This is a genomic window from Pleomorphomonas koreensis DSM 23070, from assembly GCF_000425185.1.
Lineage (GTDB): Bacteria > Pseudomonadota > Alphaproteobacteria > Rhizobiales > Pleomorphomonadaceae > Pleomorphomonas > Pleomorphomonas koreensis.
The window spans coordinates 56,595-111,851 of record NZ_AULH01000009.1 but is presented as its reverse complement, the minus strand read 5'-3'; the positions used below and the strand labels follow the sequence as shown (position 1 = coordinate 111,851).

General features: G+C 68.9%; 55 protein-coding genes, 1 tRNA gene and 1 riboswitch (1 of these 57 cut by a window edge). Of the genes, 33 read left to right on the top strand and 23 right to left on the bottom strand.

Features of this window, described 5'->3' with window-relative positions:
• The first annotated feature begins 259 nt into the window (after positions 1-259).
• Positions 260-335, top strand: a tRNA-Asn gene (locus tag H512_RS0108690).
• Here H512_RS0108690 and H512_RS26310 read toward each other — a convergent pair.
• Complete coding sequence (locus H512_RS26310) at positions 321-548, bottom strand: hypothetical protein (protein WP_156899428.1); 228 nt, start codon at positions 546-548, stop codon at positions 321-323. The two genes, H512_RS0108690 and H512_RS26310, sit on opposite strands and share 15 nt — an antisense overlap.
• On the opposite strand from H512_RS26310, the gene H512_RS0108680 reads away from it, so the two are divergent.
• The gene (locus H512_RS0108680; protein ID WP_026783122.1) at positions 542-904 is read left to right on the top strand and encodes a hypothetical protein; all 363 of its coding nucleotides are present in this window, start codon (positions 542-544) and stop codon (positions 902-904) included. The genes H512_RS26310 and H512_RS0108680 overlap by 7 nt on opposite strands.
• Before the next feature lie 557 nt (positions 905-1,461).
• Here H512_RS0108680 and H512_RS0108675 read toward each other — a convergent pair.
• On the bottom strand, positions 1,462-2,622 hold the full coding sequence (locus H512_RS0108675; protein WP_026783121.1) for an ROK family protein: 1,161 nt from the start codon (positions 2,620-2,622) through the stop codon (positions 1,462-1,464).
• 303 nt (positions 2,623-2,925) lie between these two features.
• On the opposite strand from H512_RS0108675, the gene H512_RS0108670 reads away from it, so the two are divergent.
• The 5 genes from H512_RS0108670 (at position 2,926) to H512_RS0108650 (ending at position 8,515) form a co-directional block, all read left to right on the top strand.
• On the top strand, positions 2,926-4,263 hold the full coding sequence (locus H512_RS0108670) for a GH1 family beta-glucosidase (RefSeq protein ID WP_026783120.1): 1,338 nt from the start codon (positions 2,926-2,928) through the stop codon (positions 4,261-4,263).
• 67 nt (positions 4,264-4,330) lie between these two features.
• A complete protein-coding gene (locus H512_RS0108665) occupies positions 4,331-5,557 on the top strand; it encodes an ABC transporter substrate-binding protein (RefSeq protein WP_026783119.1) in 1,227 nt (408 codons plus the stop codon).
• Positions 5,558-5,625: 68 nt separating this feature from the next.
• Complete coding sequence (locus H512_RS0108660; protein WP_026783118.1) at positions 5,626-6,498, top strand: carbohydrate ABC transporter permease; 873 nt, start codon at positions 5,626-5,628, stop codon at positions 6,496-6,498.
• Positions 6,498-7,412, top strand: coding sequence for a carbohydrate ABC transporter permease (locus H512_RS0108655; protein WP_053239694.1), 915 nt, complete (start codon positions 6,498-6,500; stop codon positions 7,410-7,412). Before H512_RS0108660 ends, H512_RS0108655 begins: the two co-directional genes overlap by 1 nt.
• Before the next feature lie 5 nt (positions 7,413-7,417).
• Positions 7,418-8,515, top strand: coding sequence for an ABC transporter ATP-binding protein (locus H512_RS0108650; protein WP_026783116.1), 1,098 nt, complete (start codon positions 7,418-7,420; stop codon positions 8,513-8,515).
• A 5-nt stretch (positions 8,516-8,520) separates the two neighbouring features.
• On the opposite strand, the gene H512_RS0108645 is transcribed toward H512_RS0108650, so the two are convergent.
• A complete protein-coding gene (locus H512_RS0108645) occupies positions 8,521-9,111 on the bottom strand; it encodes a TetR/AcrR family transcriptional regulator (protein ID WP_026783115.1) in 591 nt (196 codons plus the stop codon).
• A 136-nt stretch (positions 9,112-9,247) separates the two neighbouring features.
• Here H512_RS0108645 and H512_RS0108640 point away from each other — a divergent pair, with 136 nt between their 5' ends.
• The 5 genes from H512_RS0108640 (at position 9,248) to H512_RS0108620 (ending at position 14,605) form a co-directional block, all read left to right on the top strand.
• Entirely contained in the window at positions 9,248-10,219 is a 972-nt protein-coding gene (locus H512_RS0108640; RefSeq protein ID WP_026783114.1) for an SDR family NAD(P)-dependent oxidoreductase, read from the top strand.
• 181 nt (positions 10,220-10,400) lie between these two features.
• Complete coding sequence (locus tag H512_RS0108635; protein WP_026783113.1) at positions 10,401-12,146, top strand: alkaline phosphatase; 1,746 nt, start codon at positions 10,401-10,403, stop codon at positions 12,144-12,146.
• 69 nt (positions 12,147-12,215) lie between these two features.
• Positions 12,216-12,671: a hypothetical protein gene (locus H512_RS0108630; RefSeq protein ID WP_026783112.1), complete on the top strand. Its 456-nt coding sequence runs from the start codon at positions 12,216-12,218 to the stop codon at positions 12,669-12,671.
• Between the two features lie 3 nt (positions 12,672-12,674).
• Positions 12,675-13,361, top strand: a complete 687-nt coding sequence (locus tag H512_RS0108625; protein WP_026783111.1) for an ABC transporter ATP-binding protein — start codon at positions 12,675-12,677, stop codon at positions 13,359-13,361.
• Positions 13,358-14,605: an ABC transporter permease gene (locus H512_RS0108620; protein WP_026783110.1), complete on the top strand. Its 1,248-nt coding sequence runs from the start codon at positions 13,358-13,360 to the stop codon at positions 14,603-14,605. The genes H512_RS0108625 and H512_RS0108620 overlap by 4 nt, the downstream gene beginning before the upstream one ends.
• Here H512_RS0108620 and H512_RS0108615 read toward each other — a convergent pair.
• A complete protein-coding gene (locus H512_RS0108615) occupies positions 14,595-15,539 on the bottom strand; it encodes an MDR/zinc-dependent alcohol dehydrogenase-like family protein (protein WP_026783109.1) in 945 nt (314 codons plus the stop codon). The genes H512_RS0108620 and H512_RS0108615 overlap by 11 nt on opposite strands.
• Before the next feature lie 26 nt (positions 15,540-15,565).
• Complete coding sequence (locus H512_RS25705) at positions 15,566-16,066, bottom strand: DUF4405 domain-containing protein (protein ID WP_169507140.1); 501 nt, start codon at positions 16,064-16,066, stop codon at positions 15,566-15,568.
• A gap of 103 nt (positions 16,067-16,169) precedes the next feature.
• Between H512_RS25705 and H512_RS0108605 the strand changes: the two genes are divergently transcribed.
• Complete coding sequence (locus H512_RS0108605; RefSeq protein ID WP_245585375.1) at positions 16,170-16,622, top strand: MarR family winged helix-turn-helix transcriptional regulator; 453 nt, start codon at positions 16,170-16,172, stop codon at positions 16,620-16,622.
• An 18-nt stretch (positions 16,623-16,640) separates the two neighbouring features.
• Here the strand turns inward: H512_RS0108605 and H512_RS23200 are convergent, their stop codons facing one another.
• The gene (locus H512_RS23200; protein ID WP_053239692.1) at positions 16,641-17,564 is read right to left on the bottom strand and encodes a LysR substrate-binding domain-containing protein; all 924 of its coding nucleotides are present in this window, start codon (positions 17,562-17,564) and stop codon (positions 16,641-16,643) included.
• A 229-nt stretch (positions 17,565-17,793) separates the two neighbouring features.
• Positions 17,794-19,179 (bottom strand): L-serine ammonia-lyase, encoded by a 1,386-nt coding sequence (locus tag H512_RS0108595; RefSeq protein WP_036790846.1) that lies wholly within the window; start codon positions 19,177-19,179, stop codon positions 17,794-17,796.
• Between the two features lie 247 nt (positions 19,180-19,426).
• Here H512_RS0108595 and H512_RS0108590 point away from each other — a divergent pair, with 247 nt between their 5' ends.
• The 4 genes from H512_RS0108590 to H512_RS0108575 all read left to right on the top strand — a co-directional run bounded on the left by H512_RS0108590 (position 19,427) and on the right by H512_RS0108575 (position 22,592).
• Positions 19,427-20,836: a cryptochrome/photolyase family protein gene (locus H512_RS0108590; RefSeq protein ID WP_026783106.1), complete on the top strand. Its 1,410-nt coding sequence runs from the start codon at positions 19,427-19,429 to the stop codon at positions 20,834-20,836.
• A 79-nt stretch (positions 20,837-20,915) separates the two neighbouring features.
• Positions 20,916-22,064 (top strand): ribonuclease D, encoded by a 1,149-nt coding sequence (gene rnd, locus H512_RS0108585; protein WP_026783105.1) that lies wholly within the window; start codon positions 20,916-20,918, stop codon positions 22,062-22,064.
• 79 nt (positions 22,065-22,143) lie between these two features.
• Positions 22,144-22,392, top strand: coding sequence for a DUF1902 domain-containing protein (locus H512_RS0108580; protein WP_026783104.1), 249 nt, complete (start codon positions 22,144-22,146; stop codon positions 22,390-22,392).
• Between the two features lie 2 nt (positions 22,393-22,394).
• On the top strand, positions 22,395-22,592 hold the full coding sequence (locus H512_RS0108575) for a type II toxin-antitoxin system HicA family toxin (RefSeq protein ID WP_026783103.1): 198 nt from the start codon (positions 22,395-22,397) through the stop codon (positions 22,590-22,592).
• 27 nt (positions 22,593-22,619) lie between these two features.
• Here the strand turns inward: H512_RS0108575 and H512_RS0108570 are convergent, their stop codons facing one another.
• The 5 genes from H512_RS0108570 to H512_RS0108550 form a co-directional block, all read right to left on the bottom strand.
• Positions 22,620-24,110 (bottom strand): Ppx/GppA phosphatase family protein, encoded by a 1,491-nt coding sequence (locus H512_RS0108570; RefSeq protein WP_026783102.1) that lies wholly within the window; start codon positions 24,108-24,110, stop codon positions 22,620-22,622.
• A gap of 13 nt (positions 24,111-24,123) precedes the next feature.
• Complete coding sequence (locus H512_RS0108565; RefSeq protein WP_026783101.1) at positions 24,124-26,331, bottom strand: RNA degradosome polyphosphate kinase; 2,208 nt, start codon at positions 26,329-26,331, stop codon at positions 24,124-24,126.
• A gap of 164 nt (positions 26,332-26,495) precedes the next feature.
• Complete coding sequence (locus tag H512_RS0108560) at positions 26,496-27,179, bottom strand: HdaA/DnaA family protein (protein ID WP_026783100.1); 684 nt, start codon at positions 27,177-27,179, stop codon at positions 26,496-26,498.
• Positions 27,176-28,297 (bottom strand): AI-2E family transporter, encoded by a 1,122-nt coding sequence (locus tag H512_RS23195; RefSeq protein WP_053239691.1) that lies wholly within the window; start codon positions 28,295-28,297, stop codon positions 27,176-27,178. The genes H512_RS0108560 and H512_RS23195 overlap by 4 nt, the downstream gene beginning before the upstream one ends.
• Positions 28,298-28,306: 9 nt before the next feature.
• Positions 28,307-28,870 carry a CDP-alcohol phosphatidyltransferase family protein gene (locus H512_RS0108550; protein ID WP_342663953.1) on the bottom strand — a complete coding sequence of 188 codons (564 nt, stop codon included), beginning with the start codon at positions 28,868-28,870 and terminating at the stop codon, positions 28,307-28,309.
• A 152-nt stretch (positions 28,871-29,022) separates the two neighbouring features.
• On the opposite strand from H512_RS0108550, the gene purM reads away from it, so the two are divergent.
• Together purM and purN are read left to right on the top strand one after the other, a co-directional pair.
• Positions 29,023-30,087, top strand: coding sequence for a phosphoribosylformylglycinamidine cyclo-ligase (gene purM, locus H512_RS0108545; RefSeq protein ID WP_036790771.1), 1,065 nt, complete (start codon positions 29,023-29,025; stop codon positions 30,085-30,087).
• A 14-nt stretch (positions 30,088-30,101) separates the two neighbouring features.
• Positions 30,102-30,752 (top strand): phosphoribosylglycinamide formyltransferase, encoded by a 651-nt coding sequence (purN, locus tag H512_RS0108540; protein ID WP_026783097.1) that lies wholly within the window; start codon positions 30,102-30,104, stop codon positions 30,750-30,752.
• Between the two features lie 4 nt (positions 30,753-30,756).
• Here the strand turns inward: purN and H512_RS0108535 are convergent, their stop codons facing one another.
• The gene (locus H512_RS0108535; protein ID WP_026783096.1) at positions 30,757-31,527 is read right to left on the bottom strand and encodes an SOS response-associated peptidase; all 771 of its coding nucleotides are present in this window, start codon (positions 31,525-31,527) and stop codon (positions 30,757-30,759) included.
• A gap of 172 nt (positions 31,528-31,699) precedes the next feature.
• On the opposite strand from H512_RS0108535, the gene H512_RS0108530 reads away from it, so the two are divergent.
• The 5 genes from H512_RS0108530 (at position 31,700) to H512_RS0108510 (ending at position 34,286) form a co-directional block, all read left to right on the top strand.
• Positions 31,700-32,194, top strand: a complete 495-nt coding sequence (locus H512_RS0108530) for a hypothetical protein (protein WP_026783095.1) — start codon at positions 31,700-31,702, stop codon at positions 32,192-32,194.
• 4 nt (positions 32,195-32,198) lie between these two features.
• The gene (locus H512_RS0108525; protein ID WP_026783094.1) at positions 32,199-32,627 is read left to right on the top strand and encodes an NUDIX hydrolase; all 429 of its coding nucleotides are present in this window, start codon (positions 32,199-32,201) and stop codon (positions 32,625-32,627) included.
• A 75-nt stretch (positions 32,628-32,702) separates the two neighbouring features.
• Positions 32,703-33,101: a TIGR02301 family protein gene (locus H512_RS23190; protein WP_053239690.1), complete on the top strand. Its 399-nt coding sequence runs from the start codon at positions 32,703-32,705 to the stop codon at positions 33,099-33,101.
• A gap of 159 nt (positions 33,102-33,260) precedes the next feature.
• On the top strand, positions 33,261-33,530 hold the full coding sequence (locus tag H512_RS0108515; RefSeq protein WP_026783093.1) for a hypothetical protein: 270 nt from the start codon (positions 33,261-33,263) through the stop codon (positions 33,528-33,530).
• Between the two features lie 84 nt (positions 33,531-33,614).
• Positions 33,615-34,286 carry a hypothetical protein gene (locus H512_RS0108510; RefSeq protein WP_026783092.1) on the top strand — a complete coding sequence of 224 codons (672 nt, stop codon included), beginning with the start codon at positions 33,615-33,617 and terminating at the stop codon, positions 34,284-34,286.
• Here the strand turns inward: H512_RS0108510 and H512_RS0108505 are convergent.
• Entirely contained in the window at positions 34,270-35,697 is a 1,428-nt protein-coding gene (locus tag H512_RS0108505) for an FAD-binding oxidoreductase (RefSeq protein WP_026783091.1), read from the bottom strand. The two genes, H512_RS0108510 and H512_RS0108505, sit on opposite strands and share 17 nt — an antisense overlap.
• Positions 35,698-35,858: 161 nt before the next feature.
• On the opposite strand from H512_RS0108505, the gene fabI reads away from it, so the two are divergent.
• Together fabI and H512_RS0108495 are read left to right on the top strand one after the other, a co-directional pair.
• Positions 35,859-36,677, top strand: coding sequence for an enoyl-ACP reductase FabI (gene fabI / locus H512_RS0108500; RefSeq protein WP_026783090.1), 819 nt, complete (start codon positions 35,859-35,861; stop codon positions 36,675-36,677).
• 238 nt (positions 36,678-36,915) lie between these two features.
• Positions 36,916-37,353 carry a glyoxalase superfamily protein gene (locus H512_RS0108495; RefSeq protein WP_036790769.1) on the top strand — a complete coding sequence of 146 codons (438 nt, stop codon included), beginning with the start codon at positions 36,916-36,918 and terminating at the stop codon, positions 37,351-37,353.
• Positions 37,354-37,355: 2 nt separating this feature from the next.
• Here the strand turns inward: H512_RS0108495 and trpC are convergent, their stop codons facing one another.
• Genes trpC through H512_RS0108480 form a run of 3 tightly spaced genes read right to left on the bottom strand, consistent with a single transcriptional unit; the run spans position 37,356 to position 41,123 of the window.
• The gene (gene trpC / locus H512_RS0108490; RefSeq protein WP_026783088.1) at positions 37,356-38,150 is read right to left on the bottom strand and encodes an indole-3-glycerol phosphate synthase TrpC; all 795 of its coding nucleotides are present in this window, start codon (positions 38,148-38,150) and stop codon (positions 37,356-37,358) included.
• An 11-nt stretch (positions 38,151-38,161) separates the two neighbouring features.
• The gene (gene trpD / locus H512_RS0108485) at positions 38,162-39,175 is read right to left on the bottom strand and encodes an anthranilate phosphoribosyltransferase (RefSeq protein ID WP_026783087.1); all 1,014 of its coding nucleotides are present in this window, start codon (positions 39,173-39,175) and stop codon (positions 38,162-38,164) included.
• A 55-nt stretch (positions 39,176-39,230) separates the two neighbouring features.
• Entirely contained in the window at positions 39,231-41,123 is a 1,893-nt protein-coding gene (locus H512_RS0108480; RefSeq protein WP_026783086.1) for a peptidylprolyl isomerase, read from the bottom strand.
• Between the two features lie 333 nt (positions 41,124-41,456).
• Between H512_RS0108480 and tpiA the strand changes: the two genes are divergently transcribed.
• From tpiA to H512_RS0108460, 4 genes are all read left to right on the top strand, one after another.
• On the top strand, positions 41,457-42,200 hold the full coding sequence (gene tpiA, locus H512_RS0108475; RefSeq protein ID WP_026783085.1) for a triose-phosphate isomerase: 744 nt from the start codon (positions 41,457-41,459) through the stop codon (positions 42,198-42,200).
• A 155-nt stretch (positions 42,201-42,355) separates the two neighbouring features.
• Entirely contained in the window at positions 42,356-43,687 is a 1,332-nt protein-coding gene (locus tag H512_RS0108470; RefSeq protein WP_036790767.1) for a dihydroorotase, read from the top strand.
• Between the two features lies 1 nt (position 43,688).
• Entirely contained in the window at positions 43,689-44,171 is a 483-nt protein-coding gene (moaC, locus tag H512_RS0108465) for a cyclic pyranopterin monophosphate synthase MoaC (RefSeq protein ID WP_026783083.1), read from the top strand.
• Positions 44,172-44,187: 16 nt separating this feature from the next.
• Positions 44,188-45,375 (top strand): molybdopterin molybdotransferase MoeA, encoded by a 1,188-nt coding sequence (locus H512_RS0108460; RefSeq protein ID WP_026783082.1) that lies wholly within the window; start codon positions 44,188-44,190, stop codon positions 45,373-45,375.
• Here the strand turns inward: H512_RS0108460 and H512_RS0108455 are convergent.
• Together H512_RS0108455 and H512_RS0108450 are read right to left on the bottom strand one after the other, a co-directional pair.
• Positions 45,372-46,958, bottom strand: a complete 1,587-nt coding sequence (locus tag H512_RS0108455) for a diguanylate cyclase (RefSeq protein ID WP_026783081.1) — start codon at positions 46,956-46,958, stop codon at positions 45,372-45,374. The genes H512_RS0108460 and H512_RS0108455 overlap by 4 nt on opposite strands.
• 99 nt (positions 46,959-47,057) lie before the next feature.
• Positions 47,058-47,903, bottom strand: a complete 846-nt coding sequence (locus H512_RS0108450) for a helix-turn-helix transcriptional regulator (RefSeq protein ID WP_026783080.1) — start codon at positions 47,901-47,903, stop codon at positions 47,058-47,060.
• A gap of 92 nt (positions 47,904-47,995) precedes the next feature.
• On the opposite strand from H512_RS0108450, the gene H512_RS0108445 reads away from it, so the two are divergent.
• On the top strand, positions 47,996-48,892 hold the full coding sequence (locus H512_RS0108445; RefSeq protein ID WP_026783079.1) for an SDR family oxidoreductase: 897 nt from the start codon (positions 47,996-47,998) through the stop codon (positions 48,890-48,892).
• 72 nt (positions 48,893-48,964) lie between these two features.
• A riboswitch (TPP riboswitch) is annotated at positions 48,965-49,068 on the top strand.
• A gap of 64 nt (positions 49,069-49,132) precedes the next feature.
• Positions 49,133-49,939 carry a hydroxyethylthiazole kinase gene (thiM, locus tag H512_RS0108440; protein WP_053239688.1) on the top strand — a complete coding sequence of 269 codons (807 nt, stop codon included), beginning with the start codon at positions 49,133-49,135 and terminating at the stop codon, positions 49,937-49,939.
• Positions 49,940-49,945: 6 nt separating this feature from the next.
• Here thiM and H512_RS0108435 read toward each other — a convergent pair whose 3' ends face one another.
• The 4 genes from H512_RS0108435 to H512_RS0108420 are packed head-to-tail and all read right to left on the bottom strand — an operon-like array spanning position 49,946 to position 55,068.
• Entirely contained in the window at positions 49,946-51,724 is a 1,779-nt protein-coding gene (locus H512_RS0108435) for a monovalent cation:proton antiporter-2 (CPA2) family protein (RefSeq protein WP_026783077.1), read from the bottom strand.
• Positions 51,725-51,745: 21 nt separating this feature from the next.
• Complete coding sequence (locus tag H512_RS23185; protein ID WP_053239687.1) at positions 51,746-52,888, bottom strand: ABC transporter permease; 1,143 nt, start codon at positions 52,886-52,888, stop codon at positions 51,746-51,748.
• Positions 52,885-54,072, bottom strand: coding sequence for an ABC transporter permease (locus H512_RS23180; protein ID WP_053239686.1), 1,188 nt, complete (start codon positions 54,070-54,072; stop codon positions 52,885-52,887). Before H512_RS23180 ends, H512_RS23185 begins: the two co-directional genes overlap by 4 nt.
• A 3-nt stretch (positions 54,073-54,075) precedes the next feature.
• Entirely contained in the window at positions 54,076-55,068 is a 993-nt protein-coding gene (locus H512_RS0108420; RefSeq protein WP_026783076.1) for an HlyD family secretion protein, read from the bottom strand.
• Between the two features lie 117 nt (positions 55,069-55,185).
• On the opposite strand from H512_RS0108420, the gene H512_RS23175 reads away from it, so the two are divergent.
• Positions 55,186-55,257, top strand: the beginning of a protein-coding gene (locus H512_RS23175) for a TetR/AcrR family transcriptional regulator (RefSeq protein ID WP_169507139.1). It continues 582 nt past the right edge of the window; the window shows 72 of its 654 coding nt (coding positions 1-72); its start codon is at positions 55,186-55,188; its stop codon lies off the right edge, out of view.

Below are 55,257 nucleotides of genomic sequence, written 5' to 3'. Positions count from 1 at the left end.
GGATCGCCTTTCGTTGCCGTTTCGTGCCGGCGGAAAACAGGTTCCGAACAGATAGGAAAGCAGCCGACCCTTTTCAAAGGCATGGTTCGGGAATGCGGGAAAATGCTGCCCCAGCAAAGGGAAAAGCCTTTCCAGGCCATGCCGTTAGCCGCTCGTTCCTATCCACTTCCCGCCTTTTCGCGCGGCAAGCGCATTTTCCTCGCCGAGGGGGCTTTGCAAACCCGGACAGCTTTGTTATACGCACCGCCACCGAAGCTGTTCCGCGATAGCTCAGTTGGTAGAGCAGGTGACTGTTAATCACCGGGTCGTAGGTTCGAGTCCTACTCGCGGAGCCATCGGTTTCCCAAGGAAATCAGGAAGTTGGTCTCACGCGTTTTGCGCAGGGCAAAGCTCGTGCGGCGGCCGCACAGCCGCACGTGCGGCGCCTGGAAAAGCGCACGAAAAGCGCCGGTCACGGCGGCGGCGATTTGGGCGCCGGCGCGGAACTTTCGCAGCAAAGGGCGGTTCTTTTCTTGGTCCATGGCCGAAAAGGAGAGCGTCCATGCCACGTGGAGACAAATCCGCCTACACCGACAAGCAGAAGCGCAAAGCCGAGCACATCGAGGACAGCTATGAGTCGCGCGGCGTTTCCGAAAAGGAAGCCGAGCGCCGCGCCTGGGCGACCGTCAACAAGGAGAGCGGCGGCGGCAACAAGTCCGGCTCCGGTCGAGGTCAGCCCGACACCCACGTCTCGTCCGAGAAGGGCGGCCGCATCGGCGGCGCGGCGTCGGCATCCCGCTCGAAGGAAGAGCGGTCAGCCTCCGCCAAGAAGGCCGCGGCCTCGCGGTCGCCTCAGGAGCGTTCGGCTTCGGCCAAGAAAGCCGCCGCGACCCGCAAGCGCAATGAAGAACGCGCCCGCGCCTGACATGCGCGGCTGACGGCATCGCGGGCATGTCCTGCGATGCCGGCGGTTGGGAAGCAGATTGGCTTGGGATATGGTCTTGATGCGGCACCGGACGATCGGCTTCGTCGAACGCGGTTCGAGCGGGACACGCACCTCGGGAACTCCAGCCAGCTCAGAAATCCCGGCGCAGCAATCGCTTCATGGGTACCGTCCAGTTGTCACGCATGTGCCCTTGCATCTCAACATGCAGATATATTTATATGCACATATCTATACTATTATAAGCTGTGGAGAAGCGATCAGGCCGGTTCGGCTGGCCTTGCGGAAGATAGGCGGATCCTTGTTCAGGAGACAATCGAGTCCGAGGGCCGATCAACGGGCTGGTCATTCCCGTGCCTGCCATTCGACAAACTCCGGCTTCTTCGATGCCCGGCGGCCGGGCAGAGCGAGCTTGCTGGCGGAAAGCTCCTAACGCTTTCAAACGGCTAGGTGCCGGGCAATCCGTTGCATCTGCCCACCGGGAAGCCTCGGAGAGGATCGAACGTCCGGCCCCGAAAGGTCCCTGCCCTCCCCGGCCGTCACGAGGGGATCGAGAAGAAGCTGTCGATGGCCAGTGCCGCCGCGCCGCGCGCCCAGGCGTCGTCGTTCCAGAACTCGACGAACACCTCGGTGTCGCGCTGAAAGTTCTTCTCCTTCAGCGTGGCGACCAGCGGATCGAGCAGCGCCGGGCCGAACATCACGCCTTCGCCGCCGATCACCATCGTCTCGGGGTCGAACAGGGTGGCGAAGGTGCCGGCCACCGCGCCGAGCCGCCGGCCGGCGGTGTCGAGGATTTCCCGTGCCACCGGATCGCCGTCCGCCGCCAGTGCCGCCAGGGCGGCCGGTTCGATCGGCCGGTCGGACGGCCGGAGCATGCCGTAGGCATTGAGAATGGCCGGCAGCGATGAGACCGCTTCCAGGCAGCCGAGCCGGCCGCATTCGCAGCGCGGCCCACCCTCGACGACGGTGACGTGGCCGATCTCGCCGGCGCCGCCGTAGCGGCCACGCAGCAACTGGCCGTCGACGATCATCGCCGCGCCGATGCCGCGTCCGAAGGACAGCACGGCCAGCGACGACGCCTGCCGGCCGGCGCCGAACAGGTGCTCGGCCAGCGCGAAGGCGTTGACGTCGTTGTCGACCCAGGCCGGAACGCCGGCCCGCTCGCTGATCAGTTCGGCGATCGGCACGTCTTTCCAGCCGAAGCGGTCGCAGCGCCGGCAGACGCCGCGCTCGGCGTCGTGCTGGCCCGGCATGGCGAGGCCGATGCCGATCAGCCGCGCCCTGTCCTCGCCCGAGCGTTGCAGCAGGCGGTCGAGCGCCGCCGCCGTCGCCTCGGCCACCGCCTCCGGCGCGCGGGCGTCGACCTCGGCGGTGATGGTATCGATGACGTTGGTGCCGAGGTCGGTGATGGTCGCCCTGAGATTTCGCTCCATCAGCTTGACGCCCAGCGACAGGTGTCCGGAATAGTTGAGATCGAGCCGCGTCATGCGCCGCCGGCCGTCGCCGGCGGCGGCCTCCACCTCGACGATCACCCGCTGCTCCAGAAGTTCCGACGACACATAAGAAATGGCAGCCGGGCTGAGACCGATGGCGGCGGCGATGTCGGACCGGGCGGTCGGGCCATGCCGACGCAGGTGGTTGAGGAGAAGCAACCGGTTGAGGGTGCGCGAGGTGCTCTGGTTTCCCTTCAGCGGGGGCATGGGATGCTTCCGTTGCCAGGGACCGGCGGACCCCGTTCGCTTCATTTATAGAAATGAAACAAGGCCGAATTCAACACGCCGGGTATTTCCGTATAACACCCCGCTACCCGGCGCAGGCGATCGTGTGCGACGCTCCCTAAACGGCGGATATCCGCCTGAATCGATATTGCTCGGCGTTCCGGCCGCGTCCGCCTTCCAAAGCGGGAGATAAATTTCGGGAATCGAAATTATGCCGCTTGACTCATTCTGCGTTTCATTTAATTAATTGAAATGTCCTCAGCACCAGCAACGACGGTCGCCAGCATGTCCCGTTCCACCCGTTCCGATTTTCCTCCCGTGTTCCGGTGGGGCATTTCCACGTCCGCCCTTCAGATCGAAGGCGCGACGGCGGAGGATGGCCGGCGGCCGTCCATCTGGGATACTTTCGCCGCCAAGCCCGGTCATATCCGCAACGGCGACACCCCGGCGGTGGCCTGCGATCACTATCACCGCTGGCCCGAGGACCTCGATCTTGCGAAGGCGCTCGGCGTCGGCGCCTACCGCTTCTCCGTCTCCTGGCCGCGCATCCTGCCGAACGGCACCGGCGCGGTGAACGAGGCCGGCCTCGCCTTCTACGACCGTCTGGTCGACGGCCTGATGGAGCGCGGCATCGAGCCCTGGCTGACGCTGTTCCACTGGGACCTGCCGCAGCCGCTCGAAGACGCCGGCGGCTGGCCGCGCCGCGACACCGCCCTCGCCTTCGTCGATTTCGCCGACGTCGTGTCGCGGCGGCTCGGCGACCGCGTCAAGCACTGGATCACCCACAACGAGCCGTGGTGCAGCACCATCAAGGGCTATTACGAGGGTGAATTCGCGCCCGGCAAGCGCGATCTCGCCGCCGCCATGCAGGCGACGCATCACGTGCTGCTGTCGCACGGCCTTGCGCTGCCGGTGCTCAGGGCCAACGTGCCCGATGCCCAATGTGGCCTCGCCCTCAGCCTGCATCCGATCCATCCGGCCTCCGGGTCCGAGGCCGACCGCCTCGCCGCCGTCCGCCACGACGGCCTGCGTAACCGCTGGTTCCTCGATCCGCTGCATGGCCGCGGCTATCCCGAGGACGTGCTCGCCGAGATCGGCGCCGCGGCGCCCAAGGTGGTCGACGGCGACCTCGCCGCCATCGCCGGCCGCACCGATTTCCTCGGCATCAACTACTATTTCCGCGAGATCGTCGCCGACGACCCGGCCGGCGCGCCGATGCGCTCGCGCGTCGTCGAAGCCGAGACGACCGACGTCACCGGCTTCGGCTGGGAGGTCTATCCGGAGGGCCTGACCGAGCTGTTGAAGCGCGTGACGGCCGACTATCGGCCGAGCCCGATCGTCGTCACGGAGAACGGCGCCACCTACCCCGACCAGATCGATGCCGACGGCGAGATCCGCGACGAGGCGCGTGCCGTCTACATCCACCGTCACATCGACGCGCTGCGCGCGGCGATGGAGGGCGGCGTCGATCTCGGCGGCTATTTCGTCTGGAGCCTCCTCGACAACTTCGAGTGGGCGGAAGGCTATTCCAAGCGGTTCGGCCTGGTGCACGTCGATTTCGACACGCAGGCCCGGACCATGAAGCACAGCGGACGCTGGTTCGCCGATTTCCTGAAGGGGTGATCCGGCGGCAAGCATTTTGGGAGAGGCCCGACGGGACAACATCGGGCCGGCATGAAGGAGGAGAAGAATGTTCAACAAGTTTGGAGTGCTGGGCTCGGTGATGGCGCTCGCCCTGACGACCACGGCCCCGGCTTTTGCCGGCACCGCCGAGGTCATCCACTGGTGGACTTCGGGCGGCGAGGCGACGGCGCTGAAGGTCCTCGTCGACGCCTATCAGAAGACCGGCAACACCTGGAAGGACAACCCGGTGGCCGGCGGCGAGGCGGCACGCATGGTCGCCCGCACGCGCATTCTCGGCGGCGATCCGCCGACCTCCATGCAGTGGCAGCTCGGCGCGCCGCTGGTGGCGCTGGCCGAGGAAGGCCAGCTCAACGACATCGACGCCGTCGCCAAGGACTGGGACAAGGTGCTGCCCAAGGTGATCGCCGACAACGCCAAGTTCGAGGGCAAGTACGTTTCCGCCCCGATCGACATTCATGGCCACACCTGGCTGTGGGGCAACCAGGCCGTGCTCGACGACGCCGGCGTTGCCATGCCGAAGTCCTGGGCCGAGTTGATCGCCTCGGCCGACAAGCTGCGCGCCAAGGGCTATATCCCGCTGGCGCTGGGCGGCCAGTCCTGGCAGGAAATCTTCGTGTTCGAGACCGTGCTGCTGGAAGTAGGCGGCCGCGACTTCCTGACCAAGGTCACCTACGATCTTGACGACACCGCCCTGCGCAGCCCTGAAATGCTGGAAGCCTTCAAGCTGTTCGCCAAGGTCCGCGACCTCGTCGATCCCGGCAGCCCCGGCCGCGACTGGAACATCACCGGCGGCATGCTGATCAGCGGCAAGGCCGCCTACATGATCATGGGCGACTGGCTGAAGGGCGAGTTCGTGGCGGCCGGCAAGGTGCCGGGCAAGGACATCGCCTGCGAGGTGTTCCCGGCCGGCAAGGGCACGCTGGTGTTCGGCACCGACTCCTTCGCCATGACCGCCGTCAAGGACGAAGGCCAGCGCGAGGCCCAGTTGGCCCTCGCCTCGACCATCATGGACCCGGTGGTGCAGCGCGAGTTCAGCCTGCGCAAGGGCTCGATCCCGCCGCGTCTCGACATCGACCGCACCGGCTTCGACGACTGCGCCCAGAAGGCGATGGCCGAGGCCGACGCCGGCCACCTGTTCCTGGTGCCGGACAACGTCACCGACGCCACCGGCATCGGCGCGCTGGTCGACCAGATGACCACCTTCCTGCATTCCTCGCAGACGCCCGAGGAAGGCGTGACCGCCATGGCCGACGCCATCGCCGCCACCCGCTGACGCTTTCCGCAACGACGTGCCGGGGTTCTTCCCCGGCACGCCTGCCCCGTCCAGCGAAGGCTCCGACCATGCGCAGATTTTTCCAGCGGCACGTGTCGCAGATCGCCCTGTCGCCCTCGCTGGCGCTGATCGCGATCTTTCTCTACGGCTTCATCGGCTACACGGTGGCCGTCTCCACCACCACCAGCAAAGCCTTCCCGCGCTTCGACAATTTCGTCGGCCTCGAACAATACTGGCGATTGTTCCACACGCCGCGCTGGCACGTCGCCTTCACCAACATGTTCCTGTTCGGCGGGCTGTTCCTGCTGGTCACCATCTCGCTCGGCCTCATCATCGCCATCCTGATCGACCAGCGCATCCGCGCCGAGAGCTTCTTCCGGTCGATCGTCATGTATCCGATGGCCATGTCCTTCGTGGTGACCGGCATCATCTGGCAGTGGCTGCTCAACCCCACCCTCGGCATCGAGGTGATGGTGCACCAGCTCGGCTTTGAGAGCTTCCGCCTCGACTGGCTGACCAATCCCAACACCGTCATCTGGGCGCTGGTGATCGCTGCCTTCTGGCAAGGCTGCGGCCTGGTCATGGCGCTGTTCCTGGCCGGGCTGCGCGGCATCGACGAGGACATCTGGAAGGCGGCGGCGGTCGACGGCATCCCCGCCTGGCGCGTCTACGTGTTCATCGTCATCCCGATGCTGGCGCCGGTGTTCCTCACCGTGGTGGTCCTGTTGTCGCTGTCGATCGTCCGTGCCTTCGACCTGGTGGTGGCGCTGACCAACGGCGGCCCCGGCGTCTCCTCCGACCTGCCGTCGGTGTTCATGTTCGACATGGCCTTCCGCCGCACCAACCTCGGCCTGTCGGCCGCCTCGGCGGTGGTGATGCTCGGCACGGTGCTGGCGATCCTGATCCCTTATCTCTACGCCGAAACGAGGGAACGCGCCTGATGTCCGCCCCGACAGCCACCACGCCCCCGATCCCGCGCTCTTCCTGGCTGACGCCCCGGCGCCGCAAGGCCCTTCTCACGCGGACGGTGCTTTACCTGCTGCTCGCCGTCGTCGCCTTCTTCTTCGCCGGGCCGCTCTACATCCTGCTCAGCACGTCGTTCAAGCCGATGTCGGAGATCCAGGCCGGCGGCCTGATGGCCCTGCCGCACGCGCCGACCGCCCAGCCGTGGATCACCGCCTGGGGCGAAGCCTGCATCGGCATCACCTGCGGCGGCCTCAAGGGCTTTTTCGGCAACTCGATGATGATGGCCGTGCCGGCCGTGCTGATCTCGGTGATGATCGGCGCCATCAACGGCTACGCCCTGGCCAAATGGCCGTTCCCGGGCGCCCGCTTCGTGTTCGCGGCGCTGGTGGCCGGCAACTTCGTGCCGTTCCAGGTGGTGCTGGCGCCGGTGGCGGTGACGCTCAGGACGCTCGGCCTGTTCGGCTCGGTGCAAGGGCTGATCCTGATCCACGTGATCTACGGCATCCCGATCACCACCATGCTGTTCCGCAACTTCTTCCTGTCGGTGCCCAACGACCTGATCAAGGCGGCGCGCATCGACGGCGCCGGCTTCTTCTGGATCTTCTTCCGCATCGTGCTGCCGCTGTCGCCGTCGGTGATCGTGGTGGCGCTGATCCTGCAATTCACCGGCATCTGGAACGACTTCCTGTTCGCCGTGTCCTTCTCCAACCCGGCGAGCGCGCCGATGACGGTCGCCCTCAACAACCTCGTCAACTCCAACTTCGGGGTGAAGGAATACAACGTTCACATGGCGGCGACGGTGATCGCAGCCGCTCCCACCCTCATCCTCTACGTCCTTCTGGGGCGCTACTTCCTGCGCGGCATGACCGCCGGGGCCGTCAAGGGCTGACCGTCATGATCGACATCCGGATTTCCGACTGCAACAAGAGCTACGGCACGCTGAAGGTTCTGAAGAACATCGACCTGGAGATCGAGCGCGGCGAGTTCATCGTGCTGCTGGGGCCGTCGGGCTGCGGCAAGTCGACGCTCTTGCACATCGTCGCCGGCCTCGACCGGCTGACCTCGGGCACCATCGAGATCGGCGGCCGCGACGTCACCGACGTCGAGCCCAAGGACCGCGACATCGCCATGGTGTTCCAGTCCTACGCCCTCTATCCGACCATGAGCGTCCGCCGCAACATGGAATTCGGCCTCCGCATGCGCGGCAAGCCGCTCTCCGAAATCCGGCCGCTGGTCGAGGAAAAGGCGCGCATGCTGCACATCGACCACCTGCTCGACCGGCGGCCGTCGCAACTGTCCGGCGGCCAGCGGCAGCGCGTCGCCATCGGCCGGGCGCTGGTGCGCGACCCCAAGGTGTTCCTGTTCGACGAGCCGCTCTCCAACCTCGACGCCAAGCTGCGCGCCAGCATGCGCACCGAGATCAAGAAGCTGCACCAGTCGCTCGGCACCACGGCGATCTACGTCACCCACGACCAGCTCGAAGCGATGACGCTCGCCACGCGCATGGTGGTGATGAAGGCCGGCGAGATCCAGCAGGTCGGCAAGCCGGAGGAGGTCTACCACCGGCCGGTCAACCTGTTCGTCGCCGACTTCCTCGGCAATCCCGGCATGAATTTTATGCGCGGCCAGATCCGTTTGGACGGCGGCCGCGTGTCGGCCGACGTCGGCGCGGCCATGCTGCCGCTCGACGGCTACGCCTTCGCGATGCCGCCCAGCGACGGGCAGGCAGTGGTGGTCGGCCTGAGGCCGGAGTCGGTGCAGCCGGCGACCGGTCAAGCGCCGGCCGGCAGCGAGCCCTTCGTGCTGACGCTGAAGCCGCTCCTCACCGAGCACACCGGCTCCGACAATCTGGTGGTGCTGGAGATGGGCGACCAGGAGATCGTCGGCAAGTTCCCCACCGATCCGCCGCCGAAGCTCGGCGAGCCGGTCACCGTCGGCTTCGACCTCTCCCGCCTGTCGGTGTTCGACGCGGCGACCGAACGGCGGCTCTGAGGCCGTCAGCGCCGCCGGCGTGCCTCAAGGCCGGCGATCATGATGTCGATCAGCGCGTGGGCGGCCGCTTCCTCGTCATCGCGGCTGCCCTTGAAGTGCAGGAGGCCGGCCAGGGCGCGCAGCAGGTCGAGCGGCTCGACGTCGATGGCGATGTCGCCGGCCGCCACGGCGTTGGCCACCAGGCCGTCGATCGCCCGCTGCGTTTCGGCGCCGGAGGCGGCATAGAGCGTCGAGGCGCCGTCCGCCAGCGAATCGAGCAGCTCCATCATGCCGTGCTTGACGGCCATGTAGCTGACGAAGAGGCGCATCCAGGCGCGCAGCGCCTCGACCGGCGGCCGGCTGGCGGCGAGTTCGGCCGCCGCCCGCATCAACTGGTCGCTCTCGTTGCGGTAGACCGCCTCGATCAGCGCGTCGCGCGTCGGAAAATGCCGGTAGAGCGTGCCGATGCCGACGCCGGCCGTCCGCGCCACTTCCTCCAGGCTGGCGGCGCCTCCCCTCTCCGCGAACACCGCCTTGGCGGCGTCGATCAGCCGGGCGCGGTTGCGGGCGGCGTCGGCGCGCGGCTTGCGGGTCGGCTTTTCGGTCCGGTCGATCACGTCCGCGTGATCCTCTTGATAAACGGAGGGTACCTCCGTATTTGAAAGCGGAGACATCCTCCTCTTAATCCGGAACCGGCCGGCGGGCAATGGGCTTGCCGGCGCGGCGGGATGGTCTCGACTGAGGGAGACGGACATGACCACAGCATTCGGCGCCACCTCGACCACCGACGACGTGCTCGCCGGCATCGATCTTTCCGGCAAGCGCGTCCTCGTCACCGGCGTGTCGGCCGGCCTCGGCGTGGAAACGGCGCGGGCGCTCGCCGCCCACGGCGCCGCCGTCGTCGGCGCGGCGCGCGACCTTAAAAAGGCCGAGGCGGCGACGGCGGCGGTTCGCGCCGCGGCGGCCGAGGGCCACGGCGCCTTCGACCTCATCCAGCTCGACCTCGCCTCGCTGGCCAGCATCCGCGCCGCCGCCGACCGGCTCGTCGCCGACAGCAGGCCGTTCGATCTGGTCATCGCCAACGCCGGCGTCATGGCGGCGCCGTTCGGCCGCACCGCCGACGGCTTCGAGACGCAGTTCGGCACCAACCATCTCGGCCACTTCCTGTTCGTCAACCGGATCGCCGGGCTGATCGCGCCGGGCGGCCGGCTCGTCGCCCTCGCCTCGGCCGGCCACCGCTTCGCCGACGTCGACCTCGACGACCCGAACTTCGAGCGGACGCCCTATGACCCCTGGGTGGCCTACGGCCGCTCGAAGACCGCCAACGTGCTGTTCGCCGTGGAATTCGACCGCCGCCACCGGGCGCGCGGCGTGCGCGCCGCGGCGGTGCATCCGGGCGGCATCAACACCGAACTCGGCCGGCATGTCGGCGCCGAAGCGCTCAAGGACATGCTCGACCGCATCAATGCCGAGCTGGCCGCCGCCGGCAAGCCGCCCTACCGCTGGAAGACCATCCCCGAGGGCGCCGCGACGTCGGTGTGGGCCGGCGTGGTCGCCGACGCCGACGCGGTGGGTGGCCGCTATTGCGAGAACTGCCACGTTTCCGAGGTCAACGAAGGGGTGATCAACCCGATCTCCGAGGGTGTCCGCGCCTATGCGATCGACCCGGACCGCGCCAGGGCGCTGTGGGCGAAAAGCGAGGACCTTCTCGGCGAACGCTTCTGACAGCCGCGCCGCCGGCCGGAGGGGTTTCCGGCCGGCGACCGCTTCGCCGACGAATAATGAAATCCTTTCAGTCGCTTACTTGTCACATGGCTTTCATGTGGCTGTCACGCCCACGTCATGCCCCCTGCCTACCAAGGAGCCGCGCTCTTTTCGACGCGATCCAATCTCCAAGGGGCAGACCATGCGCACTCTTCTTCTGGCGCTCGCCGCCAGCACGGCTCTGATCGGCGCGGCCGGCGCGGCCACCGTCTATCCGCTCGACCGGGCGACCATCCTCGCCGGCTCTCCCTTCGACTTCAAGGTCGAGTTCAAAGGCACGGTGAAGGCCGAGGACGTCAAGATCGTCATCAACGGCGCCGACTACCAGCCGGTGCTGGGCGGCGCGGTGGACTTCATCGCCTCGGAGAAGGGCAAGGACGACGCGGCGCTCGGCTCGGCCGTGCTGCTGCGCGGCGTGAAGATCGACAAGGCCGGCGCCTACAAGGTCGACGTCACGGCCGGCGACGAAACCAAGTCGGTCACCTGGGACGTCTTCGCGACGCCCGAGGCGCCCAAGGCCAAGAACGTCATCTTCCTGCTCGGCGACGGCCTGTCGGTCGCCCACCGCACCGCCGCCCGCATCATGTCCAAGGGCATGACCGAGGGCAAGGCCAACGGCCGCCTCGCCATGGACGACCTCGACCACATGGCCTTCATCGGCACCTCGTCGACCGGCTCCATCGCCACCGACAGCGCCAACACCATGTCGGCCTACATGACCGGCCACAAGTCGGCCGTGAACGCCCTCGGCGTCTATGCCGACCGCACGCCGGATTCCCTGGACGACCCGAAGGTCGAGACCTTCGCCGAGGCGCTGCGCCGCACCACCAGCAAGTCGATCGGCGTCGTCTCCACCGCCGAGATCGAGGACGCCACGCCGGCCGCCGTCGTCTCCCATACCCGCAAGCGCGGCGACAAGCCGCAGATCGTCGGCATGTTCTACGACGTCAAGCCGGACGTGGTGCTGGGCGGCGGCTCGGCCTACTTCCTGCCGAAGGACGTGCCGGGCTCCAAGCGCAAGGACGACAAGGACTACATCAAGCTGTTCCAGGAGGCCGGCTACCAGCTCGCCACCGACAAGGACGAGCTTGAGAAGGCCGCCGGCTCCGAGAAGATCCTCGGCCTGTTCCACACCGGCAACATGGACTATGCCCTCGACCGGATGCAGCTCAAGAAGGGCACCGTCGAGACGTTCCCGAACCAGCCGGGTCTCGTCGAGATGACCAAGGTCGCCCTCGAAAGCCTGTCGAAGAACCCCGAGGGCTTCTTCCTGATGGTCGAAGGCGCCTCGATCGACAAGGCCAGCCATCCGCTCGACTGGGATCGCGCCGTTTTCGACACCATCGAATTCGACAAGGCGATCGCCGTTGCCCGCGAATTCCAGGCCAGCCAGCCCGATACGCTGGTCGTCGTCACCGGCGACCACACCCATGGCGTCTCCATCATCGGCACCATCGATGACGACAAGCCGGGCACCGACATGCGCGAGAAGATCGGCACCTACGACGCGGCCGGCTTCCCGAACTACGTCGATGCCGACGGCGACGGCTATCCGGACCGGGTGGACGTTTCCCGCCGCCTCGCCATCTTCGCCAACAACGGCCCCGACCACTACGAGACCTTCCGGCCCAAGCTGGACGGCCCGTTCGAGCCGGCCGTCAAGTCGCAGGACGGCATCTACGTCGCCAACGAGGCCTACAAGAACGTGCCGGGCGCCGTCTTCGTCGAGGGCAACATCCCCCGCGACGGCGACACGGGCGTGCATGCCGTCGACGACGTGGTGCTGCAGGCCGCCGGCCCCGGCGCCGAGGAGTTCAAGGGCTACATGGAAGAGAGCGACGTCTACAAGGTGCTCGCCGACACCTTCGCCATCGGCGTGAAGCAGTAATCCCCGATGCACCAGCGGGGCCGGGCGACCGTCCGGCCCCGTATTCTTTTCCATAGCGCGGAGACCGCCATGGCCGGATCGTCTTTCGCGGGGATCAGCCGCCGGGCGCTGCTCGCCGGGCTCGCTGGCCTCTCCTTCGCCGGCGTCGCCCGGGCCGGCGACAGCCTGACCTTCGACGAACTCTACGGCAAGGTCAGCGTGCTCGGCCTCGCCTTCTCGGACAAGACCAAGGCGCTCGACGGCAAGTCGGTGTCGATGCGCGGCTTCATGGCGCCGCCGCTGAAAGCGGAAGCCAAGTTCTTCGTGCTGACCGAAATCCCCATGGCGCTCTGCCCGTTCTGCTCGTCGGATGCCGACTGGCCGAGCAACATCGTTGTCGTCTACATCGACGAGAAGACCACCTTCGTGCCGCCGTCGCGGCTGATCGAGGTGACCGGCACGCTGGAGGTCGGCTCCTGGACCGACCCCGAGACCGGCTTCGTCAGCCTGCTGCGCCTCGTCCATGCCTCCTTCGAGACGGTGTGACCCATGCTGCCGCTCGCCCTTTCCGACGTCGCCATCTCCTTTCCCGGCCTTGCCGAACCGGTGCTCGCCATCGACGCGCTAAGCATTCCGGCCGGCGGCCGTCTCGCCGTCACCGGCGCCTCCGGCTCGGGCAAGAGCACCTTCGTCAACCTGATCTCCGGCCTGACGCGGCCCGACCGCGGCACGATCGCCTGGCGGGACACCGACATCGCCACGCTCTCCGAAAGCGGCCGCGACCGCTGGCGGGCGGCGAACGTCGGCCTCGTCATGCAGGAATTCCACCTGTTCCCCGGCCTTGCCGCCATCGACAACGTGCTGCTGCCGGCCCGCCTCGCCCATGCCGCCACCGCCGAGGTGAAGACCCGCGCGCTCGACCTGCTGGCGCGCGTCGGCCTCTCGCGGCCCGGACAGTCCGTTGAGACCATGTCGCGCGGCGAGATGCAGCGCGTCGCCGTGGCGCGCGCCCTGCTCCGCCGGCCCGGCGTGATCATCGCCGACGAGCCGACCGCCAGCCTCGACGCCGAGGCCGGCGCCGAGGTCGGCCGGCTGCTGATCGAGCTTGCCGACCAGGAAGGCGCGACGCTGATCGTCGTCAGCCACGACGAGCGGCTGACCGAACGGCTCGGCCGCCGCATCCGCCTCGCCGCCGGCCGCGTGGTTTCCGACACCGCCCTGGAGGCCGCCCGATGATCCGCTTCGTTCTCGCCGACCTCCGGCGCCTCTGGGCGGCCTCGCTGGTCATCGTGCTGCTGGTGGCGCTCGCCACCGCCCTCGGCGTCGCCGTCACCTTGCAGGAGCGCGCGCTGCGGCTCGGCTCGGCGCGGGCCGCCGACAAATTCGACCTGATCGTCGGCGCGCCGGGCTCGGAGACGCAGCTCGTGCTGTCCTCAGTGTTCCTGCAACCGGCGGCGCTGCCGTTGATGTCCGGCGACGTACTGACCAGGCTCACCGCCGACCGGCGCGTCGCCTGGGCGGCGCCGATCGGCTTTGGTGACAACTTCTCCGGCTATCCGATCGTCGGCACCACCACGGCGCTGGTGAAGGGCACCACCACAGGCTTCACGGGCGGCCGCATGTTCGCGCTGGAAGGCGAGGCGGTGGTGGGGTCAGGCGTCGATCTCGCCATCGGCGCCGAGGTGAAGCCGATGCATGGCGCCGCTGGCGAAGGTGGCGAAACGCATGCCGACAGCGCCTATACCGTGGTCGGCAAGCTCCAGCCGACCGGCACCGCCTGGGACCGGGCGATCCTCGTTCCCATCCAGGCCGTCTGGCACATCCACGGCCTCGGAGAAGACCACCACGAGGACGAGGCGCATGAGGAAGCCGGCGGCGAGGAGCACCACCACGGCCATATCGACGCCGACGCGCCGCTCGTCGAGGATTTCAGCCACGACGTGCCCGGCCTGCCGGCCGTGCTGGTCAAGCCGAAGACCATCGCCGACGCCTATGCGCTGCGGCAGGCCTACCGCGCCGAGGGCGGCACCCGCGCGGTGTTCCCGGCCGAGGTGCTGACCTCGCTCTACGCGACGCTCGGCGACGCCCGTACCGTGCTGATGTACGTCGCCTACGGGGCGCAGGCGCTGGTCGCCGCCGCGCTGATGCTGATCGCCGTCATCCATGTCGCCCAGCGGCGGCGGCAGATCGGCGCGCTCCGGGCCTTCGGCGCGCCCCGCCTCGCCGTGTTCGGCATCGTCTGGCTGGAGCTGCTGCTACTGGTCGGCATCGGCGTCGGCGCCGGCTTCGCCGTCGGCTACGGCGCGGCGGAATTCCTGGCCGGCCTGTTCACCGCCCAGAGCGGCGTGCGGCTGCCGGTGGAATTCAGCCACTCCGACGCCCTGATGGCGGCGGCCTTCCTCGCCGTCGCCGCGCTGATGGCGGCGCTGCCGGCCGCCCTCGCCTATCGGCAGTCGCCGGTCGAGGCGCTCAGGGCGTGAAGACGAGGCGCCGGCCGTCGTCCGGTCCGGTCCAGGCTCGCTCGACGTCGGCGAGCGGCACGGCCCGCGCGGCGGTGGTCAGCCCGGCCGGGACGGCGGCCCGCAACAGGGCGCCGGTCGCCGCCATCAGCCGGTCGAGCGGGATCGATCCGATGCCGCTGCCTATCAGTTCGATGGCCGAGGCGCGCAGCACGGCGCCCGGAAGGGCGATGCTGTCGCCGCTCGCCGAACCGATCTCGACGAAGCGCAGCGGCACGGCGTCGCGGCCGGCCTTGGCGGCGGCAATCAACAGCCGCTCTGCGCTCGTCCCCCAGAGATAGTCGAGCACGACGTCGACGCCCTCGGCGAAGGCGTCCATGAACTGCCGGTCCAGCGCCTCGGCGTCGCCGCCGAGGACGATCGTCGCGTCGGCGCCGACCGAGGCCAGTGCGACGGCGTTGCGGCCGGTGGCGATCACTCGTCCCGCGCCGAGATGGCGGGCGATGCTCACCGCCAGGCGGCCGGAGGCGCCGGTGGCGCCGTTGACCAGCACCGTCTCGCCGGGCCGGAGCTTGGCCCGCTCGGTCAGCGCCGCCCAGGACGACAGGCCGGGATTGGCGATCGCCGCCGCCGTCACGTCGTCGAGGTCGTCCGGCAGGTCGACACAGCGGTCCACCGGCACCAGCGTCTGCTCGGCCAGCGCGCCGTGCGGCGCCTCGGGCAACGCGAAATAGACACGGTGGCCATCGTCGGCGAGACCGACGCCGTCGATGCCCGGCACGAAGGGAAAGGCGGCCGAGGCGCTGTAGTGGCGGCCAGCGGCGCGGGCGCGGGTGATCGGGCTGAGCGCCGCGGCGGTGACGGTAACGCGGGCGAGCGCTTCAGTCGGCCGCGGCTCGGCGAAATAGCCGTAGACGGGGGTGGCGCCGGCGGCGCTGACGATGGCGGCTTTCATGATGGCATCTCCCGTGGATGCGAGGGTCAGTCGAGGAAGAAGACGATGGCGAGCAGACGGTTCTCGTCGACGCCGCTTCTGAGCGCGATGTCGCGGATGCTGTCGCCGCCGCCCGCGGCGATGCCCCGGCCGGCGAGACGGTCGATCACCGCTTCCGGAGCGTTGCGGGTCACCGCCGCCAGCGCGGCGACCGGCGCATCCACCAGCGCCAGTTCGATCGGCCGCTTGATCTGCGGGCCGGTGACCATCCCCCAAGAGAACAGCGCGGCGATCGTCACCGCCGCGAAGATGGCAACGCTCGCCTTGCCCCAGGCGGATTTCAGATGATGGCGGAACGGCCGGAAGTTCAGGGCGACGTGGGCGCCGGCGCCGATCAGGAATGCCCAGGAGAACCACTGGTGGACCACGACGGTCAGCCCACTGTCGATCTCGAAGAACATCAGGATGCCGGTCGCCGCCATCAGCAGAAAGGCGCCGATGACCAGCGGCGTCGCCCAGCGGCGCAACGGAATTGTCGGGACCGGCATGGCGGCATTCCTTTCGTCGTCAGATGCGTGTATAATGCGCATATATCCGAGGCAACGGGGGCGGTCAAGAAAAAGCGTGCGAAATACACCTGATTCAGGGCAGATGCGTCGGCTGCACGACGCGCTGCTCACCATCGTCAGCGTCATGAACCGGCCGCAGCGCGACGAGATGCTGATCCGCGAGGCCGGTATCCCGCTCGACCGGGCGCTGTTCCCGCTGCTGGTCGGCATCGAGCGCCTGGGGCCGATCGGCGTCGTCGAGCTGGCCGACCGGGCCGGCCGCGACCACACCACCGTCAGCCGGCAGGTGGCCAAGCTCGAAAGCCTCGGCCTGGTGGCGCGGCGGGAGAGCGCCGCCGACCGGCGGGTGCGCGAGGCGGTGGCGACCGACAAGGGCAAGGCGACCGTGGCGCTGGTCGACGCGGCGCGCGAGCGGCTCGGCCGCGCCGTGTTCGAGAGCTGGGACGCCGAGGAGTTCGATACGCTCGTCCGCCTGATGGGCAAGCTGGCCGACGCGCTTGCCGGCGAGCCATTCCCTCCCGCGCCAGCGCCCTGACCACCTCGCCTTTTGCCTTCAGGCGCCGGCGTGGGCTTCCCCGCGCGCCGCGCCGACGATCCAATCGCGAAGGCTGCGCGCCGCCGGGCTCTCAATCGACGCCCGTGGATAGATCAAGCTGTAGTTGAACGGCGCCGGCTGGCTCTCGATGAAGGCGCGGACCAGAGTACCGGCCCCGAGATCGGCGTCGACCAGCGAGTTGCGCACCAGTGCGAAGCCCTCGCCGCGCCGACAGGCGGCCAGCATGTCGGCGAAGGTCGGAAAGGATATGGCCGCCGCCAGTTGATCGGCAAAGCCGGCGGCGGCGCTCTCGGCGTCCACCTGCTCGAACCAGCGCTGCCAGTCGAGCGCTGTGTGGCGGACGCCGTCGTAGGTCAGACAGGGGGCCGCGAGAAAGGCTTGGCGCTTAGGCAGCCGTCCGGCCAGCGACGGCGCGCAGACCGCGAACTCGTCGTCGGCGGTCAGCGGTTCGGCGACGAGGCCGACAGTGCCACCGCCCAGCCGGATGGCCAGATCGGCACGTCCAGCCGTGAAATCCGGTGTCTGGTAGCCAACCGACAGCGCCAGTTCGACGTCGGGAAAGCGCCTGACGAAGTCGGCCAGCCGCGGCGCCAGCCACTGGCTGGAGAATTCCGGCGTCACCGACAGCTCCACCCTGTTGCGGCCGGCATCGGCGCGGGCGGTCCGCAAGGCCTCCTCGAGGCGAAGCAACGCTTCCGCCACCGATGGATAGAGCCGCGCGCCCTTCGGGGTCAGACGGGCGCCTAAGCGGCCGCGCTCGAACAGCGCGCCGCCGATCCAGCCTTCCAGTTGAGCGATCTGATGGCTGACGGCCGTCTGCGTCGATCCCAGTCGCTCGGCGGCACGGCCGAAGCCGCCCACTTCGGCGATGGCACAGAAAGCCTTCAGTGCAGCAATCGACGGCAGCGGTCGCCTATCCATGAAACTCCTTCATGTGATGATTGGAGATGTTTCATTTCATCCCGCCTGCATAGCACGACAAATTTGCGACCGGCAATGAAGCCGACCGGAGTTTCCATCATGCTTGCTCATGTCATCTGCTGGCTGCGGGCAAGGTATCGCCGACGAGCCCGAGGGCGTGGTGATATCAAGGCGCTGAGCGCCCATCTCCGGCGGGACATCGGCTTCGACGACGGACGCCCGGCCGACGTCAGCAGGCCGTGACGTTGACCGCGAGGCCGCCGAGCGAGGTTTCCTTGTATTTGCTCTGCATGTCGAGGCCGGTCTGGCGCATGGTCTCGATAGCCGCGTCGAGACTGACGACATGGCGGCCGTCGCCGGCCAGCGCCAGCGAGGCGGCATTGATCGCCTTGACGGCGCCGAAGGCATTGCGCTCGATGCAAGGGATCTGCACCAGGCCGCCGACCGGGTCGCAGGTCATGCCGAGGTGATGCTCGATGGCGATCTCGGCGGCGTTCTCCACCTGGGCCGGGCTGCCGCCCAGCGCCGCGCAGAGGCCGGCGGCCGCCATGGCCGCCGCCGAGCCCACCTCGCCCTGGCAGCCAACCTCGGCGCCGGAGATCGAGGCGTTGCGCTTGATGAGGCCGCCGATGGCCGCCGCCGTCAGCAGGAACTGGCGGATCCCGTCCTGTTCGCCGCCGCAGAAGTCGCGATAGTAGCGCAGCACGGCCGGCACCACGCCGGCGGCGCCGTTGGTCGGCGCGGTGACGACGCGGCCGCCGGCGGCGTTCTCCTCGTTGACGGCGATGGCGAAGGAGGAGACGCAGTCCATCACCGCCATCGGCGAGCGGTCGTTGCCGGCCTCGCGCTCGCGGCCCCGCTCGTAGAGCCGCCGCGCCCGCCGGCGCACGCCGAGGCCGCCGTCCAGCTCGCCGTCCTGGGAAAGGCCGCGGTCGATGCAGGCGAACATCGCTTCGGAGATGCGATCGACAGACGCCTGGCAGTCCTCGCCCGGCCGGCGTGCCCGCTCGTTGTCGAGGGCGATGTCGGCGATGGTCCGGCCGGTGGCGGCCGTCAGGGCCAGCAGCTCGGCGGCCGTGCCGTAGCGCCAGGGTAGCGGTGCGCCGCTGCCGCCGCCGTCCGTCTCGCCGTCGCGCAACACGAAGCCACCGCCGATCGAATACCAGACCTCGGACAGCAGCTCCGCGCCGGCCGCGTCATGAGCGGCAAAGCACATGGCGTTGGGATGTCGCTCGAAGGTGGCGACGCAGTCGAAGATGACGTCGCGGTCGGCATCGAAGGAAATGTCGCGGCCGTCCGGCAGCGTCAGGCGCCGGCCGGCGAGGATGCCGGCCATCGCCGCGCCGGCAAGGTCAGGGTCGATGTCGTCGGGCCGGAAGCCGGCGAGGCCGAGGATCAGCGCCTTGTCGGTGGCGTGGCCCTTGCCGGTCCAGGCGAGCGAACCGTAGGCGGTGGCGGTGAGGCGGGTGACCTCGGCCAGCCTCGGCCCGAGATGCTGCAGGAAGGCGAAGGCGGCGCGCATCGGCCCAACGGTATGCGAGGACGACGGCCCGATGCCGATCTTGAACAGTTCGTCGAAGGCGGCCGGCGGACGGTCATCGGCGGCGGCCGGCACGATGTCGGATGCGGAGAGCAAGGCCGGCGGTCCCCTCGGAAAAGCACCTTGTGATACCAACTCGCGAAGATGCCGACGCATCCGCTCGTTGAGAAACTCACGAATTTCTTATCTGCATCAGTGGCATGAGAAATTCGTGACAGGAATATCACGAGTCATTTCCCATGCCTCCTGATAGGATGCCCTGATAGTCCACGCCATATGGGGCGGTTTGCGGCCAACTGGCAAGAGCGACGGAAGGGGCGGCATGACGGATACGGAAAGCGGCGCGCCCGATATCGTCTGGTTCCGCGACGACCTGCGCCTTGCCGATCATCCGGCGCTCGACGCGGCCATCGCCTCGGGCCGGCCGCTTGTCTGCCTGTTCGTGCTGGAGGACGGCACCGAACGGCGCCCCTTCGGCGCCGCCGCCCGCTGGTGGCTCGACAACAGCCTTGCCGCCCTCGACGCCGACCTCCGGCGGCTGGGCGGCCGGCTGATCCTGAGGCGCGGCGACCCGCGCCACCAGTTGCCGGAGATCGCCGCCAGCCTCGGCGCCGCCGGCCTGCACTTCAACCGCCGCTACGATCGCGCCGGGGCCGACATCGACGACGCCGTGGCGGCGGAGCTGCGACGGCAAGGCGTCGCGGTCACCGGCCATCCCGGCTGGCTGCTGTTCGAGCCGGGCGCCATCCGGACCAAGACCGGCGGGCCGTTCCGCGTGTTCACGCCGTTCTGGAAGGCACACCGGCCGCACCTCGTCCCGCGCGCCGCGCTGCGGCACCGGCCGATGACCGCCGCCTTCTTCGGTGGCGACATCGCTTCCGAACCGCTCGCCGCGCTCGACCTGCGTCCCCGGCATCCCGACTGGTCGGGGGGCCTCGCGGCAAGCTGGACGCCCGGCGAAGCCGGTGCCAAGGCGCGGCTCCTCGCCTTTCTCGACAACGGCCTTCCCCGCTACGCCGCCGAACGCGACCATCCGGCTGTCGGCGCCACATCCCGCCTGTCGCCGCACCTTCGTTTCGGCGAGATCGCCGTAGCGCGCGTCGTCCACGAGGTGATGAAGGCGGCATCCAGCGAGGCGGCCGAGAAGTTCCTGGCGGAAATCGGCTGGCGGGAGTTCGCCTGGCACCTCCTCGCCGGCTTTCCCGATCTGGCGTCGGCCAATTTCCAGACCGGCTTCGACCGCTTTCCCTGGCGGACCGACGAAGCCGCCTTCGCCGCCTGGACGGCCGGCCGCACCGGCTACCCGATCGTCGACGCAGGAATGCGCGAACTCTGGCAGACCGGCGTCATGCACAACCGCGCCCGCATGGTCGCTGCCTCGTTCCTCGTCAAGCATCTGATGATCGACTGGCGGCGGGGCAAGCAATGGTTCTGGGATACGCTGGTCGACGCCGACTTCGCCTCCAACCCGTTCGGCTGGCAGTGGGTGGCCGGTACCGGCGCCGACGCCGCGCCCTATTTCCGTATCTTCAACCCGGTGGCGCAGGGCGAGAAGTTCGACGCGGACGGCGCCTATGTTCGCCGCTACGTGCCGGAAATCGCCGGTTTGCCGGATCGCTTCATCCATCGGCCATGGGACGCGCCGTCGCCGCCGGCCGGCTATCCGCCGCCGATCGTCGAGCATGACGCGGCGCGCCGGCGGGCGCTGGCCGCCTTCGCGGAGCGGCGCTAAATCGGTTGTCCGGGATCGGTTGCAATTCGTAACGTCCGGCGCGCGACAAAGCGCTTTTCCTGCGCTATAGACGATTTCCATGTCGATGATCACCACCAGTTCCGCGCTCGCTGACGCCTGCGCCCATCTCGCCCGTTTCGACTTCGTCACCGTCGATACCGAATTCCTCCGCGAAAGCACCTTCTGGCCGAAGCTGTGCGTCGTGCAGCTCGCCAGTCCCGAACAGGTGTTCGTGGTCGACGCGCTGGCGCCCGGCCTCGATCTGACGCCCTTCTTCGCGCTGATGCGCGATCCCAAGGTGCTGAAGGTGTTCCACGCGGCGCGGCAGGACATCGAAATCGTCTGGCATCTCGGCGGCTTCGTGCCGGAGCCGCTGTTCGACACGCAGGTGGCGGCGATGGTCTGCGGCTTCGGCGATTCCATCTCCTACGACCAGCTGGTGGCGCGGGTGACCGGCGTGGTGCTCGACAAGTCGAACCGCTTCACCGACTGGTCACGCCGGCCGCTGACGCAGAGCCAGGTCGACTATGCCGAGGCCGACGTCACCCATCTCCGCGACGTCTATCGCCATCTCCGCGACAGCCTCGCCAAGGCCGGCCGAGCCGACTGGGTCGACGAGGAGATGCGCGTACTGACCTCTATCGACACCTATCGCACCGACCCCGAGGAGGCATGGCAGCGGCTGAAGATGCGCGTCAAGAAGCCGCGCGAGCTGATCATCCTGAAGGAGGTGGCCGCCTGGCGCGAACGCGAGGCGCAGGGCCGCGACGTGCCGCGCTCGCGCGTCATCAAGGACGACTGCATCTACGAGGTCGCCACGCAGGCGCCGACCACGCCGGAGGCGCTCGGCCAGTTGCGCACCATCCCCAAGGGCTGGGAGCGCTCGCGCTCGGGCGAGGAGATCCTCGCCGCCGTCCGCCGCGCCCTCGACACGCCCAAGGAGGAGTGGCCGAAGCTGCCGCGCCACCGCCAGCTGCCCGAGGGCACCGGCGCCGCCATCGACCTGATGAAGGTGCTCCTGAAGCTGGTGTCCGAGGCCGAGGGCGTCGCCGCCAAGGTGATCGCCACCACCGACGACCTCGAGGACATCGCCGTCTCCGACGACGCCGACGTGCCGGCGATGCGCGGCTGGCGGCGAGAGATGTTCGGCGAACAGGCCCTCAAGCTGAAGCGCGGCCAGCTCGCCATCACCTTCGACGGCAAGAAGATCATCGCCATCGAGCGGTGAGGCGGTTTCAGCCCTTGTTGGGCAAGGCCACCGGATCTGCTATTCTGACAAGCGAAGCCTTCCGGCCCGGAGAACACCCATGGCAAAGCTGACCGTCACGGCCGAATGGGACGACGAGGCGAAGGTTTGGGTTGCCACCAGCGACGATGTGCCCGGCCTCGTCACCGAGGCGTCGACGCTTGACGCCCTTACCGGCCGCATCCGCGCTGTGGTGCCGGAGCTGCTGGCCGAGAACGCGCATCTGCTGGCCGGCGACATCCGCAAGGCCGACAACGTTGATCTCTGCGTCGTGTCGCGCCTGTCGCTCGGCGGCAGGACCGCTGCCTGACCATGGTCCGCGGCTTCTATGCGGAGATCGTCGAAACCCTGAAGACGGCCGGCTGCACCTTCAAACGGGCAGGCAAGGGCGATCACGAAATCTGGTTCAGCCCCATCACCAACCAAACCTTCACCGTGGACCGCTCCTGCATGTCCCGCCACACGGCCAATGCCATCATGAAGCAGGCGGGCCTCGTCAAAAAGTTCTGAGCGACCCGCCTAGCTTTTATAGGCTCCCTACCCCGCCACCCGGATGACGCCGTCCTTGAAGCCGCCGATCTTGGCGAGCTGCACGACGCGCTTGGCGAGGCGTTCGCCGGCGAGGTCGGCGAGATCGGCCGGCAGCTCAAGGACCAGGCGATCGCCGTCGATGGAAAGAGCGGTGCGCGGCAGCACATCAGGCATCGAAGCGGTGACCAGATAGGCGACGCGCAGCACGGCGCCCAGCGTCCGCGCCCGCTCCTTGAGACGGGTCGACGCCAGTTCGCGGATGCGCGGACTGACCGCGTCGTCGACGAGGCCGACATGGCGGTAGAAGACGGCGAGCGCCAGATAGGCGCGGCCGGGATGATCGATGCCGACGAAGGAGGCGTTGGACAGGATGCCGAGGCTCTGCTCGCCGCGATAGTCGGGATGGGCGCGCCAGCCGATATCGGAAACGAGGCAGGCCGCCGCCCGGTAACGCTTCTCGTCGGCGGTCTCGTCGATGCCGAGCAGCGCGAAGGCGGCTTCCGACCAGGAGACCAGTTCCTTGGCGTGGCGCGGCGAGCGCGAGCGCACCCAGTTGAGTTCCGAGGTGGCCTCGATCAGCGGATCCTTGGCCTGCTCCTCGGCCGTCAGGCGCTCGAAGAGATAGCCTTCGCGCACGCCGAGCGCGGAGATCACCACATGCGAGGGACGGATGGCCCGGATCACCTGTTCCAGCACCAGCGCGCCGTAGGGCAGCAGCACCCGGCGGGGCCGCGACACCACCTCGATCTGGTCGATGGTCTCGGGGTCGCGCCGCGCCACGATGCGGGCGAACTCCAGCGCCTCCTCCGCCTTGATGGCGTAGTTGTGCATGACGTGCAGCGGATAGCCGGTCTCGTACATGTGCAGGAGGGCGAGCGAGCGCCAGGTGCCGCCCACCGCAAAGAACGGCAGACCGGTGCAGGGCATCTGCACGATGGCCGGTTCGAGGGCGTCGGCGACGATCTTCTCGGCCTTGCGGATCGAGCCTTCCGAGGCTTCCCACAAGCGAATGCCGCCGAGCGGATAGGTGCGGCCGACGCCGACGGCGCCATTCTCGATGCGGACCAGTTCCAGACTGCCGCCGCCGAGGTCGCCGACGATGCCTTCCGGCCTGTTGATGCCGGACATGACGCCGAGGGCGGAGAGGCGTGCTTCGTCGGCGCCCGACAGCAGGTTGACCTTGACGCCGCAGATCTCCTCGACGGCCTTCAGGAACTCCGGGCCGTTTTCCGCGTCGCGCGAGGCGGCGGTGGCGAGGATATAGGTCTCCACCGACCCGCTCTGCTCGGCCAGGAGCTTGAAGCGGCGGATGGCGGCGAGCGCCTGATCCACCGAGGCGGCGTTCATCCGCCCGGTGGCCGCCAGCCCCTTGCCGAGCCCGGCCAGGATCTTTTCGTTGAACAGCATGGTCGGCGCCCGCGACAGGCGCTCGTAGATGACGATGCGGACGGAGTTGGAGCCGATGTCGATCACCGATACCGGACCGTGGCCGGGCAACCGGCCGGGAGCCTCACATCGGCAGGTGCTTTTGGTGCCGTCCGGCAATAGACTTGGGTGCGTCTTTTTCAAGCGAGTGTCCACGTCCCGATAGAGATGGATGGGTCATGAAATACCGGTGCGTATTGAAGGGCTCCTCGCCCGGCGCCGGCACAATGCGTTCGTGACTGCCGTCTGACAGGAGACGCCAGCTCTGCTGGTTGTCGCGAAGGTTGGCGACCATGATCTGGTCGAGAACCTGGGCGTGCACGGTTTCGGTGGTCAGCGGCACCAGCACCTCGACGCGGCGGTCGAGATTGCGCGGCATCATGTCCGCCGAGCCGATGTAGACCGTGGCGCGCGGGTTGGGCAGCGCCTGGCCGCTGCCGAAACAGAAGATGCGGCTGTGCTCCAGGAAGCGGCCGACGATGGACTTGACGCGGATGTTGTCGGAGAAGCCGGGGATCTGCGGCCTCAGGCAGCAGATGCCGCGCACCACGATGTCGATGGAGACGCCGGCCTGGCTCGCCTCGTAGAGCGCGTCGATGATGTCGGCGTCGACCAGCGAGTTCATCTTCATCCAGATCTGGCCCGGCCGGCCGGCCCGGACGTGCTCGATCTCGCGGCCGATGCAGTCGATGATCGTCTTGCGCAGCGTCAGCGGACTCATCGCCAGCGCGTTCAGCGACTGCGGCTCGGCATAGCCGGTGATGAAGTTGAAGATGCGCGCCACGTCCTGGGCGATGATCCGGTTGGCGGTGAAATAGCTGAGGTCGGTGTAGATCTTGGCGGTGATCGGGTGGTAGTTGCCGGTGCCGAGGTGGCAGTAGGAGGTGAGCTGCTGTCCCTCGCGGCGCACCACCAGCGACATCTTGGCGTGGGTCTTCAGCTCGAAGAAGCCGAACACCACCTGCACGCCGGCCCGTTCGAGGTCGCGCGCCCAGCGGATGTTGGCCTCCTCGTCGAAGCGGGCCTTCAGCTCGACCAGCGCCGTCACCGACTTGCCGGCGTCGGCCGCCTCGATCAGCGCGCGGACGATCGGGCTGTCGTTGGAGGTGCGGTAGAGCGTCTGCTTGATGGCGACGACGTCGGGGTCGGCGGCCGCCTGACGCAGGAACTGCACCACCACGTCGAAGGACTCGTAGGGGTGGTGGACGATCAGGTCCTTCTGGCGGATGGCGGCGAAGGCGTCGCCGGCATGCTCGCGGATGCGCTCGGGATAGCGCGGCGCGTAGGGCTCGAACTTGAGGTCGGGCCGGTCGAGGCCGACGAGCTGGCTGAGATCGTTGATGGCCAGCATCTCGTCGAGGAGCTGCACCTCGTCGGGCATGCAGCCGACCGCCTCGGTGACCAGCTGGCGCAGCGCCAGCGGCGTCGAGCGCTCGAACTCGGCGCGGATGACCAGCCCCTTGCGGCGGCGCTTCAGCGCCGTCTCGAACAGGCGGACCAGATCCTCGGCCTCTTCCTCAACTTCGAGGTCGCTGTCGCGCAGGATGCGGAAGCTGCCCTGGCCGCGCACCGTGTAGCCGGGGAACAGGCGGCCGATGAACATCGTCACCACCTGTTCCAGCAGGATGAAGCGCATCGGGCCGGAATGGGCGCCGTCGTCGGGCAGGCGGACGAAGCGGTCGATCTTGGCGGCCATGCGGATCAGCGCCACCATGCTCTCATTGCCGCGCACGCGCACCAGGTCGAGGACGATCGAGAAGCCGAGGTTGGGAATGAACGGGAAGGGATGGGCCGGATCGACGGCCAGCGGCGTCAGCACCGGGAAGATCGACGACAGGAAATAGTCTTCGAGCCACACCTCGTCGTCGGCGGTCAGCCTGTCTGGATTGACGATGATGATGCCGGCCTTGTCGATCTCGGTGCGCAGCTCGCGCCAGCGGGCCTGCTGGGCATCGGCCAGCCGGGCGGCGGCGGCCGAGATCACCGTCATCTGCTCGGCCGGCGTCAGGCCGTCGTCGGAACGGGTGGTGACCCGCTCGCGCACCTGACCCTTGATGCCGGCGAAGCGCACCATGAAGAATTCGTCGAGGTTGTTGGCGGAAATCGACAGGAAGCGCAGCCGCTCCAGCAGCGGATGGGCGGGGTTCTCCGATTCTTCCAGCACGCGGCGATTGAAGCCGAGCCAGGAGATTTCGCGATTGATGAACCGCTCGGGCGATTCCATGGTCAGCGCCGGCGCAGAGCCGGTTTCGGCCTCGATCGTCTCGCTCACGGCTGCATCCGACTCGCTCATTTCCACGACCCTCGCGCAGGCGGGGCTGGCGCCCGTTCCCCCAAACGGACCGGCCGCCGACCCCAGTCTAGCTTACGGCCCAAATCCATGCACCAGCTATGTGACAGTTTGTCTACGGCGCCGTCGTGCGATCACAATTCCTTCGACGGCTGGGGATTTTCCGATCAGCTCTCCGTCTCGGGCGACAGCACCTCGGCGGCGATCGCCCTGGTGATACGGCGGCCGCGGGCCAGCGACTCGCGGTCGAGAGCTTCCACCAGAGTGCAGGCGGCGGCGAACGACCGCTCCATGCGGACGAGGATATAGTCGAGCACGCCAGCGTCGATGGCCAGCTGGCGGTCGGCGATCAGCTTGACCATCACCTGTTCCAGAAGCGCGTCGTCGGGCGGCCCGAGGAAGGCCGGCTGGGCGGCCCTGAGACGCGACATCAGGTCGGGCAGCGTCAGCCCCCAGGCGGCGGGCACGGCATGGGCGGTGATCAGCATCGAGGCGCCGCGGCCGCGCACCGCGTTGAACAGATGGAACAGCGCCTTCTCGTCGAGGGCGGGATCGTCGGCGTCCTCGACGGCGACGGCGCCGGTGGCGACGAGCGCCGTCGGGTCGGCGGTGGCGAGATCGGCGGCGGCGACGACAGCGGCGCGGCTCCGGCCCGCCCAGATGTTGACGAGATGCGTCTTGCCCGAGCCGTTCGGCCCGATCAGCAGCACCACCGAGGCCGGCCAGTCGGGCCAGGCGTCGATGAAGGCGGCCGCCTCGCGGTTGCCCTCGCCGACCAGAAAGTCCTCGCGGCTCATCGACGCCTGGTGCGGCATGGCGAGCGGCAGCTGGCGCGGCTTCGACCGGCTCATGGCGCGGCATCCTCGCGCGGCGGGGCGATCCGGTCGATCGGCGACGACGCGGCGATCTCGGGATCGAGACTGTAGAAGGGGCTTGCCCGGTATTGGGCGAAGGCGAAGCGGACCAGCACGGCCACCGACGCCGCCGCCGGCACGGCCACCAGCAGGCCGACGAAGCCGAACAGCGTGCCGAAGGCGAACAGCGCGAACATCAGCCAGACCGGATGCAGGCCGACCGACGAGCCGATCAGCTTGGGCTGGAGGATGTTGCCCTCGATGAACTGGCCAACCGCGAAGATCCCGACGATGACGGAGATCCACGTCCAGTCCGGCCAGAACTGGTAGAGCGCCACGCCGATGGCGAGGCCGCCGCCGACGATCGAGCCGAGATAGGGGATGAAGCTGATCAGTCCGGCGACGAGGCCGATCAGCAGGCCGAAGGACAGGCCGGCCAGCGACAGCGACACGGCGTAGAACAGGCCGAGCAGCGCCGACACCGACACCTGGCCGCGCACGAAGTTGGCGACGTTGGTGTTCATCTCGCTGGCCAGCGCCCGGATGGTCTCGCGATGATGACGCGGCAGGTTGTCGTCGATGGTTTTGACCATGCGGTCCCAGTCGAGCAGCATGTAGAAGGCGACCACCGGCGTCACCACCAGGAGCGAGATCACCGAGATCAACGTCTGGCCGCCGTTCCACACCGAGGACAGCAGCGTCGTCACGATGGCCGAGCTGTCGCTGAACAGCGCGCCGAGCGAGCCGCGGATGTCGGTGGCCGAGATGCGCAGGGCCTTGAAGACGCGCGTACCCGCCTCGTGGCTCAGCCAGCGCTGGGCGGCGTCGAGATAGGTCGGCATGTTGGCGATCAGGCCCTGCAACTGGCTGCCGAGCACCGGCACGATGATCATCAGCGCCAGCAGCGCCAGCAGAATGAACAGCACGAGGATCACCGCCGTCGCCACCGCCCGCGACAGGCCGAGCCGTTCGAGACGATCGGCGACCGGATCGAGCAGATAGGCGAGCGCCATGCCGGCGACGAAGGGCAGCAGGATCGACGAGAAGACGTAGAGCAGCAGGCCGAAGGCGAGGGCTGCCCCAGTCCAGAAGAGAACCGTGTTCCTGAGCTTCACGCGCCGCCCTCACCCTTGCATGAACGCCAGCCAGCTTTTGACGTAGGCGGCGGCGGAGACCAGGGTCAAGGCCGCCACCACCCAGACCATGATATCCACAAGCGGCCCGAACTGCCATGCGAGGCCGAGGACGGCGAGCAGCAGCGCGGCATAGACGATCTGCGCCGCCGTGTTGGCCTTGGAGATCATCAGCGGCACGATCGGCACCGGCCTAGACGCCAGCCAGGACAGGATGACGCCGCCGACGATCAGCACGTCGCGGCTGACCACCAGCACGGCGAGCCACATCGGCGCATGGCCGGTGGCGGCCAGCACCACGAAGATCGAGACGAGCAGCGCCTTGTCGGCCACCGGGTCGAGCAGGCGGCCAAGCTCGCTCGCCTGCCCCGGCACGTGGCGGGCGATGGCGCCGTCGACGCCGTCGGAGATGCCGGCGATCACGAACACGGCGAAGGCCCAGCCGAAGTCGCCGTCGAGCAGCAGCAGGATGATCACCGGAACGGCGATCAGGCGAGCCAGCGTGATGAGATTGGGTATGGTCAAGGTCAGCCCCGGCTGAAAGTCCTGCTTCATTTGAGCATCGCGACAGCGCTTTCCAAGACCGACCTCCGGCCAAGCCGCCGCTTTGCCGGCGCCGGAGGCGGGAAAATCACAGTTTGGACTTGTCATTTGCCTCTGTTTCGGCTTCTTGCCGGATATCCATCGAACCGGAGGCGCGCGGCTCCATGAACGGCAGGAACGGGCTCACCTATCGCGACGCGGGCGTCGACATCGACGCCGGCAACGCCCTCGTCGACCGCATCAAGCCGCTGGTCAAGGCGACGCGGCGGGTGGGCGCCGACGCCGAGATCGGCGGCTTCGGCGGCCTGTTCGACCTCGCCGCCTGCAAGTTCCGCGATCCCGTGCTGGTGGCCGCCAACGACGGCGTCGGCACCAAGCTGGCGGTCGCCATCGAGGCGGGCATCCACGGCTTCGTCGGCATCGACCTCGTGGCGATGAGCGTCAACGACCTCGTCGTCCAGGGTGCCGAACCCTTGTTCTTCCTCGACTATTTCGCCACCGGCCGCCTGTCCGTCGACACCGCCGCCGAGGTGGTGGCCGGCATCGCCGAGGGCTGCAAGACGGCCGGCTGCGCGCTGATCGGCGGCGAGACGGCCGAGATGCCCGGCATGTACAAGGACGGCGACTACGATCTGGCCGGCTTCGCGGTCGGCGCCGTGGAGCGCGACGGCGTGCTGCCGCGCGACACGGTCCAGGCGGGCGACGTCATCCTCGGCATCGCCTCGTCGGGCGTCCATTCCAACGGCTTCTCGCTGGTCCGCAAGATCGTCGAACGGTCGGGCCTTTCCTACGCTGATCCGTCGCCGTTCTCGGCCGGCGAAACGCTCGGCGCGGCGCTGACCGTGCCGACCCGCATCTACGTCAAGTCCGTGCTCGCCGCCCAGCGCGAGACCGGCGCCATCAAGGCGCTCGCCCATATCACCGGCGGCGGCTTCGTCGACAACATCCCGCGCGTGCTGCCGGCTGGCGTCTCGGCCCGCATCGACCTTTCGGCCGTCGCGGTGCCCAAGGTGTTCGGCTGGCTGGCCGAGGTCGGCGGCCTCGATCAGGCCGAGCTGGTGCGCACCTTCAACTGCGGCATCGGCATGATCGCCGTGGTGGCGCCGGACGACGCCGAGCGCGTCGCCGCCGCGCTGACGGCAGCCGGCGAAAGCGTCGTCCGCTTCGGCGAGATGGTCGCCGATCCCGAGGGGCCGCGCACGCTGTTCGAGGGCGAGCTGGCGATTTGAGGGCGATGAGCGGCATGGGCAAGCTTCAGGTCGGCATTCTGATTTCCGGGCGTGGCTCCAACATGGCGGCGCTGGTCGAGGCGGCGCGGGATCCGGCCTTTCCGGCCGAAATCCGCTGCGTGCTCTCCAACCGGCCCGATGCCGGCGGCCTCGATTTTGCCCGTGAACGCGGCATTCCGGCCGTCACCGTCGACCACAAGGCGCATGCCTCCAAGGCGGAATTCGAGGCGGCGGTGACCGACGCCCTCATCGCCCGCGGCGTCGACTTCGTCTGCCTCGCCGGCTTCATGCGCATCGTCTCGCCGGCCTTCATCGAGCGCTGGCACGACCGGCTGATCAACATCCATCCGTCGCTGCTGCCGGCCTATCGCGGCCTCCACACTCACGAGCGGGCGCTCGCCGACGGCGTCAAGCTGACCGGCTGCACGGTGCATTTCGTGCGGCCGGAGATGGACGTCGGGCCGATCGTCGCCCAGGCGGCCGTGCCGGTGGTGGCCGGCGACACGCCGGACAGCCTCGCCGCCCGCGTGCTGACCGCCGAGCACCGCCTCTATCCCCTCGCCCTCAGGCTGATCGCCGAGGGCAAGGCGAAGGTGGTCGGCGAGAGCGTCGAGATTGCATCCGACGCCGTCGACGAGACGGCGCGGCTGTTCTCGGCGGCCTGATCCCTCAGAACAGGCTGCCCTGGGCCGGCGGTTCGTCGTCAGGGTCCGGCTTCGTTTCATTCGGCGCGGCGTCGGCGACCAGCGGCTCGGCCAGCGGGGCGATCAGCTCCTCGCCGTCGCTCCCGACGCTGTTGACGCGCTCGCTGACCGGGATCGCCTCCAGGAGATCGTCGGGGGCGGGCCGCAGCAGGTGAGCGACGTCCTGCGGCCGGCGGCTGCCGCAGTCGAGCCATTCGTCCCAGTCTTTCGGATCGAGGATCACCGGCATGCGGTCGTGCAGCGAAGCCATCAGCCGGTTGGCCGAGGTGGTCATGATGGCGCCGCTGTCGATCTCGCTGCCCTCGGCGCCGAGCCAGGTTTCCGAGAGGCCGGCGAAGGCCATCAGCGAGCCATCGCGCGGGCGGATGTAATAGGGCATCCTGGAGGCGCCCATCTTCCGCCACTCGTAGAAGCCGGAGGCGGGAACGAGCGAGCGGCGGTGGCGCATGGCGTTGCGGAAGGACGGCTTGTCGGCCGCCGTCTCGGCGCGGGCGTTGAACAGCAGCGACTGCGTCTTCGCCTCCTTGGCCCATGAAGGAATCAGGCCCCAGCGCACCAGACGGACGTGCCTGACGCCGTCGAGCCCGGCATCGATCACGGCGATCGGCTGGGTCGGCGCGATGTTGTAGCGGTGGCCGGCGTCGAGAAGACGCGCCGGATACTCCGGATCCACGCGGTATCCGAACAGGTTCTGCATCGCCCTCAGCGAGGGAACCAGCACAAAGCGGCCGCACATCCGATATCGACTCCGAGCAACCTGCGGGAACGACAGTCTTAGCCGTTTTGCCCATGGGGAAACAAATGCCGGCGTAAGCTATTTGGCAACCTTGACCGCTGTATGTTTCCCACCAACGCATTTTTTCGGCGCGGGGGACGAATTGGGGGCCACGGCGGGCACGGAGGAACTCGTGAGACCGGAGACCCGTTTCTCTCCGGACCGCCTCGTTGCCGCCAACATCCACCCCGACACCGGCCTCGCCACCGATTACCTCAACCATTTCAACGAAGTGGTGATGCTGATCGACATGCTGCCAATGATGCCGGACTGCGCGCCCGACGTCGTCGCCTGGCAGCCGCGCTCCTACGTCGAGCATTTCCGCCGGTCGCACTTCAAGGAACGCGACCTCGCCATCGCCGCCTACGAGGTCTCGGACCCGGAACGGCGGCGGGTGTTCGACGACACCGTCGCCCGGCTCGACGCCACCATGGCCGACCTGCAACGGATGATCATCGACGCGCCGATGGACACGCTGCCCATCGAGCAGTTGACCGACCTCTCGGAAATGCGCCTCAAGCCGCTGCTCGCCCATGCCATGGGCCTGATCAACGGCGCGCCGGTGAGGACTATGGTCACCGAGGACACCGGCGACGCCCAGTCGGCCGTCGACGCGCTGTTCGGCTGACGCCGTGCCCTCCCCCGATCCCCGACCCCGCATCGGCGTCAGCGTCGGCGTCTGGCGCGGCGACGAGGTGCTGATCGTCGAGCGTTCCGGCGACCCGTTCGGACGGGTGTGGAGCTTTCCCGGCGGCCATCTCGAATGGGGCGAATCCCTGGACGCCGCCGCCCGCCGCGAGGTGATGGAGGAGACCGGGCTCGAAATCGCGATCGCCGGCGCGCCGCTGGTGCACGAGGTGATTCTGGCCGGAGACGACGGCGCCACGGTGCGCCATTACGTGTTGATCGTCTTCGCGGCAACGGCGGCGGCCGGCGCCGAGCCCGTAGCCGCCTCGGACGCCGTCTCCGCCCGCTTCATCCGGCCGGAACAGATCGCCGATTTCCCGGTCACGCCGGGGCTGGCCGACTTCATCGCCCGTACGCGGGCAACTGTCGGCTGAGGCGCCATCCTTGCTCCGGCCGTACGGACGGTCCAGAATGCGGCCATCGGCAGCGGCGACCGAAAGGGGGCATACGTGCTGAAGATTCTGGCCGTGCTCGCGGCGCTGTCGGCGGCGACGCCGCTTCTTGCCGCCGATGCGCCGCCGCCCTATCAGGCCGACCTCACGCGCCTTTCGGAAGTGCTCGGCGCGGCCGCCTATCTCGACAGCCTGTGCGGCGGCCCGGCCGCCGCCGAATGGCGCGGCAAGATGGCCGCCCTGATCGACGCCCAAGGCCTCGACGGACCGGCCCGCCGCCCCTATGTCGAGGCCTTCAACCGCGGCCAGCGCACCTTCGCCATCGCCCATCGGCGCTGCACGCCGGCGGCGCGCGCCGTGCTCCAGCGCTATTTCGCCGAGGGTGCGCAACTCTCCGATCGCATCGTCCAGCGCTTCGGCCGGGCCGGAGATTCGGCCGCCACGCCCTCCCGCTGACGGTTACCGGCCCGTTAACCGCGTTTGTTCAAACTCGTTAACGGTCTTTAACGGATGGCGTTGCGTCTTGGTCCGATGATGGTAGTGTGGCCGCCGTCGATGATGTGGATCGGCGGCGCCTCGGGTGCCCGTCGATTCCCGAGGGGACGGATGGGGCCGATGTCGGATATGCGGGACGAACTGCTGGAGCCTGTCGAGGCTGCGGTGGGTGACAACTTCAAGCATCGGGCCATGACTCACATGGAGCGCGCCTTCGACGATGCCGACGACGACGGCATTCCCGTCGACGCGGTCGCCCATGCCGCGCTGTTCGCCGCCTTGACCACGCTCGTCGAATGCTTCGGCGAAGAGAGCGTCGCCCGCCTCGTCTCCGAATTGCCCGAGAAGATCTCGTCGGGCGGCTACACGCTGCTGCGCACCTTGCAGTAAGGCGGGGGCAGTAAGGCGGGGGCAGCAAGGCGGGGGCAGCAAGGCGGCTCGGTCCGCCGCGCGGGGCCGGGGGAAGACATGCGGATGTCGATCGGAGCGCTTCTGTTCGCCGCGGCGATCGCGGCGGGCCTGTCGTGCGCCGTGCCGCCCGCCCTCGCCTTTGGAACGCAATCGCCGGTGGACGCCGGACGACCATCGGGCAGCAGTGGCTTCGGCTTCAGCATTCCCGTCAACGAGGGTGGCTTCGGCACCGCTCTGCCCGACCAGCCGCCCGAGCAACCGGCCGCGCCTCTTCCCGAGGTGCATTACGATCTCTCGACGCTGCCGTCGGCCGTCGCCGCCATGCGCGACAGGATCGTCGCCGCCGCCCGCTCGGGCGACGAGGCCGAGATGCGGCGGGTGATCGGCCTGTCCAGCCCGCCGCCCACCTTCTCGTCCACCGGCGAAGGCGATCCGGTCGACGTCCTGAAGGCAGCCTCGGGCGATGACGCCGGCCTCGAGATACTGGCCATCCTGCTCGACGTGCTCGACGCCGGCTGGGTGGTGAAGAACGAGGGCACGCCGCAGGCCCGCTATGTCTGGCCCTATTTCGCCGAACTGCCGCCCGATGCGCTCGACCGCCGCCAGTTGATCGAGGCCTATCGCGTGCTGACCGCCGGCGACTTCGACGAGATGCGGGCGGTCGGCTCCTACGAGTTCTACCGGCTGGAGATCGCCGCCGACGGCCGCTGGCTGATGTTCATGTCCGGCGAATGATCCTGTCGGGGTTGAGGATGCCCTCGGGGTCGAGCGCCGCCTTCAGACGGGCCATCAGCTCCAAGTCGAGCGCCGGCTTCGTCGTTTCGAGGAGGTCGACCTTCAGCCGGCCGACGCCGTGCTCGGCGGCCACCGAGCCGTCGTATTTGGCCACCACGGCGTGGACGACGGCGTTCATCTCCTCCCAGCGATCGAGGAAACCCTGACGGTCGGCGCCCTCCGGCTGGCTGACGTTGAAGTGGATGTTGCCGTCGCCCATGTGGCCGAACGGCACCGGCCGGCAGCCGGGAAAGGCGGCGGTCACAGCGGCCATCGCCTCACCCAGGAAGGCCGGCAGGTCGCCGATCGGCACGGAGACGTCGTGCTTGATGGAGCCGCCCTCCTGCTTCTGCACCTCGCTCATGCCGTGGCGGAGGCGCCAGAAGTCCTGGACCTGGGCGAGCGACTGCGCCACCGCCGCGTCGCCAGCCTCGCCGGCCGCCATCGCCCCGTCCAGGATATCGACGAGCGTCGCCTCGGCCTCGGCATCCGAGCGGCTGGAACTCACCTCGATCAGCACGTACCAGGGCGCCGTCGCCGTCGGCAGGCGGGCGCCCGGCAGATGTCGCAGGGCGAACTCCATGGCGAGGCCCGACATCAATTCGAAACCGGTGAGGCCGAAGCCGGCCGCCCCCTGAGCGCGCGCCAGCAGATCGAGCGCCGCCGCCGCCGAGGCGACCGCGACGAAGCCGGCGGCGAGGCCGCGCGGCCGGTGATAGAGCTTCAGCGCCGCTGCCGTGACGACGCCCAGCGTGCCCTCCGAGCCGATAAACAATTGTTTCAGATCATAACCGGCATTGTCCTTGCCGAGCCGGCGGAGGCCGTTCCAGACGCGGCCGTCGGCCAGCACCACTTCGAGGCCCAGCACCAGGTTGCGGGCGTTGCCATAGGCCAGCACGGCGGTGCCGCCGGCGTTGGTGGCGATGTTGCCGCCGATCTGGCAGGAGCCGAGCGAGGCGAGCGTCAGCGGGAACAGGCGATCCGCCGCCTCGGCCGCCGCCTGCACCGTGGCGAGCGGCGCGCCGGCCTCGACGACCATGCTGTTGCCGAGCGGATCGATGGACCGCACCCTGTCAAGCCGTTCGAGGGAAACGACGATTTCGCCCCGTCCCGGCCCCGGAATCTGGCCGCCGACCAGGCCGGTGTTGCCGCCCTGCGGCACGATTGCCGTCTTCGTCTCGTGGGCGAGACGCAGGATGGCGGCGACTTCCACCGTGTCGGCTGGCTTCAGAACGAGCGGCGTTTCGCCGCGATAGAGGTCGCGCCACTCGATGAGATAGCGCGCCTGATCGGCCGGCTCGACGAGGGCATGGCCGGGCGAGACGAGGTCGGCAAAGCGGCGGACGAGGTCAGGTGCAAGTTGGGCGTTCATGCGGTGGAACGTATCGCCGCGGCCGGCCGCCGTCGAGAGCCGGCAACGGGGAACCGCGGTCACGGCGGGCGTACCGGCGGCGCCGCCCCGCGACTTGCTATTGTCACAATCCTTGTGTCATACGAGCACGACATCCGGATTTGATTAGGCGGGGTTATAAAATGGCAGGTGCTGTTGGGCTGATGGCGGGCAAGCGTGGCCTGATCATGGGGCTGGCCAATAACCGTTCCATCGCCTGGGGAATTGCCAAGTCGCTGCACGCCGCCGGCGCCGAAATCGCCCTGACCTATCAGGGCGACGCGCTCAGAAAGCGCGTCGAGCCGCTGGCCGCCGAACTCGACGGGCTGGTGGTCGGCCATTGCGACGTGGCCGAGGCCGATACCATCGACGCCGTGTTCGCGACGCTCGCCGAGAAGTGGGGCAAGATCGACTTCCTGGTGCACGCCATCGGCTTTTCCGACAAGGACGAGCTGACCGGCCGCTACGTCGACACCACCGAAGCCAACTTCCAGAAGACCATGCTGATCTCGGTCTATTCCTTCACGGCCGTCGCCCGCCGTGCCGAGAAGCTGATGGCCGACGGCGGCTCTATGCTGACGCTGACCTATTACGGCGCCGAGAAGGTGATGCCCAACTACAACGTCATGGGCGTTGCCAAGGCGGCGCTGGAGGCGTCGGTCAAGTATCTCGCCGTCGATCTCGGGCCGCAGAACATCCGCGTCAACGCCGTCTCGGCCGGCCCGATCAAGACGCTGGCCGCCTCCGGCATCGGCGACTTCCGCTACATCCTGAAGTGGAACGAATACAACGCGCCGCTGCGCCGCACCGTCACCATCGAGGAGGTGGGCGACAGCTCGCTCTACCTCCTGTCCGACCTCGGCCGCGCCGTCACCGGCGAGGTGCTGCACGTCGACAGCGGCTATCATACGGTCGGCATGAAGGCGGTGGACGCGCCGGACATCTCGGTCGTCAAGGACTGACGGCGGATTGCAATCCAGCATCGCGGGGCCGGGCCGAAAGCCCGGCCTTTTTGCGTCCGCCTTGACAACGCCGCTTCCCGCCCCTAGATGACCGGCCACGGGTGAGGGACCCCGGCCGCTCGCAGGCTGACGCCATGGTGAAGTTCCCGTCGATCGCTTCCGTACCAAGGCATCGAGACCTCTCGGCAATGCGGGCACCCTGTTCACGGTCGTTTCCGATGCCATACGGAGAACGGTCATGTCATCCCGACTGCCATCGCTCGACGAGATGAAAGCCCAGGCTCGTCGCCTCAGAACATCGCTGGCCGAAGCCGGCAGCGAGGTCAGCCACTCGAAATCGCTGGAGCTGATCGCCCGCCAACACGGCTTTGCCGACTGGAACACGCTCTACGCCAAGGCCGGCAACGAGCCGCCGCGCCGCGCCTGGAATCCCGGCGACCGGGTGAAGGGCAGCTATCTCGGACAGGCCTTCGAGGGCACGGTGCTGGCGCTGAAGGCGGTCACCTCGATGCCGGGCTACGTCACCATCACCGTCGATTTCGACGAGCCGGTGGACGTGGTGGAGTTCGAGAGCTTCTCGGCCTTCCGCAAGCGCGTCACTGCCACCATCGACGAGACCGGCGTCAGCCCGTCGAAGACCTCGAACGGCCGGCCGCACATGGTGCTGGCCGACTGACCTCACCCCCTGGCGAGCAGCGCCGACGTCGCCGCGGCGACGTCGGCCTGCCGCATCAGGCTCTCGCCGATCAGGAAGGTGTTGGCGCCGGCCCGCGACAGGCGGGCGAGGTCGGCCGGCGTGAACAGGCCGGATTCGGCGACCAGGATGCGGTCATCAGGCACATCCCTGGCCAGTTCCTCGGTGGTCTCCAGCCGCGTCTCGAAGGTGCGGAGATTGCGGTTGTTGATGCCGAGAAGTGGTGATTTGAGCTTCAGCGCCCGTTCCAGCTCGGCGGCGTCATGGACCTCCAGCAGCACGTCCATGCCGAGCGCGACGGCGGTGTCCTCCAGCCGCTTTGCCGTGTCGTCGTCGACGGCGGCGAGGATGATCAGAATGCAATCGGCACCCCAGGCGCGCGCCTCGTGGACCTGGTAGGGCGAGAACAAAAAGTCCTTCCTGAGCGCCGGCAGCGCCGCCGCGGCGCGGGCGGCCCGGAGGTAGTCGGGGTGGCCCTGGAAGGACGGCGCGTCGGTCAGCACCGACAGGCAGGCCGCACCGCCCGCCTCGTAGGCGCGGGCCAGTTCGGGCGGATCGAAGTCCGGCCGGATCAACCCCTTTGACGGGCTGGCCTTCTTGATCTCGGCGATCAGCGCGTAGTCGCCGGCGGCGAGCTTTTTCTCGATGGCGGCGCGGAAGCCGCGCGGCGGCGGCTGGTCGGCGGCCATCGCCTTGATCTCGGCAAGCGGAATGGCCGCCTCGGCAGCGGCGATCTCCTGCCGCTTGTAGGTTTCGATGCGGGCGAGGATGTCGGCCACGGGCGGCTCCCTCAGGCGTTGGAGCAGGCGACCAGACGGTCGAGCGCGGCGCGAGCGCGGCCGCTGTCAATCGAATCGGCGGCGAGCGTCACGCCGTCCTTCAGCGTCGGCGCCCGGTCGGCGATGACCAGGGCGGCGGCAACGTTGAGCATCACCGTGTCGCGATAAGCGCCAGCAGCGCCGTCAAGCAGTGCCCGGAGCGCCGCGGCGTTGTCTTCGGCCGAACCGCCGTGCACCGCTTCCGGCGAGTGATGCGGTAGGCCGACGTCATCGGGCATCACGTCGAAGGCGCGGACGTGGCCGTCCTTCAGCTCCGCGACATGGGTGGGGCCGGACAGCGTCATCTCGTCGAGGCCACCCGAACCGTGCACCACCCAGACCGATTGCGAACCGAGGGCGGCCAGCGTCTCGGCCACCGGCACCAGCCACTCGCGGGCGAACACACCGACCAGCTGGCGGCGCACGCCGGCCGGGTTGGACAGCGGGCCGAGGATGTTGAAGATGGTGCGCGTGCCGAGTTCCACCCGGCTCGGGCCGACGTGCTTCATCGCCGAATGATGCACCGGCGCGAACATGAAGCCGATGCCGGCCTCGCGGATGCAGGCGGCGATCACCTCCGGGCCGATGTCGATGCGGACGCCGAGCGCCATCAGCACGTCGGCGGCGCCCGACTTCGACGACAGCGCCCGGTTGCCGTGCTTGGCGATGGCGAGGCCGGCGCCGGCCGCCACGAAGGCCGAGGCGGTGGAGATATTGAGGCTGCCGGAAGCGTCGCCGCCGGTGCCGACGATGTCGACCGCCTCCACCGGCGCCTCGACGCGCAGCATGCGCGAGCGCATCGACGACACGGCGCCGGCGATTTCCTCCACCGTCTCGCCGCGCACCCTGAGCGCCATCAGGAAGCCGCCGATCTGCGACGGCGTCGCCTCGCCGGTCATCATGATGTCGAAGGCCAGCGTGGCCTCCTCGCGGCTCAGGCTGCTCCCCGCGGCCACCTTGGCGATCAGGGTCTTGAAATCGGCCATCGTCGTTACCCCGTGCCGCGCGTCTCCGGCGGATCGCCGCGCCCGGACCCCTTCGTCAGTTGGTATTGCCGGAACCGATCACCGCGTTGAGCAGCGACTGGTTGACGGTGGTGCCGAACTCTTCCTGCGCCGCGCCGAGATACTGGCCGTAGAGGCCCTGCCCCACGGCGGAGGCGATCTTGTCGGCGATGTCGACGGCGTCGCCCGCGCCCTCGGGCATCGGCGGATTGGTCACCTCGGCCACCTGCAGCACGATGCGCGTGCCGTCCGGACCGTGAATCGCCGCCACGTGCCCCTTGGGACCGGCGAAGGCGGCGTTGACGCCCTCCGCCCCGAGGCCGGCGTCGCCCGCCTGGCGCGTCACGTTCGCGGCGGTCTCCACCTCCACCGACGCCGTGCCGGCAAGGCTGTCGATCGGCGTGCCGCCCTCAAGCGCCTTGACCATCTCGTCGGCCTTGGCGGTGAGGCGGACCTGCGCCTCGGCGTCGGTCCAGGCGACGACCGCCTTGTCCTTCACCTCGTCGAGGGTACGCTCACGGCCCGGCGTCACCTTGGCGATATTGTACCAGACGAAGCCGTGATTGACCGACAGCGGCTCGTTCTCGCCGCCCTCGTCGGCGGCGAACGCCGCCTTGAGCAGATCGGCCTGGTCGGGCAGGCCGGCCACCGGCTGGCCGTCGGGACCGTTGCCCTCGCTGTCCACCTCGGCGGTGACCAGCTTCAGCCTGAAGCGGGTGGCCGCCTCCTGCAGCGTGGCGCCGCCGGCAAGGGCATCCTCCACCTCGTCGTGCATCTCCAGCACCGACCGCTCGGCCGCCTTGGCGGCGATCGTCTTGCGAATGTCGGGCGCCACCTCGGCCAGCGTCTTGGTGTGGGCCGGCTGGATCTCGGTGACGCGCAGGATCACCGTGCCGAACGACGACTTCACCGGCTCGCTCGGCGCGTTGAGCGCCAGGCCGAAGGCGGCGTCGGCCACGGCGGGGTCGAGCACCTTGTCGCGGGCCAGAAGCCCGAGATCGACGTCCTCCGGCTTGGAGCCGGCGTCTAGGATCAGTTGGTCGAAGCTGGCGCCGGACTTGAGCTTGGCGGCCGCCGCGGCAGCTTCCTCGGGCGTCGTGTAAAACAGCTGTTGGATGCGGCGCTGCTCGGGCGCGCCATACTGATCCTTGGTGCGGTCGTATTCGCGCGACACTTCCTCGTCGGTGACCGCTGAGGGATCGGCGACGGCGTCCGGCGTCAGCGCCAGCGCCTCGACGACGCGGAATTCCGGCGCCCGGAAGTCGCCCTTGTGTTCGTTGTACCAGGTGGCGAGCACGTCGTCGGCCGGCTTGTCGATCGGCTCGACCTGAGCACGGGCCAGCGTCAGGTAGCGGATCTCGCGCGCCTCGTTCTGGTAGCGATAGATGGCGGCGACCATGGTCTTCGGCACGGTGAGGCCGCCGATCAGGCCCGACGACATCTGCCGGCTGAGTTCCTCGGTGCGCCGCTGGGCGATGAACATCGCCTCGTTGAGGCCGTTCTGGTTGAGGAGCTGGGCGAAATAGTCGCGGTTGAAGGTGGCGGCGCCGGGGGCGCGAAGCTGCGGATCGTCGGCGATGCTGCGGGCGAGGCGCTCGTCGGAGACGCCGAGACCGGTGGCGGCGGCCATGTCGGCCACCGTCGCGTCGGCCATCAGCGCGCCGAGCGTCTGCTGCGGCAGACCGATGGAGCGGGCCATGTCGGGCGTCAGCGCCTGACCGATCTGGCGCGACAACGCCTGCGACTGCCGCTGGTAGGCGCGCTGGAATTCGCCGAGCGTGATCTTGGTGCCGCCGACCGTGGCGAGCGTGTCGGAATGCGAGGCTCCGAGGCGAGAGCCGACGCCCCAGCCGATGAAGGACAGCGTCAGAAGGCCCAGGAAGATCTTGGCAGGCAGCGTATTCGCCCCGCGGCGCATTGAATCAAGCATTGTGTCGTCCGTCTCGGGGGCGCCTGGCGCCCATCCATCCCAGTTGCCGCCGGCCTTGCTCGGCCGGTTCGGCGGGCCGGATCATAGGGGCGGCGGCCTCCTGCCGCAAGCACCGGTTTTGCCTGACAAAGCGGCGGAAAACCCGCCTCCCGGCACGCAACCGGCCGCCTTCGTAGTCAATAGCCCTTGCTAGCGCGGCCGGTCGGCCGGATATAAATGCGCTTGCGGATTTTCGCCTGCAAAATCATCCTCCGCGTCGCTTCCGGCATTTGCTCCGGAGCCCGGTTTGGGTTAATCCACGCCCACGCAACCGCACATCGAAGGAACGAGACCATGTCCGTCAAGCCGCTGGTGGCCGGAAACTGGAAAATGAACGGCCTCAAGGCCGCCGTCGCCGAATTCGAGGCCATCGCGGCCGGCTACGACGCCGCCCTCAAGGCCAAGGCCGAACTGGCGATCTGCCCGCCGTTCACGCTGGTCGCCGCCTTCGCCGACAAGGGCCTGCTGCCGGTCGGCGGCCAGGACTGCCACGCCAAGGTGTCGGGCGCCCACACCGGCGACACCTCGGCCGAGATGCTGAAGGACGCCGGCGCCACCTACGTCATCGTCGGCCACTCCGAGCGCCGCACCGACCACGCCGAGACCGACGCCGTCGTCAAGGCCAAGACCGAAGCCGCCTGGCGGGCCGGCCTCATCGCCATCGTCTGCGTCGGCGAGACGCATGCCGAGCGCACCGGCGGCAAGACGCTCGACGTCGTCGGCACCCAGGTCGCCGGCTCGCTGCCCGACGGCACCACCGCCGCCAACACGGTCATCGCCTACGAACCGGTTTGGGCGATCGGTACCGGCCTGACGCCGACCGCCGCCGACGTCAAGGAAGTGCACAACTTCATCCGCAAGGAGCTGGTCAAGCGCTTCGGCGAAGAAGCCAACGGCATCCGCATCCTCTATGGCGGCTCGGTGAAGCCGTCGAACGCCGCCGAACTGATGGCCGTCGAGGACGTCAACGGCGCGCTGGTCGGCGGCGCCTCGCTGAAGGCCGCCGATTTCCTCGGCATCGCCGCCGCCTACAAGTGACAATACCGGCTCCGGCGCCACGCCGCGCCGGAGCCGCCCTTCCCCGGACGCCGCCAGGAGGGCGGGTCGCGATCCTCGGTAAAATGGGTTAAAGGTCGTCGGTCGGCCATGAGGGCCGTCCGCGGTCGTTCCCCTTGTTCCCCGAGACACCACCCATGACCTTCGACACCGTCCTCAGGAACGGCACCCTCGTCAACCACGACGGCATCGGCGTGCGCGACATCGGCATCCGCGCCGGCCGCATCGCCGAGATCGGCGACCTCTCGCGCGCCTCGGCTGGCGAGACGATCGATTGCACCGGCCTCACCATCCTGCCCGGCGTCATCGACAGCCAGGTGCATTTCCGCGAGCCGGGCGCCACCCACAAGGAAGACCTCGAAACCGGCTCCCGCGCCGCCGTGATGGGCGGTGTCACCGCCGTCTTCGAGATGCCGAATACCAATCCGCTGACCACCAGCGCCGAGCGCCTCGCGGACAAGGTGGCGGCCGGTACCCACCGCATGCATTGCGACTTCGCCTTCTGGGTGGGCGGCACGCACGGCAACGTCCGCGACATTCCCGAGCTGGAGCGGCTGCCGGGCGCCGCCGGCATCAAGGTGTTCATGGGCTCGTCGACCGGCGACCTGCTGGTGGCCGACGACGACGGCGTCGCCGCCATTCTCGGCGCGACGCGCCGCCGCGCCGCCTTCCATTCCGAGGACGAGGCGCGCCTCATCGAGCGCAAGGCCCTGCGCGTGCCCGGCGACCCGTCGAGCCATCCGGTGTGGCGCGACGTCGAGGCGGCGCTGAAGTCGACCCAGCGACTGGTGCGCATCGCCCGCGACAAGGGCGCCCGCATCCACGTGCTGCACATCTCCACCGGCGAGGAGATGGATTTCCTGAAGGGGCACAAGGACGTCGCCACCGTCGAGGTGACGCCGCACCATCTCACGCTCTCCGAGGACGACCACCAGCGGCTCGGCACCCTTGTCCAGATGAACCCGCCGGTGCGCTCGGCCGCCCACCGCGACCGCATCTGGCGCGGCGTCTCGCAAGGCATCGCCGACGTGCTCGGCTCCGACCACGCGCCGCACACGCTGGAGGAAAAAGCCCGGCCCTATCCCGACAGTCCCTCCGGCATGACCGGCGTGCAGACGCTGGTGCCGATCATGCTCGACCACGTCAACGCCGGCCGTCTCAGCCTGCAACGCCTCGTTGACCTGACCTCGGCCGGTCCGGCGCGCATCTTCGGCATCGCCCGCAAGGGCCGCATCGCCGTCGGCTACGACGCCGATCTCACCGTCGTCGATCTCGGGCGCCGCGAGACCATCCGCAATGCGTGGATCGCCTCGCGTTGCGGCTGGACGCCCTATGACGGCGTCGAGGTCACCGGCTGGCCGGTCGGCACCATCGTGCGCGGCCAGAGGGTGATGTGGGAGGGCGAGCTTGCGATGCCGTCGACCGGCGAGCCCGTCCGCTTCCTCGAAGCCCTGCCGCGGGGATCCTGAGATGACCTCTCCCCTCAGCCATCTCGACGAGACCGGCGCCGCCCACATGGTCGACGTCAGCGACAAGGCGGTCACCGCCCGCACGGCGATCGCCGGCGGCAAGGTGGTGATGAGCGCCGAAACGCTGGCGCTGATCGTCGAAGGCCGGGTGCCCAAGGGCGACGTCATCGCCACGGCCCGTCTCGCCGGCATCATGGCCGCCAAGAAGACGTCCGATCTCATTCCGCTCTGCCACCCGCTGCCGATCAGCAAGGCGGCGATCGACATTTCGCCCGATCCGACGCTGCCCGGCCTCGAAATCACCGCCATCGTCCGCTGTTCCGGCAAGACCGGCGTCGAGATGGAGGCGCTGACCGCCGTCTCCGTTGCCTGCCTCACCGTCTACGACATGGTGAAGGCGGCCGAGAAGGGCGTGCGCATCGAGGCCATCCGCCTCATCGAGAAGGACGGCGGCAAGTCGGGCCGCTGGCTGGCCGACACCTGATGCCCGGAGAGTCCGCATGGCGCTGATGTCCGTCGATGACGCCCAGGCCGCGCTTCTGGCCGGCGTCGCGCCGACCGGGTCGGAATGGGTGAAGCTTGCCGCCGCCGGCGGCCGCACGCTGGCCGCCGATCTCGTCGCCCTGCGCACCCAGCCGCCGACTGACCTGTCGGCCATGGACGGCTATGCCTTCGGACCGGGCGACGGCTGGTTCACGGTGACTGGCGAATCGGCGGCCGGCCATGCCTTCGCCGGATCACTCGGCCCCGGCGAGGCGGCGCGCATCTTTACCGGCGCGCCGGTGCCGGATGGCGCCGACCGGGTGGCCTTGCAGGAAGATGCCGAGCGGCAGGGCGACCGCGTGCGCTTTGAGAGCCTGCCGCCGCCCGGCGCCAACATCCGCCGGCGCGGCATCGACTTTGCCGAGGGCGCGGTCGGCCTTGCCGCCGGTACGCTGCTGGGCGTCGGCGCGCTGGGCTTCGCCGCCGCCATGAACCACGCCCGCCTGCCGGTCAGGCGGCGGCCGCGCGTCGCGCTGATCGCCTCGGGCGACGAACTGGCGGCGCCGGGCGCGGCGATCCTGCCGCACCAGATCGTCGCCTCCTCATCGGTGGCGCTGGCCAAGCTCGTCGCGGATGCCGGCGGCGAGGCCATCGATCTCGGCATCGCGCCAGACAACCTCAATGCCCTGCGGCGCCATATCCGGACGGCGCTCGACGGTGGCGCCGACGTCGTGGCGGTGATCGGCGGCGTGTCGGTCGGCGACCACGACCACACCCGCGCCGCTTTCGCGGCGGAAGGTGTCGAGCCCGGCTTCTGGAAGATCGCCATGCGGCCCGGCAAGCCGCTGATGCACGGCCGCATCGGCAATGTCCACGCCCTCGGCCTGCCGGGCAATCCGGTGTCGACGCTGGTCACCGGCCTGATGTTTCTCGCTCCGCTCGTCCGGGCGATGCTCGGCCGCGCCGACGTGTTGCCTGTCGCCGAGACGGCGGTACTCGGCGCGCCGCTTGCCGCCAATGACCTGCGCCGCGACTTCCTGCGCGCCCGCCAGGTGATCGAGGCTGGCCGGCCGATCGTGACGCCGGTCAGGAGCCAGGACTCCTCGCTGCTGTCCATGCTGGCGGAAGCCAACGCGCTGATCGTCCGGCGGGAGTTTGCACCGGCCGCGGCGGCCGGCGACGCGGTGGAGGTCTTCCGGCTTTAGGACGCCGCCTCGAACTGCCGCTCCGGCGGGGTGGCGCTATCCGGTGTCCGCTTCGGCCAGCGCGCCCAGCGCTCGACGCGGTTGCGGCCGCGCGCCTTGGCGGCGTAGAGGGCGGCGTCGGCCCGCTCCAGCGTCTCGTGGGCGGTGCCGCCGGCGCGCGCCACCGCAAAGCCGATGCTGACCGTCACCCATCCCTGCGGCGAGTCCGGATGGGGAATGTTCATCTCCTCGATCGCTCCGCGCAGCGCGTCGAGGCGCCCGGCGATCCGTTCGGGGCAGTCGTCAGCCAACAGGATGGTGAACTCCTCGCCGCCGTAGCGGGCCACGGTGTCCAAATCCGGCGTAACGCAGCGCTTCAGTGCCTCGGCCACCATTTGCAGCACCGAATCGCCGGTGCCGTGGCCGAAGCGGTCGTTGAAGCGCTTGAAGTGGTCGATATCGAGCATGGCTATGGTGAAGCGCTCTCCGGCGTCGAGCCGCGCATCCCAGCGCAGCAACTGAGCTTCGAGGGCGCGGCGATTGTCGAGGCCGGTAAGAGCGTCGGTGCGGCTCGCCTGCTCCAGCCGATCGACCATCAGGTTGAGCGCCGACGACAGCACCGAGAATTCCCGGAAAGGCGAGCGGATCGTCACCCGCTCGCTGCGGTCGCCGGCGGTGATACGGCTGGCGAACTCGGTCATCCGCCGGAGGCCGCGCAGGATGAGCAGTTCCAGCGCCATCCACAGGAAGACGGCGATCACCAGCGCCTCCAGGCAGACCAGGGCGACGGCCACCATCATCTCGTGGAACGCCTTGGCGTATATGTCGCCGATCGGTGTCGACAGCACGATGCGCCCCGATGTCATCGGCAGCTTGACGACACCGATCAGCGACGATCCCACGCCGTAGGTGTCGGGCGGAATGAGACCGGTGGTCATGGTCCGTGCCCGGTCCAGCGTCGGACCGTCGAACGCCGCCGCCGCCTCGTCGAAGGCCACGGCGTCGAGAATCCGGCCGTCGGCGTCGATGAGTTCGGCGCGGGCCAGCGGCACCTGGAACTGCTGGAAGGTCTGCCGCTTCAACGAGAACAGGTCGAGCGACACCGCCACGACGAAGGAGACGGCGCCGCCGCTGCGCACGGCGCGAGCCGTGGCCAGCGTGACCTTGCCGTTGATCTTGCTGGTCAGGATGTCGCCCCAGACGGCCGAGGACGAATAGATGCTGTTGATGAAGTAGCGACGGTCGGCGAAGGAGACGCCGACGGCGCGCGGCTCGGTCGAGCAAAAGGCGACGCCCTGCGGCGTGAGCAGCGAGATGCGATCCACCCGCGCGTAGGCGTCGGCGACGCGGCGCAACGTCTTGCCGCAGGCTTCGGGCGTGACATGATGCAGCGTGTCGATGAGGGCGACGGTGGCGGACAGGCTCTCCAGGTCCTTCCGCACCTCACCGAACAGATCCTCGGCCCTGACCAGTGACAATTGCATGCTGCGCTCTGCCACGGTCAGGGACATCCGCATGTTCCGGTCGGCCCGCATGATCTGGCCGACCAGGAACGGCGCCAGGCTGAGGCAGATCGCCATGAAGATGACAAGCCGGATGCGCATGTGCCGTCGTGCCGCTCCGATCGGGCCGGCAAAGGATATTGGAAGCCGCATTCATCATAGGAGGTCCGGGTAAACAATTCGTCCTCGGGCCGGGACGCCTCACGCCCCGGCCGGCGGCCCGCCGATCAGCGCGGCGATCCTTTCGGCGTCCTCAGGTGTGGTCGGGTTGTAGACCACCATGCTGAGATCGGTGCGGCCATCGATGGCGAAGGCGGAATACTCGAAGGCGATCGGCCCGATCACCGGGTGGCGGATGTGCTTGATGGCTTCGCCATGCGGGCCTTGAACGTGGTTGTCGTCCCAGAAGGCCCGGAACTCCGGCGACAGGCCGCAGAGTTCGGCGACGAAGGGTTCGACCATCGCCGCGGCACCGGCCCGCATGGCATCGACGCGGAACGCCCCCAGCGCGAAGCGGGCGACGCTCTCCCAGTCGTGCTGGGCGGCGCGGGCGCGCGGATCGAGGAAGAGATAGCGCAGGATATTGCGCTTTTCCGGCGGCAACGCGCCATAGTCGAGCAGCATGACGCTGGCCGCCGCGTTCCAGGCCACCACGTCCCAGATGGCGGTGCGGATCAGCGCGGGCGTCGGGTCGAGCGCGTCGAGCACCCTTTGCAGACGCGGGGTTACGCCGTCACCTGCCTGATAGCGCGCCTCGGGCGGCCGGCCGAGACCGAGCAGGAACAGGTGCTCGCGCTCGACGTCGGTGAGCAGCAGCGCCCTGGCGATGCGGTCGAGAACGTCGGGCGACGGGGCGCCGCCGCGCCCCTGCTCCAGCCAGGTGTACCAGGTGGGGCTGATGCTGGCCCGCTGCGCCACCTCCTCGCGCCGCAACCCCGGCGTGCGGCGGCGTCCGGCGGGAAAGCCGAGCGTCACCGGATCGAGCCTGGCGCGGCGATCGCGCAGAAAGTGGCCGAGGCGGCTCTCCGGGCTGGTCTGGCCGGTCATCCTGTTATCTACCATACCATGATAAAGTCACTACTTTACCAGGATATCATATCGTCGCAGGTTCGTCTCCATCGAACTCAGGAGACTTGCAGATGCGTGTTTTCGTCACTGGCGCCACCGGCAACATCGGCTCCCATGTAGTTGGGGAGCTGATCGCCGCCGGCCATCAGGTGCTCGGCCTCTGCCGCTCGCCGGACAAGGAAGCGGCGCTGTCGGCGGCCGGCGCCGAGGTGCTGCGCGGCTCGATCGCCGATCCGGAGGTGCTGAAGCAGGGCGCCCGGCAATCGGACGGCGTCATCCATCTTGCCTTCAACCACGACTTCTCGCGCTTCGTGCAGAACTGCGAGGACGACCGGGCGGTGATCGCCGCGCTCGGCGAGGCGCTGAGCGGCACGGAGAAGCCGCTCGTCATCACCTCCGGCACGCCGATTGCCAACACCGTAGCCGGCGAGCCGGCCAGGGAGAACAATCCGATCCTCGGCGCCGACCGCCATCCCCGCGCCGCGTCGGAAGAGGCGGCGGCTGCCGCCGCTGCGGCCGGCGTCAACGTCTCGGTGGTGCGGCTGCCGCAGGTTCACGACACCATGAGCCAGGGCCTTGTCACGCCAGCCATCGCCATGTTCCGCAAGAACGGCTTCTGCGCCTATGTCGGCGACGGGCTCAATCGCTGGCCGGCAGCGCATATCACCGACGTGGCGCGGCTCTACCGGCTGGCCGTCGAACGGGCCGAGCCCGGCGCCAAATACCATGCGGTGGCCGAGGAAGGCGTGCCGATGCGCGACATCGCCGGGGCGGTCGGCCGGCGGCTGGGCCTGCCCGTCAGATCGCTGGCGGCGGAGGAAGCGGCGGCCTTCTTCGGCTGGCTCGCCATGTTCGCCGGCCACGACATGCCCGCCTCCAGCGCGCTGACGCGGCAGACGCTCGGCTGGCAGCCGACCGGTCCGGGCCTGCTCGACGATCTCGCCCGGCTGGACGCGCGTCAAGGCTGAGGCACCGGCGCGGCGGCCGTCACCGGCCGCCCGTCCCTCCTTGCGCTCGCTTCTGCCCTTGCCTATGCTCGACCCGTCTCAAGGGGGTGTCCGGCCGAGCCGGACTGAGAGGAGCGATCCAACCCCACGAACCTGATCCGGATCATGCCGGCGGAGGGATTGAGGCGAGCGGCGCCCCGGCCTTTCCGGTTGCCACACGTCTTCTTGTCCGCGGGCGATCTTCGCGCAAGGAGAACGCCGATGCCCACCCTGACCATTGCCGACGTCCACGCCCTCCACGAGAAGGTGCGCGCCGAGCGGCCGCTCGTCCACAACATCACCAACTTCGTGGCAATGACCATCGCCGCCAACGTGCTGCTCGCCGCCGGCGCCTCGCCGGCCATGGTGCATTCGGTCGACGAGGTCGAGGATTTCGGCCGCATCGCCCGGTCGCTGACGCTCAACATCGGCACGCTGTCGTCCGAATGGATCGCCGGCATGAAGCTCGCCGCCGCCGTCTACCGCGAGGCCGGCAAGCCGGTGGTGCTCGACCCCGTGGCCGTCGGCGCGACGCGGCTGCGCAACACGGCGGCGGCCGACCTCGTCGCCATGAGGCCGACGGTGATCCGCGGCAATGCCTCGGAGATCATGGCGCTGTCCGGCGTCGCCGGCATCGCCTCGAAGGGCGTCGACAGTTCGGCCAGCTCCAACGCCGCCCTCGACAGCGCCCTTGCGCTGGCCCGGTCGAGCGGCGCGGTGGTGGCCGTCACCGGCGAGACCGACTACGTCACCGACGGCAGCCGCACCGTTGCCATCGACGGCGGCCATCCGCTGATGCCGCTGTCGACGGCGCTCGGCTGCGCGCTGACCGGCCTCGTCGGCGCCTTCGTCGCCGTCGCCCCGGCTTTCGAGGGTACGGTGGCGGCGCTCGCCACCTATGCGGCGGCCGGCGCCATCGCCGGCCAGCGCGTCAGGGGGCCGGGCTTCCTGCCGCAGGAGCTGTGCGACGCGCTCTATGCGCTCGACCTTGCCGGCCTCGAGGCCAACGCGGCGATCCGCGCGGTCTGACGGCTGTCAGGGTTCGTCGGCGGCCGTTCGCACCGGCGGCGTCAGGGGTTCGGGCACCGGCCGCGTCGTCAGACGTTCTTGGCCGGACATCACGTCGCCCTGCACCTGCGCCGTCAGCCGCTCGGCGTCGAGGCGGCGGATGGTTTCCAGCGCCTCGGCCGTCCGCTCATCCGAGCAGCCGAGCGCCCGCAGTCCCTCGGCGCCGAGGCGCAGGGCCGATTCGAAGGTCTCGCGCACCTCGACGTCGACGCCGGCCCGGATCAGTTCGATCGAGTGGACGCGGTCGAAGGATCGGACCAGCAGCTTCGCCAGCGGAAATTCGGCCTTCACCAGTTCGACGATGCGGTTCGCCGCCTTGCGGTCGTCGACGCAGACCAGGATCACCTCCGCCTCGGCGGCGCCGGAGTGGCGCAGCGTATCGAGCCGGGTGCCGTCGCCGTAGAAGATGCGGAAGCCGAACTTGCCGGCCTCGCGGATGCGGTCGGGATCGTTCTCGATCATCGCCACGTCGACGCCGCGCGTGAGAAGCAGCTGGGCGGCGATCTGGCCGAAGCGGCCGAAGCCGATCAGCAGCACGCGGCCGCGCAGGTCGCGCGCCGCCTCGACGCCGTCGAGCGACTTCTCGTCCTCGCGGCGGAAGCGGCCGGCGACGGCCAGCACCAGCGGCGTCAGCGCCATCGAAAGGATGATCACCGTCGAGAACAGGGCGTTGTCGCCGGCGGTCAGAACGCCGGCGCCGGCCGCCGTCGTGTACAGCACGAAGGCGAACTCGCCGCCCTGCGCGAACATCAGGGCACGGCCGAACGCCGGGCGGTGGCCGGAGCCGAACAGGCGCGCCACGCCGTAGATGCCGAGCGCCTTGACCACGGCGAAGGCGACGAGCAGGCCGATCAGCAGCGACCAGCGATCGACGACGATGCCGATATCCAGGGACATGCCGACCGCGAGGAAGAACAGGCCCATCAGAAGGCCCTTGAACGGCTCGATGTCGGCCTCGATCTGGTGCCGGTAGCTCGACCCCGACAGCATGACGCCGGCGAGGAAGCTGCCCATGGCCATCGACAGGCCCACCGCCTCCATCAGCAACGCCGCGCCGAGCACCACCAGCAGCGCGCCGGCGGTCAGCACCTCGCGAGCGCGGGCGCGGGCCAGCAGGCCGAAGAACGGATCGATGAGATAGCGGCCGGTGAGCAGCAGCGCCGCCACCGCCGCGACGCCCGTCACGATGCCGCTCCAGCCGGCGCCGCCCTCCCCGCCCGGCGCGATCAGCACCACGAAGGCCAGGAGCGGCACGATGGACAGGTCCTCGAACAGCAGGATCGACACCGCCTTCTGACCGTCCGGACCAGCCAGTTCGCCGCGCTCCTGCAGCATGGACATGATCACCGCCGTCGACGACATCACGAAGCCGGCGCCGGCGATGAAGGCGGTAGCCGGCGGCAGGCCGAAGGCGAACATGCCGGCCGCCGTCAAGAGGCCGGCGCAGACGACCACCTGCGCGAGGCCGAGGCCGAAGATCTGGCCGCGCATGGCCCAGAGCTTCTGCGGCCTGAGTTCCAGTCCAATGAGGAACAGGAACATGACGACGCCCAGCTCGGAGATGTGCAGGATGGCCGCCGGATCGGGGAACAGGCCGAAGGCCGAGGGGCCGACCAGCGCGCCGGCCGCGAAATAGCCGAGCACCGAGCCGAGGCCGAGCCGCCGGAACAGCGGCACCGCCAGCACGCCGGCCGCCAGCAGCACCACCGCCGGGCCGATCGTCGATCCCAGTCCCGCCACCGCCATGCCGCACCCCGTCTCGCGTGTTTATACGGAGTGTGATCCGAAACGTGCGCCGGGCGCAAGCCGCCTCAGCCGGCCGGCCAGCACGGCGAGCAGCGAATAGGCCAGGCAGAGGGCGAACTGGATGAGGATGGTACCCTCGACCGAACGCAGGTCGGCGCCCATCTGGTTGACGCGCACCAGGGCCGGCACTGCCGTCGTCGAGGGGATGGCGAAGGCGATGGCATGCAGCGGCGCCGGCATCGCCTCGGCCGGCCAGGAGACGCCGGACAGGAAGAACAAGGGCATGCCGAGCACCACCAGGAAGAAGATCACGCCTTCGCGGGTCGGGATCAGCCGGGCGACGGCGAAGCCCATGGCGGTGACGGCGGCGAGGAAGGGCAAGGCCACCGCATACATGACGGCGATATGGCCGATGTAGGGGAGATTGTAGGCCCAGGGCAGCAGCACCAGCACTACGCCGGCCCAGAGGGCGTAGAGACCGACGTAGACGACGGCGTCTGCGAAGGTGGCGAGAGCGCCGTCCGGCCGGCGGCCGGCCTTGAGGTTGCCGATGCCCATCAGCAGCGTCTGTTGCAGGATCAGCACGAAGACGGCCGGCAGCACGAAACTGGCATAGCCGCCGGTCGGATTGAACAGCGGCACGGCGGTGACGCGCAGCGGCTCGACGACGGCCATCGCCGCGGCCGCATCGACGCCGGTGGCCGTGAGCCGCCCCACCTGCACCTCGGCGCCGAGGCTGCGTGCCGCGTTGGTCAGCGCCGACGACATCACCGAGTTCAGCAGGAAGTAGCCGCCGTCGGAGAAGGCGGCGATCGGCGCCGAGCGGCCGGCCAGCAGGTCGCGCTCGAAGCGCGGCGGCACCACGACGATGCCGTAGACCTCGCGCTTCAGGAACAGGGCGCGCGCCGAGGGCATGTCGGGCGCGTAGCGGGTGACGGCCACGGCGTCGGCGGCGTCGATGCGGCGGATCAGCTCGCGGCTCAGCGTCGAGCCGTCCTGATCGATCACCGCCACCGGCATGTCGCGCACCACTTCCGCCAGATAGGGCTGCGGAAAGAATACCGAGAAGAACAGCGTCGCGCCCAGCATGGTCGAGCGGGCGCCCTTGTCGGCCCAGATGGCGGCGAGTGCGGCGGCGACCTCACGGAAGAAAGCGGCGATCATCGGGCGGCCTCCGGCTTTGCCCGCCCGTGGCGCCAGAGCAGCAGCAGCGCGACGCCGCCGTAGGCCAGCGCCAGCCCGGCCAGCCAGGCAACGGCGGGCATGGAGATGTCGAGCGGCGCCCCGCGCAGGATGTTGTCGGTGCGAAGCTGGAGATAGTGCGTCACCGGCAAGAGGTCGGCCCAGATGGCCGAGAAGTCGTTCATCGACAGGCGCGGAAAGGTTATGCCGGTGAAGCCGAAGGCCGGTCCGGTGATGACGCCGACGGCGGCCAGCGCCGACACCGTGTCGCGGGCGACCAGCGCCGCCGCCGCGCCGAGCATCTGCGAGGCGAGCACGAACAGCAGGCCATAGGCGGCGTGGAAGGTGAGGCTGCCGCCGAAGCGGACGCCCATCAGGCCGAACAGCAGCGCGTCGGCGCCCCACAGGACGATGAGATAGGCCAGCGTGTAGGGCGCGAGCTTGCCGGCCACCGTCTTGAACAGCGTGCCGCCCAGCCGGAGCGACCGGCCGAGGCCGGCGACGCCCTGGCGGTCGCGGGCAAACGACAGGGCGGCGCTGGCGCCGATGAAGATCTGCAACACGGTCGGCATCACCGCCGCCAAGAGGAACTGGACGTATTCGAGGCTGGGGTTGAACAGCGCGCTCTGCCGCACAGGAATGGGCGCCGCGGCCTGCGTGGCGCTCTCGACGTCGGCGCCGCGGGCGACGCGCGCCTCGATCGAGATGCCGGCCGCCACCGTGCCGAGGGTGCCGCCGACGGCGCGGGCGACCAGGCTGCCGGGCGTCATGTACTGGTTGTTGTAGAACAGCACCACCTCCGGCCGGCGGCCGGAGAGCACGTCGCGCTCGGTGCGGGCCGGGATCAGCACCACGGCATAGGCCTCGCCGGAGACCAGCAGTTGCCGCCCTTCCCCGAGCGTCGCCACCTCGCGGGCGACGGCCACCTCGGGCGTCGCGTCGACCATGCGCACCATCTGCCGCGACAGCGTCGAGCGGTCCTGGTCGACGACGGCGATCGGCAGGTCGCGCGGCAGGCCGAGATGGAACACCGCCGCCAGCAGCGCGAACAGCAGCAGCGGAAAGGGGGCAAGCATGAACATCAGCCCCGGCCGGCTGCCGATCTGCCGCACCTCGGCGAGCAGGGCCCGCCGGAAGCCGGCCTTGAGGTGGGCTCGCCGCGCCATGGCTCAGCGGTCCGACAGCCGGGGCCCGGACCAGTCGATCAGCCCGCTCATGCCGGGCCTCAGGCCCTCGACCTTGCCGTCCGGCCGCGCCCGTACCTCGAAGGTGCGCAGGTCGAAGTCGCCGGTGGCCTTGGTGGCGCGCCAGTTGGCGTAGGAGCCTTGGGCGTTGATGACGGTGACGGAGGTATCGACGTCGCGGTTGCCGAGCGCCGGCACGCGCACCTTCAGCCGGTCGCCGACGGCAAGGCCGTGCAGAAGGTCCTCGCGGACATTGAAGGTGAACCAGGCATTGTCGACGTCGACGATGGAGACGAGCGGCGTGCCGGCGCCGAACAGCTCGCCCAGCTCGGCGGTACGCGCCGTCACCTCGCCGGCCATCGGCGCCTTCACCTCCAGCTCGGCGAGGTCGGTCTCGATCTGGGCGACGGCGGCCGCCGCCTGCTCCACCTGCGCCACCGCCACCGCCTTCTGCTCGGGGCTGTTGCCCTGGACGGCCAGCTGGAGATTGGCCTCGGCGGCGGCGCGGGCCTTCAGCGCCGCGTTGAGCTTGTTGGATGCCTCGTCGAGCACCTGTTCGGAGGCGAAGGAGCGCTCCTGAAGCTGGCTGACGCGGTCGTAGGTCTTCTGGGCCAGCAGCACGTCGGCCTCGGCCTTCTCGCGCTCGGCCCGGCGGGCATCGATCATCTCCTGCCGCGTCGAGAAGGCCAGATCGCGATTGGAGCGGGCGACGGCCAGCGCCGCCCTGGAGGTGTCGAGGCCGGCCCGGAGCGCCGGGCTGTCGAGTTCGATCACCAGATCGCCGGCCGCCACGTGATCGCCGACATCGACGGGCGTCTTGACGACGCGGCCGGGGACGCGGGCGGCGAGGTCGACGCGCGTCGCCTCCGCCTCGCCCTGCAGCATCAGCGGTTCGGGATGATCGACCGCCCAGATGACGGACAGGCCGAGGGCGGCGGCGGCGAGACCGGCGATAACGAGGGGACGCCAAGCTGACACGAAACTCACCTTTGGACGCGGCAACCGCATCGCGTTTCGATTCGGCTTGCCAAAATTTGGAAAATCATTGTTTTCTTTATTTCCGAACCCCACCCTATGTCAATGAACAGGGAAACAATGATGGTCGACAGCGATCCCGTACAGCCACGCGGCCCCGGACGGCCGCCGCTCAGGAGCGAGGAGGAGACG

What these genes read in the sequence shown, in the direction of transcription:
- H512_RS0108680 (WP_026783122.1), top strand. Translation starts at nt 542, where the DNA reads ATGCCACGTGGAGACAAATCCGCCTACACCGACAAGCAGAAGCGCAAA.
- H512_RS0108635 (WP_026783113.1), top strand. Translation starts at nt 10,401, where the DNA reads ATGCGCACTCTTCTTCTGGCGCTCGCCGCCAGCACGGCTCTGATCGGC.
- H512_RS0108535 (WP_026783096.1), bottom strand. Translation starts at nt 31,527, where the DNA reads ATGTGCGGCCGCTTTGTGCTGGTTCCCTCGCTGAGGGCGATGCAGAAC.
- H512_RS23180 (WP_053239686.1), bottom strand. Translation starts at nt 54,072, where the DNA reads ATGGCGCGGCGAGCCCACCTCAAGGCCGGCTTCCGGCGGGCCCTGCTC.
- tpiA (WP_026783085.1), top strand. Translation starts at nt 41,457, where the DNA reads ATGTCCGTCAAGCCGCTGGTGGCCGGAAACTGGAAAATGAACGGCCTC.
- H512_RS0108460 (WP_026783082.1), top strand. Translation starts at nt 44,188, where the DNA reads ATGGCGCTGATGTCCGTCGATGACGCCCAGGCCGCGCTTCTGGCCGGC.
- H512_RS0108515 (WP_026783093.1), top strand. Translation starts at nt 33,261, where the DNA reads ATGTCGGATATGCGGGACGAACTGCTGGAGCCTGTCGAGGCTGCGGTG.
- H512_RS23200 (WP_053239692.1), bottom strand. Translation starts at nt 17,564, where the DNA reads ATGGATAGGCGACCGCTGCCGTCGATTGCTGCACTGAAGGCTTTCTGT.
- thiM (WP_053239688.1), top strand. Translation starts at nt 49,133, where the DNA reads ATGCCCACCCTGACCATTGCCGACGTCCACGCCCTCCACGAGAAGGTG.
- H512_RS25705 (WP_169507140.1), bottom strand. Translation starts at nt 16,066, where the DNA reads ATGCCGGTCCCGACAATTCCGTTGCGCCGCTGGGCGACGCCGCTGGTC.
- H512_RS0108665 (WP_026783119.1), top strand. Translation starts at nt 4,331, where the DNA reads ATGTTCAACAAGTTTGGAGTGCTGGGCTCGGTGATGGCGCTCGCCCTG.
- H512_RS0108575 (WP_026783103.1), top strand. Translation starts at nt 22,395, where the DNA reads ATGGTCCGCGGCTTCTATGCGGAGATCGTCGAAACCCTGAAGACGGCC.
- fabI (WP_026783090.1), top strand. Translation starts at nt 35,859, where the DNA reads ATGGCAGGTGCTGTTGGGCTGATGGCGGGCAAGCGTGGCCTGATCATG.
- H512_RS0108650 (WP_026783116.1), top strand. Translation starts at nt 7,418, where the DNA reads ATGATCGACATCCGGATTTCCGACTGCAACAAGAGCTACGGCACGCTG.
- H512_RS0108445 (WP_026783079.1), top strand. Translation starts at nt 47,996, where the DNA reads ATGCGTGTTTTCGTCACTGGCGCCACCGGCAACATCGGCTCCCATGTA.
- H512_RS23185 (WP_053239687.1), bottom strand. Translation starts at nt 52,888, where the DNA reads ATGATCGCCGCTTTCTTCCGTGAGGTCGCCGCCGCACTCGCCGCCATC.
- purM (WP_036790771.1), top strand. Translation starts at nt 29,023, where the DNA reads ATGAACGGCAGGAACGGGCTCACCTATCGCGACGCGGGCGTCGACATC.
- H512_RS0108640 (WP_026783114.1), top strand. Translation starts at nt 9,248, where the DNA reads ATGACCACAGCATTCGGCGCCACCTCGACCACCGACGACGTGCTCGCC.
- H512_RS0108510 (WP_026783092.1), top strand. Translation starts at nt 33,615, where the DNA reads ATGTCGATCGGAGCGCTTCTGTTCGCCGCGGCGATCGCGGCGGGCCTG.
- H512_RS0108550 (WP_342663953.1), bottom strand. Translation starts at nt 28,870, where the DNA reads ATGAAGCAGGACTTTCAGCCGGGGCTGACCTTGACCATACCCAATCTC.
- trpD (WP_026783087.1), bottom strand. Translation starts at nt 39,175, where the DNA reads ATGGCCGATTTCAAGACCCTGATCGCCAAGGTGGCCGCGGGGAGCAGC.
- H512_RS0108560 (WP_026783100.1), bottom strand. Translation starts at nt 27,179, where the DNA reads ATGAGCCGGTCGAAGCCGCGCCAGCTGCCGCTCGCCATGCCGCACCAG.
- H512_RS0108630 (WP_026783112.1), top strand. Translation starts at nt 12,216, where the DNA reads ATGGCCGGATCGTCTTTCGCGGGGATCAGCCGCCGGGCGCTGCTCGCC.
- H512_RS0108455 (WP_026783081.1), bottom strand. Translation starts at nt 46,958, where the DNA reads ATGCGCATCCGGCTTGTCATCTTCATGGCGATCTGCCTCAGCCTGGCG.
- H512_RS0108480 (WP_026783086.1), bottom strand. Translation starts at nt 41,123, where the DNA reads ATGCTTGATTCAATGCGCCGCGGGGCGAATACGCTGCCTGCCAAGATC.
- rnd (WP_026783105.1), top strand. Translation starts at nt 20,916, where the DNA reads ATGTCGATGATCACCACCAGTTCCGCGCTCGCTGACGCCTGCGCCCAT.
- H512_RS0108670 (WP_026783120.1), top strand. Translation starts at nt 2,926, where the DNA reads ATGTCCCGTTCCACCCGTTCCGATTTTCCTCCCGTGTTCCGGTGGGGC.
- H512_RS0108435 (WP_026783077.1), bottom strand. Translation starts at nt 51,724, where the DNA reads ATGGCGGTGGCGGGACTGGGATCGACGATCGGCCCGGCGGTGGTGCTG.
- H512_RS0108470 (WP_036790767.1), top strand. Translation starts at nt 42,356, where the DNA reads ATGACCTTCGACACCGTCCTCAGGAACGGCACCCTCGTCAACCACGAC.
- H512_RS0108565 (WP_026783101.1), bottom strand. Translation starts at nt 26,331, where the DNA reads ATGAGCGAGTCGGATGCAGCCGTGAGCGAGACGATCGAGGCCGAAACC.
- H512_RS0108660 (WP_026783118.1), top strand. Translation starts at nt 5,626, where the DNA reads ATGCGCAGATTTTTCCAGCGGCACGTGTCGCAGATCGCCCTGTCGCCC.
- H512_RS0108605 (WP_245585375.1), top strand. Translation starts at nt 16,170, where the DNA reads ATGCGTCGGCTGCACGACGCGCTGCTCACCATCGTCAGCGTCATGAAC.
- H512_RS0108675 (WP_026783121.1), bottom strand. Translation starts at nt 2,622, where the DNA reads ATGCCCCCGCTGAAGGGAAACCAGAGCACCTCGCGCACCCTCAACCGG.
- H512_RS0108450 (WP_026783080.1), bottom strand. Translation starts at nt 47,903, where the DNA reads ATGACCGGCCAGACCAGCCCGGAGAGCCGCCTCGGCCACTTTCTGCGC.
- H512_RS0108505 (WP_026783091.1), bottom strand. Translation starts at nt 35,697, where the DNA reads ATGAACGCCCAACTTGCACCTGACCTCGTCCGCCGCTTTGCCGACCTC.
- H512_RS0108495 (WP_036790769.1), top strand. Translation starts at nt 36,916, where the DNA reads ATGTCATCCCGACTGCCATCGCTCGACGAGATGAAAGCCCAGGCTCGT.
- H512_RS0108615 (WP_026783109.1), bottom strand. Translation starts at nt 15,539, where the DNA reads ATGAAAGCCGCCATCGTCAGCGCCGCCGGCGCCACCCCCGTCTACGGC.
- purN (WP_026783097.1), top strand. Translation starts at nt 30,102, where the DNA reads ATGGGCAAGCTTCAGGTCGGCATTCTGATTTCCGGGCGTGGCTCCAAC.
- H512_RS0108625 (WP_026783111.1), top strand. Translation starts at nt 12,675, where the DNA reads ATGCTGCCGCTCGCCCTTTCCGACGTCGCCATCTCCTTTCCCGGCCTT.
- H512_RS0108620 (WP_026783110.1), top strand. Translation starts at nt 13,358, where the DNA reads ATGATCCGCTTCGTTCTCGCCGACCTCCGGCGCCTCTGGGCGGCCTCG.
- H512_RS0108655 (WP_053239694.1), top strand. Translation starts at nt 6,498, where the DNA reads ATGTCCGCCCCGACAGCCACCACGCCCCCGATCCCGCGCTCTTCCTGG.
- moaC (WP_026783083.1), top strand. Translation starts at nt 43,689, where the DNA reads ATGACCTCTCCCCTCAGCCATCTCGACGAGACCGGCGCCGCCCACATG.
- H512_RS0108590 (WP_026783106.1), top strand. Translation starts at nt 19,427, where the DNA reads ATGACGGATACGGAAAGCGGCGCGCCCGATATCGTCTGGTTCCGCGAC.
- H512_RS0108580 (WP_026783104.1), top strand. Translation starts at nt 22,144, where the DNA reads ATGGCAAAGCTGACCGTCACGGCCGAATGGGACGACGAGGCGAAGGTT.